The sequence below is a fragment of the Rhodococcus sp. MEB064 genome, from assembly GCF_000834565.1.
Lineage (GTDB): Bacteria > Actinomycetota > Actinomycetes > Mycobacteriales > Mycobacteriaceae > Rhodococcoides.
The window spans coordinates 1-47,961 of record NZ_JXQS01000063.1 but is presented as its reverse complement, the minus strand read 5'-3'; the positions used below and the strand labels follow the sequence as shown (position 1 = coordinate 47,961).

The 47,961-nt window shown below is 68.2% G+C and carries 48 protein-coding genes; 31 read left to right on the top strand and 17 right to left on the bottom strand.

Going from position 1 to position 47,961, the window contains the following annotated elements; genetic code table 11:
* The coding region (locus tag RU01_RS20410) for a DUF222 domain-containing protein (RefSeq protein WP_042576423.1) at positions 1-866 on the bottom strand (866 nt) is incomplete at its 3' end.
* 69 nt (positions 867-935) lie between these two features.
* On the opposite strand from RU01_RS20410, the gene RU01_RS20405 reads away from it, so the two are divergent.
* Positions 936-1,289: a VOC family protein gene (locus RU01_RS20405; RefSeq protein WP_042576436.1), complete on the top strand. Its 354-nt coding sequence runs from the start codon at positions 936-938 to the stop codon at positions 1,287-1,289.
* Between the two features lie 168 nt (positions 1,290-1,457).
* On the opposite strand, the gene RU01_RS20400 is transcribed toward RU01_RS20405, so the two are convergent.
* Both RU01_RS20400 and RU01_RS20395 read right to left on the bottom strand, forming a co-directional pair.
* The gene (locus tag RU01_RS20400; RefSeq protein ID WP_231568789.1) at positions 1,458-2,417 is read right to left on the bottom strand and encodes an SDR family NAD(P)-dependent oxidoreductase; all 960 of its coding nucleotides are present in this window, start codon (positions 2,415-2,417) and stop codon (positions 1,458-1,460) included.
* 8 nt (positions 2,418-2,425) lie between these two features.
* Positions 2,426-2,620 (bottom strand): antitoxin, encoded by a 195-nt coding sequence (locus tag RU01_RS20395; protein ID WP_042576422.1) that lies wholly within the window; start codon positions 2,618-2,620, stop codon positions 2,426-2,428.
* Positions 2,621-2,697: 77 nt separating this feature from the next.
* Between RU01_RS20395 and RU01_RS20390 the strand changes: the two genes are divergently transcribed.
* Entirely contained in the window at positions 2,698-4,608 is a 1,911-nt protein-coding gene (locus RU01_RS20390) for an alpha-amylase family protein (protein ID WP_042576421.1), read from the top strand.
* A 12-nt stretch (positions 4,609-4,620) separates the two neighbouring features.
* Here the strand turns inward: RU01_RS20390 and RU01_RS20385 are convergent, their stop codons facing one another.
* Complete coding sequence (locus RU01_RS20385) at positions 4,621-5,784, bottom strand: lipase family protein (RefSeq protein ID WP_052493386.1); 1,164 nt, start codon at positions 5,782-5,784, stop codon at positions 4,621-4,623.
* A 115-nt stretch (positions 5,785-5,899) separates the two neighbouring features.
* Between RU01_RS20385 and RU01_RS20380 the strand changes: the two genes are divergently transcribed.
* Genes RU01_RS20380 through RU01_RS20360 form a run of 5 tightly spaced genes read left to right on the top strand, consistent with a single transcriptional unit; the run spans position 5,900 to position 9,748 of the window.
* Complete coding sequence (locus RU01_RS20380; RefSeq protein ID WP_042576420.1) at positions 5,900-7,096, top strand: acyl-CoA dehydrogenase family protein; 1,197 nt, start codon at positions 5,900-5,902, stop codon at positions 7,094-7,096.
* Entirely contained in the window at positions 7,093-8,475 is a 1,383-nt protein-coding gene (locus tag RU01_RS20375; RefSeq protein WP_042576419.1) for an LLM class flavin-dependent oxidoreductase, read from the top strand. Before RU01_RS20380 ends, RU01_RS20375 begins: the two co-directional genes overlap by 4 nt.
* Entirely contained in the window at positions 8,472-8,762 is a 291-nt protein-coding gene (locus RU01_RS20370; RefSeq protein ID WP_042576418.1) for a hypothetical protein, read from the top strand. Before RU01_RS20375 ends, RU01_RS20370 begins: the two co-directional genes overlap by 4 nt.
* Complete coding sequence (locus RU01_RS20365; RefSeq protein WP_042576417.1) at positions 8,759-9,373, top strand: class I SAM-dependent methyltransferase; 615 nt, start codon at positions 8,759-8,761, stop codon at positions 9,371-9,373. The genes RU01_RS20370 and RU01_RS20365 overlap by 4 nt, the downstream gene beginning before the upstream one ends.
* Before the next feature lie 9 nt (positions 9,374-9,382).
* Positions 9,383-9,748, top strand: a complete 366-nt coding sequence (locus RU01_RS20360) for a VOC family protein (protein WP_042576416.1) — start codon at positions 9,383-9,385, stop codon at positions 9,746-9,748.
* 6 nt (positions 9,749-9,754) lie between these two features.
* On the opposite strand, the gene RU01_RS20355 is transcribed toward RU01_RS20360, so the two are convergent.
* On the bottom strand, positions 9,755-11,956 hold the full coding sequence (locus tag RU01_RS20355) for a molybdopterin-dependent oxidoreductase (protein WP_231568788.1): 2,202 nt from the start codon (positions 11,954-11,956) through the stop codon (positions 9,755-9,757).
* A gap of 22 nt (positions 11,957-11,978) precedes the next feature.
* On the opposite strand from RU01_RS20355, the gene RU01_RS20350 reads away from it, so the two are divergent.
* From RU01_RS20350 to RU01_RS20335, 4 genes are all read left to right on the top strand, one after another.
* Entirely contained in the window at positions 11,979-12,458 is a 480-nt protein-coding gene (locus tag RU01_RS20350) for an SRPBCC family protein (protein WP_042576415.1), read from the top strand.
* Between the two features lies 1 nt (position 12,459).
* Entirely contained in the window at positions 12,460-13,794 is a 1,335-nt protein-coding gene (locus RU01_RS20345; RefSeq protein WP_052493385.1) for a wax ester/triacylglycerol synthase domain-containing protein, read from the top strand.
* 18 nt (positions 13,795-13,812) lie between these two features.
* A complete protein-coding gene (locus RU01_RS20340) occupies positions 13,813-14,586 on the top strand; it encodes a site-2 protease family protein (RefSeq protein ID WP_042576414.1) in 774 nt (257 codons plus the stop codon).
* Positions 14,587-14,722: 136 nt separating this feature from the next.
* Entirely contained in the window at positions 14,723-15,451 is a 729-nt protein-coding gene (locus tag RU01_RS20335) for a DUF1906 domain-containing protein (RefSeq protein ID WP_042576413.1), read from the top strand.
* A 149-nt stretch (positions 15,452-15,600) separates the two neighbouring features.
* Here RU01_RS20335 and RU01_RS20330 read toward each other — a convergent pair whose 3' ends face one another.
* Entirely contained in the window at positions 15,601-16,359 is a 759-nt protein-coding gene (locus tag RU01_RS20330; protein WP_442970576.1) for an Rv1157c family protein, read from the bottom strand.
* A gap of 318 nt (positions 16,360-16,677) precedes the next feature.
* On the opposite strand from RU01_RS20330, the gene RU01_RS20325 reads away from it, so the two are divergent.
* A complete protein-coding gene (locus RU01_RS20325; RefSeq protein WP_052493387.1) occupies positions 16,678-17,916 on the top strand; it encodes a mannosyltransferase in 1,239 nt (412 codons plus the stop codon).
* Here the strand turns inward: RU01_RS20325 and RU01_RS23425 are convergent.
* A complete protein-coding gene (locus RU01_RS23425; protein WP_042576412.1) occupies positions 17,864-18,148 on the bottom strand; it encodes a 4a-hydroxytetrahydrobiopterin dehydratase in 285 nt (94 codons plus the stop codon). The genes RU01_RS20325 and RU01_RS23425 overlap by 53 nt on opposite strands.
* Before the next feature lie 33 nt (positions 18,149-18,181).
* On the opposite strand from RU01_RS23425, the gene RU01_RS20315 reads away from it, so the two are divergent.
* The 6 genes from RU01_RS20315 (at position 18,182) to RU01_RS20295 (ending at position 24,185) form a co-directional block, all read left to right on the top strand.
* Positions 18,182-18,550, top strand: coding sequence for a (deoxy)nucleoside triphosphate pyrophosphohydrolase (locus RU01_RS20315; protein WP_042576429.1), 369 nt, complete (start codon positions 18,182-18,184; stop codon positions 18,548-18,550).
* Positions 18,551-18,888: 338 nt separating this feature from the next.
* The gene (gene typA / locus RU01_RS20310; protein ID WP_042576411.1) at positions 18,889-20,820 is read left to right on the top strand and encodes a translational GTPase TypA; all 1,932 of its coding nucleotides are present in this window, start codon (positions 18,889-18,891) and stop codon (positions 20,818-20,820) included.
* 2 nt (positions 20,821-20,822) lie between these two features.
* Positions 20,823-22,571, top strand: coding sequence for an ABC transporter family substrate-binding protein (locus RU01_RS20305; protein WP_042576410.1), 1,749 nt, complete (start codon positions 20,823-20,825; stop codon positions 22,569-22,571).
* 17 nt (positions 22,572-22,588) lie between these two features.
* A complete protein-coding gene (gene mshB / locus RU01_RS20300) occupies positions 22,589-23,467 on the top strand; it encodes an N-acetyl-1-D-myo-inositol-2-amino-2-deoxy-alpha-D-glucopyranoside deacetylase (protein WP_156149025.1) in 879 nt (292 codons plus the stop codon).
* 114 nt (positions 23,468-23,581) lie between these two features.
* Positions 23,582-23,734 (top strand): hypothetical protein, encoded by a 153-nt coding sequence (locus RU01_RS23250; protein WP_197074840.1) that lies wholly within the window; start codon positions 23,582-23,584, stop codon positions 23,732-23,734.
* Positions 23,735-23,771: 37 nt separating this feature from the next.
* Positions 23,772-24,185, top strand: coding sequence for a hypothetical protein (locus RU01_RS20295; protein ID WP_042576408.1), 414 nt, complete (start codon positions 23,772-23,774; stop codon positions 24,183-24,185).
* Here the strand turns inward: RU01_RS20295 and RU01_RS20290 are convergent.
* Genes RU01_RS20290 through RU01_RS20280 form a run of 3 tightly spaced genes read right to left on the bottom strand, consistent with a single transcriptional unit; the run spans position 24,136 to position 26,911 of the window.
* On the bottom strand, positions 24,136-24,894 hold the full coding sequence (locus tag RU01_RS20290; RefSeq protein WP_042576407.1) for a uracil-DNA glycosylase: 759 nt from the start codon (positions 24,892-24,894) through the stop codon (positions 24,136-24,138). The two genes, RU01_RS20295 and RU01_RS20290, sit on opposite strands and share 50 nt — an antisense overlap.
* Complete coding sequence (locus RU01_RS20285) at positions 24,894-26,399, bottom strand: PH domain-containing protein (protein WP_042576406.1); 1,506 nt, start codon at positions 26,397-26,399, stop codon at positions 24,894-24,896. Before RU01_RS20285 ends, RU01_RS20290 begins: the two co-directional genes overlap by 1 nt.
* Positions 26,396-26,911, bottom strand: coding sequence for a PH domain-containing protein (locus RU01_RS20280; protein WP_042576405.1), 516 nt, complete (start codon positions 26,909-26,911; stop codon positions 26,396-26,398). The genes RU01_RS20285 and RU01_RS20280 overlap by 4 nt, the downstream gene beginning before the upstream one ends.
* A gap of 60 nt (positions 26,912-26,971) precedes the next feature.
* Between RU01_RS20280 and RU01_RS20275 the strand changes: the two genes are divergently transcribed.
* Genes RU01_RS20275 through RU01_RS20235 form a run of 9 tightly spaced genes read left to right on the top strand, consistent with a single transcriptional unit; the run spans position 26,972 to position 36,330 of the window.
* Entirely contained in the window at positions 26,972-29,539 is a 2,568-nt protein-coding gene (locus tag RU01_RS20275; RefSeq protein WP_042576428.1) for a bifunctional FO biosynthesis protein CofGH, read from the top strand.
* The gene (locus RU01_RS20270) at positions 29,536-30,351 is read left to right on the top strand and encodes a hypothetical protein (RefSeq protein WP_197074839.1); all 816 of its coding nucleotides are present in this window, start codon (positions 29,536-29,538) and stop codon (positions 30,349-30,351) included. Before RU01_RS20275 ends, RU01_RS20270 begins: the two co-directional genes overlap by 4 nt.
* A 12-nt stretch (positions 30,352-30,363) precedes the next feature.
* Complete coding sequence (gene fdxA, locus RU01_RS20265) at positions 30,364-30,687, top strand: ferredoxin (protein ID WP_042576404.1); 324 nt, start codon at positions 30,364-30,366, stop codon at positions 30,685-30,687.
* A gap of 3 nt (positions 30,688-30,690) precedes the next feature.
* Positions 30,691-31,821 carry a succinyldiaminopimelate transaminase gene (gene dapC, locus RU01_RS20260; RefSeq protein WP_269430164.1) on the top strand — a complete coding sequence of 377 codons (1,131 nt, stop codon included), beginning with the start codon at positions 30,691-30,693 and terminating at the stop codon, positions 31,819-31,821.
* A gap of 10 nt (positions 31,822-31,831) precedes the next feature.
* Positions 31,832-32,371 carry a DUF6584 family protein gene (locus RU01_RS20255; protein WP_042576403.1) on the top strand — a complete coding sequence of 180 codons (540 nt, stop codon included), beginning with the start codon at positions 31,832-31,834 and terminating at the stop codon, positions 32,369-32,371.
* 54 nt (positions 32,372-32,425) lie between these two features.
* Positions 32,426-32,659 carry a hypothetical protein gene (locus tag RU01_RS20250; RefSeq protein WP_042576402.1) on the top strand — a complete coding sequence of 78 codons (234 nt, stop codon included), beginning with the start codon at positions 32,426-32,428 and terminating at the stop codon, positions 32,657-32,659.
* Between the two features lie 30 nt (positions 32,660-32,689).
* A complete protein-coding gene (locus tag RU01_RS20245; RefSeq protein ID WP_042576401.1) occupies positions 32,690-34,087 on the top strand; it encodes an acyl-CoA synthetase in 1,398 nt (465 codons plus the stop codon).
* A gap of 9 nt (positions 34,088-34,096) precedes the next feature.
* Entirely contained in the window at positions 34,097-35,113 is a 1,017-nt protein-coding gene (locus RU01_RS20240) for an NADP-dependent oxidoreductase (protein ID WP_042576400.1), read from the top strand.
* 32 nt (positions 35,114-35,145) lie between these two features.
* A complete protein-coding gene (locus RU01_RS20235) occupies positions 35,146-36,330 on the top strand; it encodes a lipase family alpha/beta hydrolase (RefSeq protein WP_156149020.1) in 1,185 nt (394 codons plus the stop codon).
* A gap of 5 nt (positions 36,331-36,335) precedes the next feature.
* Here the strand turns inward: RU01_RS20235 and RU01_RS20230 are convergent, their stop codons facing one another.
* The 7 genes from RU01_RS20230 to dapD form a co-directional block, all read right to left on the bottom strand.
* Positions 36,336-38,147 carry an ABC transporter ATP-binding protein gene (locus RU01_RS20230; protein ID WP_042576399.1) on the bottom strand — a complete coding sequence of 604 codons (1,812 nt, stop codon included), beginning with the start codon at positions 38,145-38,147 and terminating at the stop codon, positions 36,336-36,338.
* Positions 38,140-39,939, bottom strand: a complete 1,800-nt coding sequence (locus RU01_RS20225; RefSeq protein WP_042576398.1) for an ABC transporter ATP-binding protein — start codon at positions 39,937-39,939, stop codon at positions 38,140-38,142. Before RU01_RS20225 ends, RU01_RS20230 begins: the two co-directional genes overlap by 8 nt.
* Before the next feature lie 72 nt (positions 39,940-40,011).
* Positions 40,012-41,004: a crotonase/enoyl-CoA hydratase family protein gene (locus tag RU01_RS20220; protein WP_042576397.1), complete on the bottom strand. Its 993-nt coding sequence runs from the start codon at positions 41,002-41,004 to the stop codon at positions 40,012-40,014.
* On the bottom strand, positions 41,001-42,638 hold the full coding sequence (locus RU01_RS20215; protein ID WP_042576396.1) for an acyl-CoA dehydrogenase family protein: 1,638 nt from the start codon (positions 42,636-42,638) through the stop codon (positions 41,001-41,003). The genes RU01_RS20220 and RU01_RS20215 overlap by 4 nt, the downstream gene beginning before the upstream one ends.
* The gene (locus RU01_RS20210; protein ID WP_042576395.1) at positions 42,635-43,273 is read right to left on the bottom strand and encodes a TetR/AcrR family transcriptional regulator; all 639 of its coding nucleotides are present in this window, start codon (positions 43,271-43,273) and stop codon (positions 42,635-42,637) included. The genes RU01_RS20215 and RU01_RS20210 overlap by 4 nt, the downstream gene beginning before the upstream one ends.
* A gap of 50 nt (positions 43,274-43,323) precedes the next feature.
* Entirely contained in the window at positions 43,324-43,866 is a 543-nt protein-coding gene (locus tag RU01_RS20205; protein WP_197074838.1) for a GNAT family N-acetyltransferase, read from the bottom strand.
* A gap of 41 nt (positions 43,867-43,907) precedes the next feature.
* A complete protein-coding gene (gene dapD, locus RU01_RS20200) occupies positions 43,908-44,858 on the bottom strand; it encodes a 2,3,4,5-tetrahydropyridine-2,6-dicarboxylate N-succinyltransferase (RefSeq protein ID WP_082043275.1) in 951 nt (316 codons plus the stop codon).
* 33 nt (positions 44,859-44,891) lie between these two features.
* Here dapD and dapE point away from each other — a divergent pair, with 33 nt between their 5' ends.
* The 4 genes from dapE to RU01_RS20180 form a co-directional block, all read left to right on the top strand.
* On the top strand, positions 44,892-45,983 hold the full coding sequence (gene dapE, locus RU01_RS20195; RefSeq protein ID WP_042576393.1) for a succinyl-diaminopimelate desuccinylase: 1,092 nt from the start codon (positions 44,892-44,894) through the stop codon (positions 45,981-45,983).
* Between the two features lie 10 nt (positions 45,984-45,993).
* A complete protein-coding gene (locus RU01_RS20190) occupies positions 45,994-46,779 on the top strand; it encodes a TIGR00730 family Rossman fold protein (protein WP_042576392.1) in 786 nt (261 codons plus the stop codon).
* Entirely contained in the window at positions 46,776-47,336 is a 561-nt protein-coding gene (locus RU01_RS20185; protein ID WP_042576391.1) for a TIGR00730 family Rossman fold protein, read from the top strand. Before RU01_RS20190 ends, RU01_RS20185 begins: the two co-directional genes overlap by 4 nt.
* 56 nt (positions 47,337-47,392) lie before the next feature.
* Positions 47,393-47,961: AMP-binding protein (locus RU01_RS20180; protein WP_042576390.1), on the top strand; the 569-nt coding region annotated here is incomplete at its 3' end.

Sequence of the window (47,961 nt, the reverse complement as noted above, 5' to 3'; positions counted from 1 at the left end):
ATGGTGGTGGAGTCGGCGATGGTGGTGGTGTCGGTGACGACGTGCACGATGACGGAGGTGAGCAGGCCGTTCTCACCGGTCCATCCGGGCGCGGAGCAGTCCGGGTCGTCGCACTGGCATTCGTACGAGGTGCGGGTGGCGAGGGCGAAGAGGGCGTCGCTGGAACGGGCGCCTGTGCTGCGAGGGTCCTTGCGGCAGACGCGTCCGGCCAACTCCTGCACCGCGGCGGCGAAGACGACGGCGTTCTCGGCTGTCATGGTTGCGCCCAGGTAGGCCATGCCGTCGGGTCCTGCGTCGATCCAGAAGCTGCGGTTCTTCTCGGCGAGGACACGTCGTTCCCTGACGGCGTCGGGGTCGTGGCGGTAGACGATGCGGTCGATCATGTCGCGCATGCGTGTGTCCGACCAGGAGCCGCGGCGTTGGAGGGCCGCGGCGATCTCGGTGTCGACGTCCTGCGCGTACGTGGTGCCGTCGACGAGGTCGGTTCGGCTGATGATGGTGTGGATGTGTTTGGGGGCGATGAGGCCGTCGCGGAGGCATTCGGCTACGCGGGGGAGCCGGTCGCGGAGTGCGACGGCGCGGGTCAGGATGCCTTCTCCGGCGCCCTGGCTGACGGACAGGACGGCCGAGATGCGGGCGGCGCAGTGTGTCGTCGCGTCCATCCGGCGGTGATCGGACATCTCGTGAGGGAGGACGAGTCGAGTGTGCAGTTCCGCTGCGGCCCGGTACCGGGTCCATTCGAGGTAGGACAGTCCGGCCGCGGCGTAGGACATCGTGGACAGGAGGGTGTTCACGGGTGCGTCGAGGAGCGTTCCGGGTAGGCCCATGGCCTCCGGATCTCGCGTCGCCCACCCCTGTTCGAACATGTGTGCGAAAGTAACAGGGCCCTCCGACATTCCGCCGTCGCCTATGAAGCGGTGGCGCAGAATGTCTGCATGCGCGTGGAGAAGATCACCACCAACCTGCCGGTCGCGGATATCACCGAGGCGAAGGCCTTCTATACGGACTACCTCGAGCTGCGCACCGAGGAGTTCGACCTTGGCTGGGTCGCGCGCTTCACCTCACCGGAGACCGGCGCTCATGTGCAGTTGGTGACGGGGGATGCGACCAGCCCGGTGGACTCGGCGGTGTCCGTGCATGTCGACGACGTCGATGCCGCGTACGAGGACGCCGTTCGGCGGGGTTACGAGATCGTGCACCCGCTGACGACGGAGGAATGGGGTGTCCGACGATTCCTGGTGCGTGCTCCCGATGGAAACGTCGTCAACGTCGTCATGCACCGGGTGTGACAGTGACTCGTCACGGACATCCGCCGTCCGCGATGCGACTGTGCAACCAATGGTCTTGACTGGCAGGGACATATGTTCCCTGCAGTGAGGACGACAACGCCATGCTTCTCTTGTGGATCTGGAATCAATCGTGGATCTGGTCCACGATCACGACGACGGTGACCGACCTCATCTGAACCCGGTAGCGCGGACGACCGCGTCCCACAGCGCTTCTCGTGCCTGCGGAGAATCCTTTCGCCAGGACGGATAGTGGGTGGGGCGCGGTTTTCTGTCGTGCCAGAACAGCCCCGACGACGCCAGGGCGTCATCGGACGCCGCGAGCCACACAATGGTGTCGGCGCCGTCGTCGGCGGTACGCAGGATGGGCTTCATGACGGAGCCGAACAGCGGGATGGAATCCGTTACGCCGGGGGTGTCGGCCCACCCGGGATGCATGCTGTGTACGACGGGATCGTCCGGCTCGGTGAATCTTTCGGCCAGCTGCTCGGTGACCACCACCTGCATCCGCTTGGTGCGGGCGTAGGCGGTCAGTCCCGAGTAGTCGCCGCGGGTGAACTCGATATCGGTCGTCTGCAGCGGCACGGGATACATACCGCCGCTCGAGACGAAGACGACGCGTGACCCGGCGTCGAACAGCTCGCGCAGACCCATCGTGAGCGCGACAGGACCGAGCACGTGCGTGGCGAAGGCCAACTCGTGCTTCTGCGGTGTCTCGGTCCGCTGCGGCGGCATGACACCCGCGCAGTGCACCAACGCGTGGATCGAGGTGACCTGCTCGGTCAGCGTGGTCACCAGCGCGGCGACGGCGTCGAGGTCGCTGATGTCGCACTCGTGGATCACCAGGTCGGCGCCGGGCGCGGTGTGCCGGATCTCGGTTGCCGACGCGTCCAGGCGGTGCGCGGATCGGCCGACCAGGTGGACCCTGGCGCCCATCTCGGCGAGTCGACGGGCTGCTGCGGCGCCCAGCCCGGAGCTGCCCCCGGTGACGACGATGTCGATCGGAGCCGGGAACGGCGGGGGGTCGGCCGCCCAGAATCGGCGCCGAACCGACGATCCGATCCGCGAGTAACCAGGGACGACGGCGCGATCCATGGCCGCGTCGACGACTCCGGCGACGAACGCCCCCACCGCGGCCACTAGGCGGGAGGCCCGTCGGTGCGGTCGGAGTTCTTCTCTCCGATGGCGTCCTTGGCCTTGTTCAACGCGCCGTCGATCTGGGAGTCGTGGCCGGCGAACTTCTTCTTGGCGGCATCGCCCGCCTTGTCCAGGGCCTGCTCCACCTTCTCTTCGTTCTGGTCGAGCTTCCGCTTGATCTCACCGAAATTCACCATCGGGTGGTCCTCTCGTAGGTCGTCCAGGGCGCTGCTCTTCGAGGCTACCCATCGCGTCGACGTGACAGAATCCGCACATGCCGCGCTCCGCTGTTCCCGACGCGATCCACGACATCCTCCGGGCCGCCCTGTCCGACGTCCCGCAGCACCGGCAGGAGGCGTTCGCGCTCCGCGTGGAGCGGTGGTGGCCGGACCTTCACGACGCGGTGACCGCCCTGTACCCGGATCCCGACGACGTGTCGCGCCGCCTTGTCGAGGGCGCTGCGCGGGCATTCGCGGAGAGGCCGGACGATCTGCATCGCCTGGACGAGCGACGGCTGCTCGAGCCCGATTGGTTCCAGCAGCCCGACATGTTCGGGTACGCCTGTTACGTCGACCGCTTCGGCGGCACGCTGACGGGGCTGATTGAGCGGCTCGATCACCTGACCGACCTGGGTGTGACGTACCTGCACCTGATGCCGCTCCTGACGCCGAGGCCCGGCGACAATGACGGCGGCTACGCGGTCATGGATTACCGCTCGGTGCGCGAGGACCTGGGTACGACCGACGATCTCCGGGACCTGGCGACGACGTTACGGAACCGAGGCATCAGCCCGGTCATCGATCTGGTTCTCAATCATGTTGCCCGTGAACACGACTGGGCCGTGAAAGCTCGGAGTGGTGACCCGGCGTTCGCGGACTGGTTCCTGATCTACCCGGACAGGGCGACACCCGACGCATACGAGCGCACCCTGCCCGAGGTCTTTCCCGACTTCGCGCCCGGCAGCTTCACTCACGAGGCGGATCTGGACGGTTGGGTGTGGACGACGTTCAACGAGTGGCAGTGGGACCTGAACTGGGCGAACCCGGCCGTGCTGATCGAATTCGCGGACATCGTGGCCTATCTCGCCAACCTCGGGATCGAGGTGGTGCGTCTCGACGCGATCGCGTTCCTGTGGAAGAGGCTGGGCACGAATTGCCAGAATCAACCGGAGGTGCACGCCATCACCCAGGCGTTGCGTGCGACGGCGCGGATGGCGGCTCCGGCATTGTTGTTCAAGGCCGAGGCCATCGTCGGTCCGCGAGATCTGTTGCCCTACCTCGGAACCGGGCAGCACACCGGACGCGTGTCCGACATCGCCTACCACAACAGCCTGATGGTGCAGGTGTGGTCGATGCTGGCCACGGGACGGACGGACCTGGCGCGGCACGCACTGTCGACGCTTCCGCCGACGCCGCCGGGCGGCACCTGGGTGACCTACATCCGCTGCCACGACGACATCGGGTGGGCGATCGACGACGGTGACGCCGCGGCCGTGGGCCTCTCGGGTGCCGGGCACCGACACTTCCTGGCCGACTGGTACTCCGGCGAGTTCCCGGGCTCGCCCGCGGAAGGTACCGTCTTCCAATACAATCCGGAAACCGGGGACCGGCGCATCAGTGGTACTGCCGCTGCTCTCGCGGGACTGGGTCCGTCGCGCCGCGACCCCGAGAACGCCTTCGCGCGACTGTTCCTGGCGCACGCCGTCATCGGCGCCTGGGGCGGGATCCCGGTCATCTGGAGCGGCGACGAACTCGGGTCTCCGGGCGACCCACACTGGGCCGAGGAAGCAGGCCACGAGGACGACAACAGGTGGATTCACCGTCCCCGCGTGACCGACGCGGACCGAGCCCGCAGGCACGTGCAGGGAAGCGATGCGCAGCGTGTCTTCGACGGGATCGCGCACATCGCGCGCACGCGCGCCGGTCTGCCGATGATGCATGCGGAGGCTCCCGTCGACGTCCTCGACGGCCTCGACGACGGCGTCCTGGGAATCACCCGTCGCCATCCCAGCGGAACGCTGATCGGGCTCTTCAACGTCACCGGCGAGTACCGGCAGGTGCCGTCAGATCTCGGCCCACGCCACGGTGTCGATACGCCACGAGAAGTGTTGTCCGGCACCGCCGATCTGGGCGGCGACGCGTGGTGGTTGCCGCCCTACGCGGCGTGGTGGGTGGTCGGCGCCTGATCTGAAGGAAAGTCAGTCCCGGAACCGGTCCGCCACCCAGCGCATCGCGTACGGGAGCCCGGACAGCGCGCCGACGAAATGGTCCCCGAAGACGGGGTGGTACTCCACGCTCGCTCCGAGTCCCCGCCACGACTCGACGAGATCGAGGACGCCCTGTTCGGGAATCCAGCGATCGGCGAAACGCGGTGTCGAGGCACCGTGGTAGAACGCCACCGGAATGGTCGGGGCGTTCCTGCCGGCGGTGTTCGCGTCGATGACCGCCCGCGCGGTATCGGAGTCGAAGACGCCGGGGTCGACGGAGAAACGTTCGAGCCGTAGACGAGCGAGACCGCCGAGGGCGAGCGGTACGACCGACAGGTCCTTGATCATCGATGCGAGGGCCAGTCCGGTGGGGCTGAACTGTTCCACCAGCGCCGGATGCTCCCGGGCCATTCCGATGATGGCCGCTCCGAAGAGGCCGGATCCGAGGGTGCCGTTCATCGTCTCGCGCAGCAGTCCGACGTCGACGGGCGATCCTCCGGCGACTGCTCCGCGCAGGTCGAGTTCCGGCGCGTAGGTGGGGTGAAGTTGCGCCGCCCACGCCGTCGCGATCGCTCCACCGCTGTATCCGTACAGAACGATCGGACTCGCCGCGTAGGTCGCATCGAACGCGAGGAGACCTCGAATGCTGTCCAGCACCGCATGGCCGGCCATCGTGCCCTCGGCGTAGGCCATCCGTGGCCCCTGGTGGTCGGGGATCAGCACCGCATAGCCGCGTTGCAGCCACAACGGAACGACGGTGGGGAAGTCCTGCCCTATCCCGTGGACGATGCGGTACGACGGCGTCGCCCGGGTTCCCAGCGAGTCGATCGCGACGTTGTGGACGACGACGGGCCGCGATCCTCGTCCACGCCAGGGCCGCCGGGGTTCCATCAGGGTCGCCGTGACGGCCACGGATCGCCCGAGCGCGTCCGTCGACCCGACCATGAACTGCCGCACGGTGGTACGTGGGCGAGGGAGTATTCCTCCCGCCGTGCGGTCGCGGACCGGGACACCGGGCACGAGGTCGCCGGACGGGGCGGCGAAGAAGCGATCGCCGGTGATCGGAGTCGGTTGGATGGCGCCGTACGGATCGGCCAGCATCTCCGGTGTGATCCGACCGGCGGCGAACCGGTCCACGCGCTGCGACAGCCCCATCAGATCCCCCCGGTGTCCGAACCCCCACCGTAGTTTCCCGGCGCGGATCCAGGGCCAGAATCTCCTCGAGTACAACGCTGTCGGGACGCCGTCCCGGCGAGCACCCTTCTCTCCCGTGACCACGACACACAGCGCACCCGTGACCGACGACGCCTTGAGCGCTCGCTTCCAGCCTGTCTTCGACCGTATCGCCGCGGGCGCGGTCGAGCGGGAGAAGGACCGCCGCCTGGCCCACGACGAGATCGCGCTGCTGCGGGATGCGGGTTTCGGCGCGCTGCGCGTGCCGGTCGAGTTCGGCGGATCGGGTGCCACCGTCATCCAGCTGTTCTCCCTGCTCGTCGATCTCGCGGCGGCCGAATCCAATCTGCCGCAGGCGCTTCGGGTGCACTGGAGCTTCGTCGAGGATCAGGTCGCGGCCGAGGCCGGCCCCGAGCGCGACGCCTGGCTGCGGGCGGTCGTCGACGGCACCCTCGTCGGCAACGCCATCACCGAGCCCGGTGTCGGAGCTGTCGATCGCTACCGAACGACGGTCACCCGCGGGCCGGACGGTCTGCGCCTGAACGGCGAGAAGTTCTACAGCACCGGCAGTCTGTACTCGAACCACATCCTGGTCGCCGCCGACCTGGACGGTGAGCGGGTATCGGTACTGGTCGACTCGGATGCTCCCGGCGTCGCGCAGCGTGACGACTGGGACGGGTTCGGGCAGCGCCTCACCGTCAGTGGCACCACCACCTTCATCGACGTGGCCGTCGACGAGTCCCGGCTCCTGGGTCCGGGATACGGCGCACCCGGACGTACCTACGCGACGTCCTATCTCCAGCTCGTACAGCTCGCTGTCTTGGCGGGGATCGCGCGTCGAGCGACGGACGACGTGACCGCGTGGGTCCGTGCCCGCACGCGCAGTTACACCCACGCCGCCGCGGATCTGCCGCGCCACGACCCGGTGGTCCAGCAGCTTATCGGCCGCCTCGAGGCCGCTGCCTGGTCCTCCCGGGCGCTGGTGCTCGCTGCCGCCGCGGACGTCGAACGTGCCGTCGAGGTGGGTGACGACGCATCCCTCGACGCCGCCGAACTCAGTACCTCCCACGCGCAGGCCGTGGTCGTGGATCTGGTGCTGGACGCGACGACACAGCTGTTCGAGGTCGGGGGAGCGTCGATCGTGTCGGACACCCTCGCGCTGGATCGGCACTGGCGCAACGCCCGCACGATCTCCGTGCACAACCCGGTTCTGTACAAGCTTCGGTCCGTCGGCGCCCACATCCTGAACGGCGAGGATCTTCCCTACGCATGGTCGGCAGGCGCGAAGAAATGACGCGACACATCAGGTTCAACGCGTTCGACATGAACTGTGTCGCTCACCAGTCACCGGGACTGTGGCGGCATCCGAAGGACCAGTCGCATCGCTACACCGACATCTCGTACTGGACCGAGCTGGCGAGGCTTCTCGAGCGCGGCCGGTTCGACGGACTGTTCATCGCGGACGTGCTGGGCACCTACGACGTGTACGGCGGGTCCGACGAGGCCGCGATCCGTCAGGGTGCGCAGATTCCCGTCGCCGATCCGCTGCTCCTGGTGTCCGCCATGGCGGCGGTGACCGAGCAACTCGGCTTCGGAATCACCACCGGAACGGGATTCGAGCACCCGTATCCGTTCGCACGCAGGATGTCGACGCTCGATCACCTCACGCGGGGACGCATCGGCTGGAACGTCGTCACCGGCTACCTCCCGTCCGCGGCGAGGAACATGGGCGACGCCGGACTCCTCGATCACGACGCGAGATACGACCACGCCGACGAGTACCTCGAGGTGCTCTACAAGCTGTGGGAAGGATCGTGGGAGGACGACGCCGTGGTCCGAGACCGGGAGCGCGGGGTCTACGTCGACCCGTCGAAGGTGCACCACATCGGACACGAGGGGCAGCACTTCACCGTCCCCGGAATCCACCTCTCCGAACCGTCCCCGCAGCGGACGCCAGTGATCTTCCAGGCCGGCGCCTCACCTCGCGGGGTGGCGTTCGCCGCGGAGAACGCCGAGGCGGTCTTCGTCGGAGCTCCGTCGAAACGTGTTCTGGCGCAGACCGTCCGCAACATCCGAGCCGCCCTCGTCGACGCCGGCCGGGATCCTTACTCGGCTCGGATCTACGCGCTCGCCACGATCATCACCGACGCCACGGACGAGGCGGCCGATGCGAAGCACTCGGAGTACCGCACCTACACCACCGCGGAGGGCGCGCTGGTGTTCATGTCGGGCTGGATGGGGATCGACCTGTCCACGTACGACCTGGACGACCCGATCGGCGTCGTCGAGAGCAACGCGATCCGCTCCGCGGTGGCCGCATTCCAGGAGACGAACGACGAGGGCCGGGAATGGACTATCCGCGACATCGCCGACTGGGCGGGCATCGGCGGGATGGGCCCGCTGTTCGTCGGATCCGGTGAGACCGTCGCCGACACGCTGCAGGACTGGGTCGCCGAGACGGACGTCGACGGATTCAACCTGGCGTACGCCGTGACTCCGGGATCCTTCGAGGACGTCGTCGAGCACGTGATCCCGGTGCTCGTCGCACGCGGTGCGTACCCGGCGGAGAAGGAGACCGCGACGTTGCGACACACGCTGTTCGGGCGGGGAGACAAGCTGCCCGACGAGCACCGCGGCGCCCGGTACCGGCAGGGGCTACCGTCACTGGCATGACTGATGCCGGCGCGACGGAACCGAAGCCCTACTCGACGGGCGAACGGGTCTTCGGACCGCCGAACGGCACGTTCGATCCGGACTGGGCGGCCACCGCACTGCGATCCAACCGTCCCGAACTCGACCATTCCACGTCGGTGCGACTGGTGGAGCGAGCCTGGGAGCTGCTCCGGGCGAACGGTCTCCGCGGACAGGAACTCGCCGACGCGCTGGATCTCGAACCGGTGCTGGCGTCCGCGGTGTCCGACGTCGCGACCGAGACCGCACGCTTCTACCTCGACCGGTGACCGCCACCCGGTGGTCCGCCGAGCGCAGCGCCGCGGACTCGCACGCCTATGTCGCACGGTTCCGTGAGTTGGAGGAGTCCGGCGCGGACATGCACGGGGAGGCGCGGTTCGTCGACGCCGTGCTGCCGCGGTCCGCGCGAGTTCTCGACGCCGGGTGCGGCACCGGTCGGCTCGGCGCGGAACTCGCGCGGCGCGGACACACGGTGACCGCCGTGGATCTCGACCCGGTCCTGGTCGAGGAGGCGCGTCGGCAGCACGGCATCACGGTGGTGCTCGACGACCTGGCGACAATGGCGCTGGACCCACAGTCGTTCGACGCCGTCGTCGCGGCGGGCAACGTCGTGGTGTTCCTCGCCCCGGGTACCGAGTCGACGGTGCTTCGGCACTGGCACGACGCGGTGGTGCCGGGCGGGGTAGTGATCCTCGGGTTCGCGACGGATCGCGAGTACAGCGTCGACCGTGCGGAACGCGATCTCGTCGCCGCGGGTTTCACTGCGATACAACGGTTCTCCTCGTGGTCGGTCGGGCCCTGGCGGCCGGACTCCGAGTGGGTTGTTCTGACCGGGTACCGACACGCGGGAACCGACTCGGGCGCCGCGAAGGCTGGATAGAATCCGGACATGACACGACCCACGATCGACATGGACTACACGGTGCTCGACTGTCCCGATCCGGTGGCACTGGCGCGGTTCTACACCGAGCTGCTGGGGTGGTCGGTGGTGCGGGACGATCCCGACTGGACGGTGATCGAAGGGTCTGCCGGGCTCCGGTTGGCGTTCCAGAAGTCACCGGAATTCGTTCCGCTGTACTGGCCGCGCGAAGGCATTCGCATCCACTTCGACTTCGTGGTCGACGACATGGATGCAGCCGAGGCGTTCGCCGTGGATCTGGGAGCGCGCGTGCTGGACGACGATGCCGAACATCCCGGTTTCCGTGTCCTGCAGGACCCGGTCGGTCATCTCTTCTGCTTGTGCAGGCGGGACTGACAGCGCTCAGGTCGTCGCTCGGGACACGCGCACCGGCACACCGGTGAAGACTGCGGTCGCGGTGACCGACTCGGTGACGGTGGGATCCGTGAGGTCGTTGGCGCTCTCGCCCTGCACCGCGGCGGCGACCGAGAGCAGTACCCCCGGGCGGCGGTGGCCGTAGCCGTGCGGGATGCTCACGACGCCGCGCATGACGGTGTCGGTGGCGCGCACCTCGATCATGACGCGCCCCGAGCGAGACTCCACCGCCACCGTCTCGCCCGACTCGAGCCCGCGTGCCGCGAGATCGGCGGGATGCGCCAGCAGATGGTGCCGCTCCGCACCCTTGACCAGCCGTGCCGAGTTGTGCAGCCACGAGTTGTTGCTGCGCAGGTGTCGTCGCCCGATGAGCAACAGCTCGTCGGGGTCGAGGGTGGGCGGGGACACCAGCTCGGCGCGAAGTGTGGCCACTGCCGTCGTGATCACGTCGTGCATCAGCGGGATCCGTTTGTCCGGCGTCTGCAGTCGGCGGGGGAACGAGGGTGCGAGCGGGCCGAGGTCGATGCCGTGCGGTTGCCGACGCAGTGCCCGTAGCGACACGCCGCGGCGACTCGCCCGCAACAGCAGGTCGAGACTGCGGAGCGGGGAGATGCGCAGCCGCAGTGCCGTGTTCCACTCCCGGGGATCCAGGAGGCGGCGGACGCGGGCGCGTCCGCGCGCGGCGACTCGCCGCCGATAGAGCAGCCCGAGATCCCGGAAGATTTCCCAGTCCTGTTTCTCACCCGGCCCCTGCGGGAGTACCGGCGGCGTCAGGCGACTGGTGTTCCGCACCGCGAAGTGATGGTGGAACAGGTCGTAGTGGTCACGCGTGAGCGCCGACGACGGCGGGAGGATGACGTCGGCGTGCCGGGTGGTCTCGTTGACATAGAGATCGATCGCCACCATGAAGTCGAGGGTCGGCAGCAGATCGTCCAGCCGGGATCCGCCGGGCGAGGACAGGACCGGGTTGCCGGCCGACACCACGAGGCTCCGGATCCGCCCGTCCCCGGGTTCCGCGATCTCGTCCGCGAGGGTGGCGGACGGGAGCTCACCGTCGAAGTCGGGGAGGCCGCGCACGCGGGAGGGGTGATGCCCGAGGTCGCCGCGACTCATGACACCGGTACGGACGAGATCTGCGGCGGGGGAGGCGAAGAGCGCGCCGCCGGGTCGGTCGAGGTTGCCCGTCACGATGGTCAGGACCTGAAGAGCCCACTGGCACACCACGCCGTGTCGCTGCGTGGAGACACCCATACGACCGTGTGCGACCGCCGAGTCGGCTGCAGCGAAAGCGCGTGCCAGCGAGCGGATCTCGTCGGCCTCGATGCCGACGATGGGTGCCACCGCCTCCGGGGTGAAGGCGGTCACCATGGCGGCGACCTCGGACACGAAGTCGACGTACGACGCTATACGGACCGGCCCGTCGCCCAGGATCGTGTGCAGCAGCGCGAGGAGCAGGAAGGCGTCGGTGCCCGGTCGGACGAAGTGGTGGGCGTCGGCGACGGCCGCGGTCTCGGTGCGTCGAGGGTCGATCACGACGAGGCGACCGCCGCGCGCCCGCAGTGCCGCGAGGCGGTTCCGGACATCCGGCACCGACATCATGCTGCCCTGGGAGACCACCGGATTGGCTCCGACGACGAGAAGGAAGTCGGTGCGATCGATGTCGGGAATCGGTGCCAGCAGCTGATGGCCGTACAGGAGTCGATGCGTCAGGAAGTGCGGCAGGCTGTCGAGGGACGTGGCGGAGAAACTGTTACGGGTGCGCAGTAGGGGGAAGAATCCGCCGACACCGTGGGTGAGGGCACCGAGGCTGTGCGCCGTCGGATTACCCCAGTAGAGACCCACTGCATCGGCACCGTGTCGGGTGCGCGTGTCGACCAACGCGGTCACGACGAGGTCGTAGGCCTCGTCCCACTCGATCTCCACCCATCGGTCGCCGGCGCGGCGCACAGGACGCCGTAGTCGGTCCGGGTCGGTGTGAAGATCCTGCAGCGCGAGCGCTTTGGGGCACAGGTGACCACGTGCGAGTGGATCTGCGGTGTCCCCGCGCGTCGAGGTGACCGCGGCCCCGCGCACCGTGAACGTCAGCCCGCACATGGCCTCACACAGTGAGCACGTGCCGAGCTTGCGCTGCTCGTCGTCCATCACCACCCCCGTGAGGGAACCTACCGGTCGGGCTTCGGCGACGGGCACGATCGCGCTCTACCATCACCCCATGGCCACCGACAGATCCCAAGGGTTCGTGATCGAACGTTCGATCCTCGTCGACGCTCCGGCGTCGACCGTGCACGGTTTCCTCGACGATCTGCACCGGTGGACGTCCTGGTCGCCGTGGGAGGGCAGCGACCCCGATCTGTCCCGCACCTACAGCGGGTCGGAGTCGGGGGTGGGGGCGTCCTACGCGTGGTCCGGTAATCGCAAGGCCGGCGCCGGGTCGATGACCATCGTGGAATCGACGGACGACCGTGTCGTGCTCGATCTGCTGTTCACGAAGCCGTTCAAGGCCACCAACGTGACCACGTTCCTGCTGTCACCGGCAGGAAGCGGCACCGAGGTGACGTGGCGGATGACGGGACAGCAGAACGTCGTCGCGCGGCTCATCGGGAAGATCGTGCCGATGGACAAGTTCATCGGCAGGGATTTCGACAAGGGACTCGCCGCGCTGAAGCTGCAGGCGGAGCAGCAGGGCCGTTGATGTGACCGGTCGGCTCACGGCCACCGACGCCCGCATGTACTGGTTGTCGCGGCGCCTGCCGAGCGACCAGTTCCTGCTCTACGCGTTCGACGGTGCGCTCGACGACCCGGAGGCCGCCGCCGCGGACCTTGTACGTAGGGCGGGCCTGGTAGACGGGCTGGCAGTCCGTCTGCGCGAAACGCGGTGGACCGCGGACTACCCCTACTGGGTGCCCACGGACGTGACCCGTCATCGGGTGCGCGTCCACGCCGGCGGGACGTGGCAGGAGTGCCTCGACCGGGTGGCGGAGACCGTCGAGGATCAGGTCGACCCGCGCCGCGAGCCGTGGCGCGTGCATCTGTACCCGTGTGTCGACGGGGTGCCCGGCACGACGGGGCCGGCAACGGTGCTCGTCGTGCAGATGGCGCACGTCCTGGGAGACGGCGCGCGGGTGTCTGCGCTGGCTCGCGCGCTGCTGTCCGAGGAGCGGTCACCGGCGGTGCGCACGGTGGTGCTGCCGGCGCCCCTCGCGGTCGCGCGTGGTGCCGTCGAGCTTCCCGCGCGGGTGATCGGCATGGTGGGTCGCGCACGTGAGGCGGTGGTGGCCGATCGTCGGCGCACGGCCGACACGGCGGCCGGCGTCATCCCCGGCCCGCCGCTTCCCCGTGCGCCGACGGTGCTGTCCCGTCCGGCAGGCGGAACCACCCGCATCCGGTGCGTGGTGTGCCCGGCGTCGGACTTCCGCACCGACACCGTCAGTGTCACCGTGGCCGCGCTCGTCGTGGTGTCGGATGCGATGAGTCGGCATCTGGCGTCCCTGGGCGAGCCGGTTCCCGACGACCTCGGGGCCGAGGTCATGATCGCCATACCGGGCGAGAGTCGAACCACCACTGCTGCCAACGCCTTTCACAACGCGGGGGTGGACCTGCACCCGTCCGTGCAGGATCTCCGCGCTCGGGCACGGGCGATCGACGACTCCCTGCGAGATCGGCGCCTACGGCTGGAGCACCCCGCCTTCGGGGTGGGCGATCGTGCGACCGAGACCGTTCCCGCGGTGATCCTCCGGCGCGACGTCGACAGAGCGGACCTGTCGGTGACCCCGACGACAGTGGCGGGTCACACGGTGGTGTCGAGCGTGAACAGAGGCCCTGCCGATCTCGCGCTGGACGGTCGGCCCGTGGTTCTCACAGCCGGATTCCCGGCGCTGTCACCTGCCGTCGGAATCACGCACGGAGTGCACGGGATCGGCGAGGTCGTGACGCTGTCGATCGTGACGAGCGACGACGTCATGGACGCCGACGCGTACACCGACTGCCTGCGCGGGGCCGTCCATCGAGTGCGGGAAGCGCTCAGGTGACCCGCATACGCTGCTGACATGGCACTGTCCACATCGGTACGACCCAGCCCCGTCTTCCTCGCTGTCGTGGCTGTTGCGGTGATCGGTGGCGCGGTGGCATGGCAGTCCTCGACGCCCGGTGACGCACTGTCCTACGCGGGTGTCTTCGTCCTCGTCATCGGTGGTTGGGTGGTGTCCCTGTGCCTCCACGAGTTCGCCCACGCGGTGACCGCGTGGCGGTTCGGCGACCACGACACGGCCGCGCGCGGCTACCTGACCCTGAATCCGCTGAAGTACACCGTGCCGGGTCTGTCGATCGTGCTGCCGTTGATCTTTGTCGCGCTCGGCGGAATCGGTCTGCCGGGCGGCGCCGTGTGGCTGAACACCAGCGGCATGACCAGGCGGCAGCGCACGACGGTGTCCCTGGCCGGCCCGTTCGCCAATCTCGTTCTCGCGGTCGTCCTTCTGGCGATCATCGCGGTGTGGGCGCCGGGCAGCGAGCACCCGTCCTTCTGGTTCGGCATGAGTTTCCTCGCGTTCCTCCAGGTGGTCGCCGTGGTGCTGAACCTGATCCCGATGCCCGGCCTGGACGGTTTCGGGGCGATCGAGCCCTACCTGTCCCCGTCGACGCGTCGATCGTTCACGCGCATCGGTCCGTACGGCGTGCTGATCGTCATCGGGTTGTTGTTCGTCCCGCAGATCAACCAGGCGTTCTTCGGCGCGGTCTACACGCTGTACGAGGTGTCCGGTGTTCCGGCCGGGTGGGCGCAGAGCGGTGGCATCCTGACTCGTTTCTGGACGCAGTGGTTCTGAGAGAGTCTTCTGATGCCTCTGATGACTAGCGAGGTCGATGGTGTCTGTGATGCAATGGCGCCGGAAAACGTCGGAAGTTATCAGTCCGAGCCGCCATGTCGAGGGAGGCGCGCCGGACGAATCGAGAGGTAGACCCGTGCACGTATCGCGCCGTCAATTGTTCCGCTATGCCGCTGCAGGGTCGGTGGCCGTCGGTCTCGCCGGTGTCGCCTCGCGCGCGGTCGCCTCCGCCGACCCGGCCGTCCTCGGCACGATCGTCGACTACGCGGGCGGTGTCCCGTCGGCACAGGGGATCGCCGACGCCGGGCACATCGGCGCCATCCGCTACGTCTCCGATCGTCGGCCCGGCGCCGAGTGGATGACGGGCAAGCCGATGACAGCCGATGAGGCGCAGGAGCTCACCGCGGCCGGTCTCGAGGTCGTCTCGTGCTACCAGTTCGGTAAAGGCGCGACGGCGGACTGGCGTGGCGGCTTCGCGGCCGGCGTGAAGCACGCGACTCGCGGACTCGAATTGCACACTGCCGCAGGCGGACCCGCCGACCGACCGATCTACGCGTCGATCGACGACAATCCGACGCCTGTCGAGTTCGCGACGATGATCGCCCCGTATCTGCTGGGGTGGCAGTCGATCGTGGGCGCGGAGAACACCGGCGTGTACGCCAACTCACCCACCATCGATCTCGCGCGAGCAGCGGGACTCGGCGCCTGGTACTGGCAGCACAACTGGGGCACGCCGAAGGGGTACGTCAACCCTGCGGCCCACCTGCATCAGGTGCAGATCGACAAGGGCGCGATCGACGGCGTCGGCGTGGACATCAACAACGTTCTGCGTGAGGACTACGGACAGTGGAGCCTGTCGGCGTAACGCCACAGCCGTAACTCACGACACAACTGTCACACCCACAGTGTTGTACCGGAAACCACCACGGAGGAATCATGGAACTCATCGACTACCTGTACGCGATTGCCGGAGCCATCTACACGCAGATTTCGGCCGCGTTCGGTTCCTGACCGTCAGGCGACGAACGCGCCGATGGTCGGCAAGAAGCTGCAGGTGATGCCGGCCTCGGTCGAGATCGACCCGGACACGGCTGCGAGCACGCGACCCTTGCCGGTATCGGCGATGGCCGACAATGTCGCGGGACCGTCCGGGTTGATCCCGGCCGCGCCCGTCAACACGGTGGCACCCGTGCGGCCGGTGTCGACGTTGACCCAGTTGGCGGTCAGCGGCGCCGCCTGGGTGTCGGCGAGCGGCGCGGTACCCAGCGCGGTGAAGACGAAGCCGGTCTGACCGGTGCCGGGTCCGGGAGGCGGCAACTGGGCCGGTCCGGGAACGGCGAGCGCGCTGGCGACCGAGTCGGCCGTCGCCGAGATGCAGCCCTTGCCCACGGTGGGGTAGAAGAACTGGGCGATGACCGGCCCGTCCGTGGGGATGTCCGGGCCACCGCCGGCGCTGCCGTCGAGGAACGTGATGATGCTGGTCAGAATCCGCTTCGCCTGATCCGACAGGGGAGCGGTGGCGAGAAGGACCTTCGCTCGCATCAACAGATCGCTCTGCGGTGACGCGGCGTCCTGCTCGGCGGCGTCCAGAAGTGCGGGGGCGAGGGCAGCGAGAGCCTCGTATCCGGGAACGACCGGAACGTCGGCCGGGAGCGGCATGACGGGGGCCGGAGCGGCTCCCGCGACAGCGGGTGCGACGAACGCGCACGACGCCGCGAGCGCGATACCGCCCAGAACTCGACGCGTCCCGAACCTGATGTGCTGCATTCCCATCCCCGTTTCTCTCACTGCGTACCCGGTCCGACGAATCGGGCATCCGGGCGCGGGGTCACTCTATGTACACGGGACGACGGTTGTACAGCAGGTCCTCGGTCGATCGACCCGTGTCGTTCCCACTGAACAAGACGTTAGTCTGTTAATGGAGTGACAGGTGTTGTGTAAGTGAACAGTGATGCGATTGTTACGGCTGTGAGTCGTGTCGCGTGACAACGTCCGACACCTCGGGTGCGGGACGTGTCACGTCGCGGTGGTGACGACGCGTCGACGGAGGCAGATACGCTGCGCAGGTCCGACGATCGAAAGAGCATCCGAGTGAGTGAAGTACGGCGTTCCGCTACGCGCGCCCTGCTGGCGGCGGCACCCGCACTACTGGTGGTGTCCCTGATCCTGCGCGTGGTGTGGACTCTCTTCACCCCCAACGGCAGCAACTGGGTGGATCTCCACGTCTACGTCGACGGTTCGGCGGGCCTGTTCGGCGGCTCGCTCTACGACTTCACCTACTCCGACGAGACGCCGGACTTCCCGCTTCCGTTCACGTACCCGCCGTTCGCCGCCGTCGTGTTCTACCCGCTGCACTTCCTGCCGTTCGCTCTCGTCGGAGCCCTGTGGATGATCGCGACCATCGCCGCGCTGTACGCAGTGGTGCGTCTCGCCCTGCGCATGGTCGGCGGGGATCTGGCCGACTCGCCCTCGTGGCGCCGCGCGGCCCTGCTCTGGACGACCGTCGGACTGTGGACCGAATCGATGCGCACGACCTTGGACTACGGCCAGGTCAACGTTTTCCTCGTCCTCCTCGCGATGCTGGCGGTACGCAGCGCGAGATGGTGGCTGTCGGGTGCGCTGGTCGGTATCGCCGCCGGCGTCAAACTCACCCCCGCGATCACCGGCCTCTACTTCCTCGCGCAGAGACGGTGGCGGGCGGCGGCGTTCTCCGCCGTGGCATTCGCCGCGACCGTGGCGGTGAGCTTCCTGCTCGCGGGATCGGCCGCCACGACCTACTTCACGACCTTGCTGGGCGACGCCGACCGCATCGGTCCCGTCGGCTCGGTCTGGAACCAGTCCCTGCGCGGGGCGCTGTCGCGAGTGGCGGGCCACGACGTCGGTCAGGGCCCGGTATGGATCGTCGCGGCCGTGATCGTCCTCACCGCCGCGTTCCTGGCCTGGCGCGCCCTCGGACGGAACGATCGCCTCGGGACATTGGTCATCGTCTCGTTCGTCGGCCTCATGATCTCGCCGATCTCCTGGTCACACCACTGGGTGTGGGTGGTGCCGATGCTCATCTGGCTCCTGCACGGCCCGTTGTCCCACGCCCCGGGTGCCCGGGTGCTGGCCGGGTACTGGCTGGTGGTCACGGTCGTCGGAGTCCCGTGGATCCTGAGCTTCGCCCAGCCCTCGATCTGGGATATCTCCCGACCGCTGCCCCTCGCACTCGCGGGAGCGGTCTACGCCGTCGGAACGCTCGCATTATTCGTCTGGATCGCCGTGATGGGGCGCCGAGTCAGCGCGCGAGCCGATCGATCGCACCTGCCAGCAGGACGTCCTTCCCGGTGATCCCCCCGCTCGAATGCGTCGACAAGCGGTACGTGACCTTCTTCCACCGGATGTCGATGTCCGGGTGATGATCTGCGCTCTCGGCTTCCCGAGCGACGGAGCGCACCAACTCGATCGCGTCGAGGAACGTCGTGGACTCGACGGTGCGGACCAGGGAGTCGCCGTCGCGCGTCCAGTCGGTCAGGCGGGTCAGGGCGTCGTCGATCTCGGTGTCGTTCAGCAAGTCGGCCATACTGCGATCGTGCCAGCATTCGAACCCACCGTGGTGGTAGCCGGAGTTCTCGTCGAGAACGGTCGGCTCCTCCTCGCGCAACGCGCGTCGCCTCCCGAGCTCGCGGGCCTGTGGGAACTGCCCGGCGGCAAGGTAGAGCCGGGCGAGGCTCCCGAGGACGCACTCGTTCGGGAACTGCGCGAGGAACTGGGTATCGACGTCACGGTCGGCGAGGTGATCGGGTCGGATGTGCCGTTGCACGGCGGTCTCGTCCTCCGTGCCTACGCGGTGACCCGGTTCTCGGGCACGGCGACGGCACTCGAACACGACGCCTTGCGCTGGGTCGACGGGGCGGATCTGCACACGGTCGATCTGGTGCCGGCGGACACGGCGTGGCTGCCGGATCTCGCGGCCCTGCTGTAGTCAGGCCGCGCGGGCCTTCTTCAGGCCCTTCTTCAGGTCCTTGCCGGTCACTCCGGCCTGCTCGAGTTTCTTCATCTTCATGATCACGACCGGGCAGGTCATACACCGGACCTTGCTCCGGCAGCACTTCTTCTTGGGCTTGCTGCGAGCAACCTTCGAGGCCGAGGACACCTGGTGAGGGTAGCCTGTGTGAGAAGCCCGCAGGCCTGCGTGACCGCCGTCACCCGGCCCGACCGAGTAAACTGATCCGGTCGCACTTCTCGTCAGCGACGCAGCGCGCTCTCTGGGAGAGGAAGCCGCTCGCTCTTCACCCCGCATTCGACCCAGGAGATTTCCGCGTGACCAGCCCCACCGAACTTCAGACCGTCCCCACCACCTTCCGCAACGTTGCCATTGTCGCGCACGTCGACCACGGCAAGACGACGCTCGTCGACGCGATGCTCCGCCAGTCCGGCGCCTTCGAGGAGCGCGCCGAGGCCATCGACCGCGTGATGGACTCGGGTGACCTGGAGAAGGAGAAGGGCATCACGATCCTGGCCAAGAACACGGCCGTGCACAAGCGCAACGCCGACGGCAGTATCACCGTCATCAACGTGATCGACACCCCCGGCCACGCCGACTTCGGTGGCGAGGTCGAGCGCGGCCTGTCCATGGTCGACGGTGTCGTGCTGCTCGTCGACGCTTCCGAGGGACCGCTGCCGCAGACGCGCTTCGTGCTGCGCAAGGCGCTCGCCGCGTCGCTCCCCGTCATCCTCGTGGTCAACAAGACCGACCGTCCCGACGCGCGCATCGAGGAGGTCGTCTCCGAGAGCCACGACCTGCTCCTCGACCTCGCGTCGGACCTCGACGACGAAGCATCCGAAGCTGCCGAGCTCGCACTCGACCTGCCGGTCCTGTACGCCTCGGGCCGCGAGGGCAAGGCGTCGACCAAGCAGCCGGAGAACGGCCACGCACCGGATGCCGAGAACCTCGACGAGCTCTTCGAGATCCTGCTCAGCTACATCCCGGCGCCCAAGGGCAACGTCGACGCGCCGCTGCAGGCACACGTCACCAACCTCGACGCGTCGGCCTTCCTGGGCCGTCTCGCCCTGGTCCGTATCCACAACGGTGAGCTGAACAAGGGCCAGACCGTGAGCTGGATGCGCGAGGTCGACGGAGAACCCGTCGTGCAGAAGACCAAGATCACGGAGCTGCTGAACACCATCGGTGTCGAGCGCGTCCCCGGCCAGAAGGGTGTCGCGGGCGACATCGTCGCCGTCGCGGGCTTCCCGGACATCATGATCGGCGACACCCTCGCCGACCTGGAGAACCCGGTCGCCCTGCCGCGCATCACCGTCGACCAGCCGGCCATCTCGGTCACCATCGGCACCAACACCAGCCCGCTCGTCGGACGCGTCAGCGGCCACAAGCTGACCTCCCGCATGGTCAAGGCGCGTCTGGATCAGGAGCTCATCGGCAACGTCTCGCTCAAGGTCCTCGACATCGGTCGCCCCGATGCGTGGGAGGTCCAGGGTCGTGGAGAGCTCGCGCTCGCCATCCTGGTCGAGCAGATGCGCCGCGAAGGCTTCGAGCTCACCGTCGGCAAGCCCCAGGTGGTCACCCGCCAGGTCGACGGCAAGCTGCACGAGCCCTTCGAAGAGCTGACCATCGACACTCCCGAGGAGTACCTCGGTGGCGTGACGCAGCTGCTCGCAGCGCGTAAGGGAAAGATGGTCCAGATGACGAACCACGGCGCAGGCTGGGTTCGCATGGAGTTCATCGTCCCCTCGCGCGGCCTCATCGGCTTCCGCACCGACTTCCTCACCGACACCCGCGGCACCGGCATCGCCAACGCCGTTTTCCACGGTTACGCACCGTGGGCCGGCGAGATCCGTGCGCGCCACACCGGCTCGCTCGTGTCCGACCGCCAGGGAAGCGTCACCCCGTTCGCCATGATCCAGCTGGCCGATCGCGGAACGTTCTTCGTCGAGCCCGGCGCCGACACCTACGAGGGCATGGTCGTGGGCATCAACCCGCGCCAGGAGGACCTCGACATCAACGTCACCCGCGAGAAGAAGCTGACCAACATGCGTCAGTCGTCCGCCGACGTGATGGAGACCCTGGCCAAGCCGAAGAAGCTCGACCTCGAGATGGCCATGGAGTTCTGTGCCGGCGACGAGTGCGTCGAGGTTACACCCGAGGTCGTCCGCGTGCGCAAGGTCCACCTCGACTCGAACGAGCGTGCGCGTGAGCGTTCGCGCAGCAAGTCGCGTGACAAGGCTGCTCTGTAATCATGTCGGTTGCGCGGGTAGGTGCGGCGCTCGCCGCTGCCCTGCTCGCGTTGTCGGCGTGCACGGCTGATCCGCCGCCGCCGATCCAGAGCACCGAGACGGCGACGACGACCCCTCCGGCCGCGCCCGCAGCGACCGGAAATCCGGTCGTCGTCGCCATCGACGACGTCGGTACGGGATTCAACCCGCACCTGCTCGCCGACCAGTCGCCCGCCAACACGGCGGTGTCGACGCTGGTGTTGCCCAGCCCGTTCCGTCCCGCGGCGGTCGGCACCGGCATCGAGTGGCTTCCCGACGCGTCGCTGCTCGTCTCCGCCGAGGTCACCTCGCAGGCGCCGTTCACGATCACCTACCGACTCCGCAACGAGTCGCAGTGGTCGGACGGTGCGCCCATCGCGGCCGAGGACTTCCGCTACCTGTGGCAGCAGATGATCGATCAACCCGGCGTGGTGGATCCCGCGGGATACGACGCCATCACCGACGTGCAGTCCGCGGACGGCGGCAAGACGGTGAACGTCGTGATGGCCTCGCCGTACCCCGCCTGGCGGGAACTGTTCGAGAACCTGCTCCCGTCGCACCTGCTGAAGGACTCGCTCGGAGGCTTCGAGCGTGGACTGCGTGACAACGTGTCGGTCTCCGGAGGTCACTTCCGCATCGAGTCGATCGACCGGGGCCGCGACGAGATCCTACTCGAGCGCAACGACCGCTTCTGGGGCTCTCCCGCCACCCCCGACCAGATACTTCTCCGCCGCGGCGGAAGCGACGCCCAACTCGCCGACTCGATGCGATCCGGCGACGCCCAGATCGCGGAGGTCCGGGGCGGGACCGCGACCCTGGCCCAATTGGGAGCTATCCCGAACGTCCGGACCGACACCAAGTTCCGTTCGCGCGCACTGGAACTGACGCTCAACGGCCGAGTCCCGGCGCTGGCGGACGTGAACGTCCGACGCGGCATCATGGGCCTTCTCGACGTCGATCTGCTGTCCACGGTGGCGTCGGGAACCAGTACCCCCGCCGACACCGTCCGTGCACAGATTCTGTCTCCGTCCCAGCCTGGTTACGTACCCACCGCACCGTCCGCGGTGCCTCGCGACGAATCGCTGCGCCTGCTCGCCGACGCCGGCTACACCCCGGTTCCGCTCCCGCCGGCACTTGCGCCGACGAGCGCGGAGACGACGACTCCCACGACGACTCCGGTGCCCGGCGCGTCCCGCACGATGACCATGGTCATCGGTGCACCGGAGAACGACGCCATCGCGGTGGCGGTGGCGAACACGGCCGCCGATCAGCTCCGGGATGCGGGCATCGACGCGACCGTCGCGCCGACGGACCCCGAGGAGTTGTACGGCACCGCGATGGTGAGCGGCGCCGTGGACGCGATAGTCGGATGGAGTCGAGTCGGCGTGGATCCGGGCACCGCCCTGGCCTCCCGGTTCGGCTGCGCGGCAGCTCAACTCGAAGGAACGGCGACGTCGGACGACGCCGACCCGGTGTCGACTGGCACGCTGTCCGGTCTGTGCGATCCGACTCTGGACCCGATCATCGAACAGAGCACGAGAGGTGAGATGAACCCGACCGACGCCGTCCTCGCGGTCCAAGGGCAACTGTGGGCTCTGAACGCCGTGCTGCCCATCGCGCAGGACAGGTCCGTCGTCGCCGTGGGACCCGGTGTCTCCGGCGCGTCCCTGGCGGGACCGATCGATCTCGGTGTCTTCGGTGACGCCGACGCCTGGATGCGAGTGTCACCGTGACCGAGGGTTCTCTCGATCTGCGAGGTCGTCGACTGCTGGTCGTCCACGCTCACCCCGACGACGAGTCGATCACGACGGGGGGCACCATCGCCCGCGCGGTGGCGGCCGGCGCGGATGTCACCGTCCTGACCTGCTCCCTGGGTGAGGAAGGCGAAGTGATCGGCGACACCTGGGCCGGCCTGGTCGCCGACAGGTCCGATCAACTGGGCGGCTACCGCATCCACGAGCTGACCGTCGCTCTGCAGGCCCTCGGATGTCGGCCCCCGCGGTTTCTCGGCGGGGCGGGACGGTGGCGTGACTCCGGCATGGCAGGCACGCCTGCGGCAGGGCACCCACGTGCGTTCGTCAACGCCGACGACGACGAGGCGGTCGGAGCCATGGTCGAGGTGATCCGCGACGTCCGTCCGCACGTCGTCGTCGCGTACGACCCCGAAGGGGGGTACGGGCACCCCGACCACATGCAGGTCCATCGCCTCGCCGGACTCGCCGTCGAGGCGAGCGAGGATTCCGGGCAGTTCTCGACATCCGGTCCGGCGTGGACGGTGCAGAAGATGTACTGGACCGTGACGGGCCACGCGCAGCTCATCGCGGGACTGAGCGATCTGGGGGATGTCCCGTCGGAGTGGCGTATGCCGACGCACGGCGAACTTCCCAGCGTGCCCGACGACACGGTCACCGCGTCCGTCGATGTGCGGCCCGTGCTCGAGCAGAAGCGGGAAGCGTTGCGGGCACACGCAACTCAGGTGACGGTGTCCGCATCGGGGGCCGCCTACGCGCTGTCGAACGACATCGCGCAGCCCGTCCTGGAGGACGAGCAGTACATCCTGGTGCGTGGTCGGTCGGGGCCGACGGACGCGTCGGGGCGCGAGAACGACCTGTTCGCGGGAATCGTGTGACGGTTCATCCACCGTGCCGGTCCGAAGCGGGCTCTGCGCCGGGTTATGCTGTGATGCGCGCCACCGGACGGGGTCGGACGTACCCGGTGGGACCGATTCGAAGGAGCTTCACCCATGAATTACGACCTGCAGAACGCCGTCGTGGCGTTCGTGGATTCCCTGCGGGGCACCGCCGACATCCAGCGTCAGATCTATCTCGACGTGGTCGGCGGCTTCGCGTCGACCGTCAGCAACTTCCTCACCTCCATCGGCTACCCGCCTCGCTGACATCGGTTCGGCCGGCGTCGTCACTGCCGGTGATCGCATGACGGGCCACGCCGGGGAGGGCGTGGTGTCCGGGATCAAGGCGTCCATCGTGGGCGCCTTGGTTCTGGACGGATTTCTCTGCGCGGTGACGGCTGTGCTGTTCCTCCCTCTCTATCTCGGACAGACGCCGTTCCCGGTGAGCGGCATCCTCGCCGGTGTGATCAACGTCGTTCTCGTCCGCGTGGCATTCTCCGTCTCTCGCAACGTCTCTCGGGCCGCGCTCCCGATCGCCGGCTTTTTCGCCGGCCTTCTTCTCGCGATGTTCGGCGGTCCGGGGGGAGACGTGTTGTTGCTGTCCGACTGGCGCACGTTGGTGTTGATAGCGGGCGGCGTCTTCCCGCCCGTCGTCCAGCTCTTTTCCCTCAGGTTCGCGCAGTTCGACCAGCTGGGTGCCGCGGCGCGTCAGCCCTGACGACGCCGGCTGCAGCCGCGGCCTCGGCCAGCACCTGCTCGACCATCGCGGGCGTCAGTCGACCGGTGAACGTGTTCTGTTGGCTGACGTGGAAGCACCCGAACAGGTGCAGATCGGGAAGGTCCGCGGCCGGCGAGGTGAGCAGGACGTGTGCCCCGTGACCGAACTTCGGGCGAGGTCTCGGCAGCGCCCATCCCGCGCCCTCGAGCACGGGAAGCAGTGCCTGCCACCCGAAACCGCCGAGCACCATGATCGCTCGAACGGTCGGTGCGAGAATGTGCAACTCGGTCTCGAGCCACGGTCGGCACCGGTCCCGCTCTTCGGTGGTGGGCTTGTTGGCCGGGGGAGCGCAATGCACCGGCGACGTGATGCGCGTTCCGATCAGTTCGAGGCCGTCCCCGATGTGCGACGCGGTGGGCTGCGTGGCCAGCCCGACGGCGTGCATCGCCGCGTACAGCACGTCTCCGCTGCGGTCGCCGGTGAACATGCGCCCGGTCCTGTTGGCGCCGTGGGCCGCCGGTGCGAGGCCGACGACGAGCAGTCGGGCATCGGCGGGGCCGAAGCCGGGGACGGGTCGTCCCCAATAGGTCTCGTCGCGGAAGGCGGCACGCTTCTCGGTCGCGACCAGCTCGCGCCACGCGACCAACCGGGGACAGGCGCGGCACTCGGACACCTCCGCATCGAGCTCCGCGATGGTTCTCGGGGTCATCACCGCGTGATCCAGATATCGCCGGAGCCGGGTTTCGCGGTCTCGATCACGGACGCACTCCAGTCGACGGGAACGTCGATCACGCGGTAACTGCCCGTGCCGGCCGCCGTCGCTGCGATCACCGTCGCGACACCGGCGCGGCGTTGGAAGAAGGTCTCACGCACACCCCATGCCACCACACCGTCGGTGTCCAGGACGACGCGGCGTCGGTCCAGACTTCCGTGCTCGGTGATCAGTACACCGGGGGTGGCGTGATGCCCGAGCGCGCGATATCTGTCGACGGCCAGCGCGCACGCTGCGACGACGAGCAGGCCGACGACGACCCAGGCTGCGAACGGAACTTCTCTGCCGGTCGCCCTGTACACGGCGAGAGCGAGCGCACCGAGCGTCACCGGGCCGAGTGCGCGCGTGAGCCGGCGTCGCAACGCGGCCGGTCCGTGGCCCTGCAGCGGTGCTCCGGCGACGGCCTGAGCGGGCAGACCGGACAGCACGTCGTTCATCGTCCCGAGTGCGTCCTTCAGCGGGGCGGGAGGGAGGAGAAGCGACGATTCCTTCTCCGACGCCGACACACCCGTCATGACCGCATCGAGCCGTGCGCCGCGTGCCCACCGCAGAACCAGTGGCCGACGCAGAGACGCACCACGGAGCCGATCCCGGTCGAGGGTGGTGTGCCGTGTCGACACCAGCCCGTGCCCGATGCGCAGGTGCTCGCCGTCGTCGGTGACGGTGAGGTTGCCGTAGACGATCAGGTAGCGCAGAACGGACACGACGCTCGACACCACCAGCAGTGCCAGCGCGGTCAGCACGAGTGCGACCACGACACCGAGTCGGAGGATCGCCTGATAGCTCTCGTTCACCGCGGACGACGAGGCGACGTCGCCCGCGAACCCGGACTGGAAGACGAGTCCGAATCCGGCGCCCACGACGACGATTCCGGTCGCCGTGAAGGGCGCGAAGCGGACCCAACCGGTGCGGAAGTGGGCAATTTCACGTTCGTGGGAATGCGCCGTCAGCGCCACGTCGGGAGGCGCCGAATCGCCGCTCAGGAGTTCGGTGCGCATGGCAGGCACCAGGTCGGACGCCAGTGCGTTCAACTCGAACGTGTCGGAGCGGTCGGACTTCTGCAGCCCGGTCCCCACCGTGAGGATGGAGAGGCCGAGAAGACGGTGCAGCGGTCCTGCCCGGACGTCCACGCTGCGTATCCGGCCGCGCGGGATGGACAGAACCGTCCTACGCAAGAGGCCCCGCCGCAGCTGGACATCGTCCGCTCCGACGCGGTAGCCCGTGGTGAACCACCGGAGCATCGCCGCCCCGACCGCCAGGGCGACCACGACCAGACCCCACACGTGGTTTACGCTCTGCGAGCCGAGCACGAGGGAGATCGCCAGCACCGGAAGCAGACGCACGAGTTCGGTGATCGGGTGGATCAGGAGCATGCGCGAGTCGAGTCTGAGCCAGGGAAGCTCGTCGACCGGTACCTGTCGGTTCGGCCAGGGCGTCGTCACGTGGCGTCCCCGCGGGACCGTGCCGCGGCGCCGGTGATCGCAGCCACCGTCCGTTCTGCCGTCGCGAGGTCCAATCCGACGATCTCCAAAGCCCCGGCCGACGACGCCGTCGTCACCGTCGCGGTGGCGAGGCCGAGTGCGCGATCGAAGGGTCCCCGTTCGGTGTCCACCGTCTGGACGCGCGAGAGGGGCGCGATGCGGCGTTCCTGGGTGAACCACCCCGTGCGGGTATGGACCGCTGTCTCGCTGAGCTCCCAGCGGTGCACGCGGTAACGCCATCGCGGCGCGACGACGACGTGCACGCTGGCGAGGACGGCCACCGCGATTCCCACCAGGACGACGGGCGTCCAGGCGGGCCGGTCGACGGCCACGGCGAGGACGACGGCCCACACGATCACGGCGATCACGGCCGGCACCCACATCGCCGCCGCCGTGACGGTCCAGAGCACCTTCGCCCGCGGATCGACGCTGTTCGCCGGATCGACGATGACGTAGTCGTTCGGTTCGGACACGTCGCATCACCCCTGCTGTGGCACACCTCCGGCCGGAGGGCGCATGATCGAGCGGTGACGATGTTGCCCGATCCGAGTCCGTCCGTGCGCGCCGACACCCCGGCGCCGAACCCCGACAGCCCCGCCCCGTCCGCGTCGGCGATGCGCCGCGCCCTGCGTCGCGCACGCGACGGCGTGGTGATCAGCGTCGACGAGGCCACCACGTTGCTGCACGCGCGGGGCGCCGACCTCGAGGATCTGTGCGCCTCCGCGGCGCGTGTCCGTGATGCAGGGCTTCTGGCCGAGAACCGGCCCGGGACCGTCACCTACTCGCGCAAGGTGTTCATTCCTCTGACCCGGCTGTGCCGGGACACGTGCCACTACTGCACGTTCGTCACGGTGCCCGGGAAGCTCCGCGCGGAGGGCCACGGGATGTTCCTCGAGGCGGACGAAGTGCTCGACATCGCTCGACGCGGTGCCGAACTGGGCTGCAAGGAAGCGTTGTTCACGCTCGGTGACCGCCCCGAGGCGCGGTGGCCGGAAGCCAAGGAGTGGCTCGACGCTCGCGGCTACGACTCGACGCTCGACTACCTGCGCGCGATGTCGATCCGCGTCCTCGAGGAAACAGGCCTGCTCCCGCACCTCAATCCCGGAGTCATGAACTGGGAGGAGATGTCTCGCCTCAAGCCGGTCGCGCCGTCGATGGGCATGATGCTCGAGACCACCTCTCGCCGACTGTTCGAGGAGAAGGGCCAGGCGCACTACGGCAGCCCCGACAAGGACCCCGAGGTGAGGCTGCGCGTGCTCACCGACGCCGGCCGATTGACCGTTCCGTTCACCACCGGAATCCTCGTCGGTATCGGCGAGACCCTGCGGGACCGAGCCGAGTCGATCATGGCTATCCGTAAGTTGCACAAGGCGTTCGGGCACGTCCAGGAAGTCATCGTGCAGAACTTCCTGGCCAAGGACGACACCGCGATGCGCAGTGCCCCGGACGCCGGTCTCGAGGAGTTCCGCGCGACCATCGCCGTCTCCCGGATCCTGCTGGGACCCGCCATGCGGATCCAGGCGCCGCCGAATCTGGTGTCCGCGCAGGAGTGCGCATCGCTTCTCGCCGCGGGCGTGGACGACTGGGGCGGGGTCTCACCGCTGACTCCCGACCACGTCAACCCCGAGCGTCCGTGGCCGAACCTGGACACGCTCGCGCAGATCAGTGCGGACGCCGGCTTCGTTCTCACCGAGCGCACCGCGGCGCAGCCCAAGTACGTACTCGCGGGTTCGCCGTGGATCGACCCTCGGATCTCCGCGCACGTGCGTGCTCTCGCCGACCCCGTCACCGGTCTCGCGGCCGCTGACACACTCCCGGTGGGACTGCCCTGGCAGGAACCCGACGAGGTGTGGGAGTCGACGGGACGCGTCGACCTGCACACCGGCATCGACACCGAGGGTCGCAACACCGAGACCCGCAGCGACATGGGCAGTGCGTTCGGCGACTGGGAATCCATCCGCGAGCAGGTGGCGCACCTGGCGACGCTCGACAGCGTCGACCGTGACGTCGTCGCCGCGCTGCGCTCGGCGGAGAAGGATCCCGGCAACTGCACCGACGAGGAGTACCTGGCGCTGGCGACGGCCGAGGGAGCGGCACTCGATGCCGTGACCGCCTTCGCCGACCAGTTGCGCAAGGACGTCAACGGCGACGACGTGACCTACGTCGTCAACCGGAACATCAACTTCACCAACATCTGCTACACCGGCTGTCGGTTCTGCGCCTTCGCGCAGCGCAAGGGAGATGCCGACGCATTCTCGCTGTCGACCAGCGAGGTCGCCGACCGGGCGTGGGAAGCGCACGTCCTCGGCGCGACCGAGGTGTGCATGCAGGGCGGCATCGATCCCGAGCTGCCCGTCACCGGGTACGCCGACCTGGTGCGTGCGGTGAAGGCCCGCGTTCCGTCGATGCACGTCCACGCGTTCTCACCGATGGAGATCGTCAACGGGGCATCCCGCGGCGGTCAGTCGGTCCGGGACTGGCTCATCGAGCTGCGCGAGGCGGGCCTGGACACCATTCCCGGCACCGCGGCGGAGATCCTCGACGACGAGGTGCGCTGGGTGCTGACGAAGGGCAAGCTGCCGGCGCAGACCTGGATCGACGTCGTCACCACCGCCCACGAGGTGGGCCTGCGGTCGAGCTCGACGATGATGTACGGCCACGTCGACAACCCGTCGCACTGGGTCGGTCACCTCAACGTGCTCAAGCGCATCCAGGACCGCACGGGCGGCTTCACCGAGTTCGTCCCGCTCCCGTTCGTGCACCAGAGCTCGCCGCTGTACCTGGCAGGCGCGTCGCGGCCCGGCCCGACGCAGCGCGACAACCGCGCCGTGCACGCGCTGGGGCGGATCATGCTCCACGGACGTATCGACAACATCCAGACCAGCTGGGTCAAGCTGGGCATCACGGGAACACAGGTCATGCTGAACGGCGGCGCCAACGACCTGGGTGGCACGCTGATGGAGGAGACGATCTCGCGGATGGCGGGCTCGCAGCACGGATCGGAGAAGACCGTTCAAGAACTACACGCGATCGCCGAGGGCATCGGCCGACGCGCAGTCCAACGGACCACCGCATACACGGGCGACGAGGAGGCCGCATGAGCGCCGACCGGTTGGGTGACGACCGCGTCGCCGGAGCGCTGAAGGCTGCGGTCAGGGTCATCGTTCCCGTACTCGAACTGCTGGCCGACCGGGATCCGTTGGGCCTGAAGAAGCGCACCTTCCGCGACGGTTCCACCTCCACCGACTCCAAGGTCGACACTGCCCTGAACGCCGTGGCGTCGGTCTTCGACGCGGCGGACACACCCGGTACGAAGGCCTGGGAGTCGATGACCGTCGACCAGCGCGTCTCGTGGTGGGTCGGACGTGTCGGCGGCATCGGCACGGTGGCCGTCGCGTTCCCCGGCATCTTCGGAGTTCTCGCGCGGCGGTTGCCGCTGGGCGACGTTCTCGGCTTCGCCAACCAGGCGATCGTGCTTGTCGCCGTCGCCCGCGAGTACGGCGTCACCGACCGGGACGAGCAGGTCCGCCTGCTCGCCTCCGTGTTGTGCAACCGCGAACTCGCGAAGGGTGCCACCCACGGCGCTCCGGAACCCGACGTCGACGACGACGCGGTCACCGAGCCGTCGGGCCGGTTGACGCGGTCCCCGTTCGCTCTGCTGTCGACGTTGTGGTCGGTCACCAAGATCCTCAAGTCCGTCACAGACGAATTGGACAAGCGGCCCCACAGCCGTACCGTTTACCGGTGGCTCGGTAATCTGCCGGTGGTCGGAGCGGTCGCCGGCTACTTCGGTGAACGCGGTGCGCTGACCCGGGCTGCGAAGCTGGGGCGTCGGTGGATCGAGTCGAACAGCACGTCCGCGTCGAACGCGCCCTCCGGGCGTCGTGAAGCGCTCAGAGCTCGGAAAGGCTAAGGAGACAAGTCAGTGCCGTACACGATTGCTGAACCGTGCGTCGATGTCCTCGACAAGGCATGCATCGAAGAATGCCCCGTCGACTGCATCTACGAGGGTGGACGCATGCTCTACATCCAGCCCGACGAGTGCGTGGACTGCGGAGCCTGCGAACCGGTGTGCCCCGTCGAGGCGATCTTCTACGAGGACGACGTCCCCGAGCAGTGGGCCGGATACGTCAGCGCCAACGTCGACTTCTTCGACGAGCTGGGTTCGCCCGGCGGTGCCGCCAAGGTGGGCAAGACCGACTACGACCCGCCCTTCATCAAGGCGCTTCCGCCGATGGGCGAGAACTGAGCCGTGACCGACGCATCCGTCGTCGCCGTGCGTGAGCGGCGGTCGCGGGCGAGTCTGCTGCCGGAGTTCCCCTGGGACACTCTCGCGGATGTCACGGCGCTCGCTCGATCGCATCCCCATGGCCTGGTGAATCTGTCGGTGGGAACGCCGGTGGACCCGGTGGCCGACATCATCCGTGATGCTCTGGCGGCAGCGTCCGCCGAGCCCGGTTATCCGACGACGGTGGGCACGTCCGCCCTGCGGACTGCCGCCGTCACGGCTCTGGCGCGCCGATACGGCATCGGTGGCCTGGACGAGAGTTCGGTGCTGCCCGTCATCGGTACCAAGGAGGTCATCGCCTGGCTTCCGACGCTGCTCAACCTGGGCGCGGACGACCTGGTCGTCATTCCGGAACTGGCGTACCCGACCTACGAGGTGGGAGCGCTGCTCGCGGGGTGCCGGATCCTGCGCGCCGACGGAGTCAACCGCCTCGGACCCGAGCGCGCGTCGATGATCTTCGTCAACTCGCCGTCCAATCCCAGCGGTCGAGTCCTCGGCGCCGCGCATCTGCGCAAGGTCGTCGAGTGGGCACGCGAGCGCGACACCATCGTCGTGTCCGACGAGTGCTACCTCGGACTCACGTGGGAAGGCGCGGCCGTCTCGATCCTCGACGACGAGGTCTGCGGGGGAGACACGACGAATCTCCTCGCCGTGCATTCACTGTCGAAGACGTCGAACCTCGCCAGCTACCGGGCGGGGTTCGTGGCAGGTGATCCCGACCTGGTGGCCGAGCTTCTCGCGGTGCGCAAGCACGCGGGCATGATGGTTCCATTGCCCGTCCAGGCGGCGATGACTGCTGCTCTGACCGACGACGAGCACGAGCGGGTTCAGCGGGATCGGTACCGCGACCGCCGTACGGCTCTGGCGGCTGCCGTCACTGCTGCGGGTATGACCATCGACCACTCCGAAGCCGGTCTCTACCTGTGGGCAACCCGCGGCGAACCGTGCCGCGACACCGTGCGCTGGTTCGCCGAGCGCGGCATCCTCGTCGCCCCCGGCGAGTTCTACGGACCCGGCGGCGGTCGGCACGTACGGATCGCCCTGACCGCGACGGACGAGCGCATCGCTGCCGCCGTCGCGCGCCTCACGGTCTGACGTCGCGCCGGTGGGAGCACTCGACCGCGCACAGGAAGATCTGGCTCGTGGCGAGCCGTGGAATGCGCGCAAGCGACTGACCGCACTGCTCGACCAGGACCCGGCCTCGCAGCCTGCACTGGATCTACTCGGGTACGCCTGCCTCGCGATGGACGACCCGGTGGGCGCCGGCGCAGCGTGGTTCCTGACCGATCGGGACGACCAGGACCCGCTGGTGAGACACGCTCTCGATTCCTTCGTGGCTGCCTCCCCGGAGCCTGTCGTGCTCGCTCGTCGCCTTCCCATCAACGCCCCGACCCGCGCCTACCCGCCGCGCGTGCGGGAGAGACTGGCAGTGCTGGGCTCGCGGGTCCGTGCGAGCGGCCAGGAGTGGGAACCGCCCGGCGAGGTGCACTTCTTCGAACAGGACGGCGTCGATGTCGAGGCCTTCGAGGAATGGACCGACGACGTCCCGCCGTCTCGGTCGGGCGTGAAGATGGTCGCCGCGGTGTTGGTCGTCGCGATGATCGGCACGGCCACGATCGCCACCGTCCTCACCGTCTTCTTCTGACACACGCGCACGGAGGTCCGTGACCGTGTCGGACGTCGGTGGTATTCCTGAAGCATGAAGGTTGGAACTACGTACGTCGGAACCACCGAGGTCGGATGCATCGAGTGCGTCGGCGCCCTCGACCACTGCCACGGCACACTGATCGTGCATTCGAGCAACGTCGTCGAGTGCACGGAGGACGGATGCGTTCAGCTGCATGCGGTGCGCCACGGGTTGGTGGTCGATTGCTCGGCGCTGGCCGGCGGATGCTCGTGTGACGACGTGATGGAGCATCTCCGGGCTTCGTGACGCGGACGGTAGTCGTGAGAGACTGGCGGTGTGCTGCTCCGGTCCCTGAACTCGTACGCCATCACGCACGGCGGTGACCTCGACGACGCGGTCACCGTCGGCGACACCGTCCTGAGCCGGAGCGATCTGCTCGGCGCTGCGACGTCCGTCGCGGAGCGCATCATGGGCGTCGATCGGGTGGCGGTCCTCGCCGAGCCGACTGCCCGGACCGTCGTCGCCGTCGTCGGCGCGCTGATCGCGGGTGTCGCGGTAGTCCCCGTGCCGCCGGATTCGGGGCCGACCGAGATCGACCACATCCTGTCCGACTCCGGCGCCAGGGGATGGTTGGGAGTCGCGCCCGACCACGACGGCGGACTCCCCGTCGTCCCGGTCCGCATGCATGCGAGGTCCTGGCACAGCTATGCGGAACCGTCGGACGACACGACAGGCCTGGTGCTCTACACCTCGGGAACCACCGGCCCACCCAAAGGCGTGCTCCTGAGCCGCGGCGCTCTCGCCGCCGGCATCGACGCTCTCGCCGAAGCCTGGGCGTGGACGGCGAACGACACTCTGGTGCATGGACTTCCGCTGTATCACGTCCATGGGCTCGTCCTGGGTGTCCTCGGTCCGCTCCGTATCGGCAGTCCCGTCGTGCACACGGTGAAGCCGACTCCGGAACGCTATGCCGCAGTGAGGGGAAGCATCTACTTCGGTGTTCCCACGGTGTGGTCGCGTATCGCCGCCGACGAGGCCTCCGCGTCGGCGTTGTCCGGTGCGCGCCTGCTGATCTCGGGCAGTGCTCCGCTGCCGGTACCGGTGTTCGAGAAGATCGCCGCTCTCACCGGACTCGAGCCGATCGAGCGGTACGGCATGAGCGAAACTTTGATCACGCTGAGTACGCGCGCCGACGGTGAGCGGCGTCCCGGCTGGGTCGGAGTTCCGGTGCGCGGCATCGAGACTCGGCTGCGCGGCGAGGACGGGTCGGAGGTGCCACGCGACGGCGAGTCGATCGGTTCGTTGGAGGTACGCGGCCGTTTCTTCGACGGATACCTGAACAAGCCGGACGCGACGGCTGCGTGCTGGACCGAGGACGGGTGGTTCCGCACCGGAGATGTCGCTGCCATCGGTGCCGACGGGTTCCATCGCATCGTGGGCAGGGAGTCGACGGACCTGATCAAGACGGGCGGCTACCGCGTCGGCGCGGGCGAGGTCGAGACGGCGATTCTCGGTGTGGACGGCGTGCGTGAGGTGGCCGTGGTCGGTCTCCCGGATGACGACCTCGGCCAGCGCATCGTGGCCTTCGTGGTCGGTGACGGGATATCGGAGTCGGCAGTGATCGATGCGGTGGTGCAACAACTTTCGGTACACAAGCGCCCGCGCGAGGTGCGCGTCGTCGAGTCGTTGCCGCGGAACGGTATGGGGAAGGTTCGCAAGAATCTCCTGGAGTAGCGTCGAGTCATGACCACCTCCACACGCATCGTCCTGGCCTCACGTCCCACCGGCGCTCCCACCGCGGCGAACTTCCGGACCGAGACCGTGGATCTTCCCGACGTCGGCGACGGTCAGGTGTCGCTGAAGACGTTGTACCTGTCCCTCGACCCGTATATGCGTGGCCGCATGAGCGACGCGGAATCGTACGCGGAGCCCGTCGCGGTCGGTGACACCATGGTCGGCGCCACCGTGTCCGAGGTGACCGAATCACGCAGCGACGCAGTGTCGGTCGGCGATGTCGTACTCGGATACACCGGTTGGCAGTCGCACGCCGTCATCGACGCGTCGTCCGTGCGAGTGCTGGATCCCGAGAAGGCGCCCGTGTCCACCGCGTTGGGCGTGCTGGGGATGCCGGGCTTCACCGCGTACTCCGGCATGACGAAGATCGGTCAGCCGAAGGCGGGGGAGACCGTGGTGGTCGCCGCGGCCAGTGGACCCGTCGGGTCGGCCGTGGGCCAGTTCGCCAAGATCAAGGGTGCGCGCGCCGTCGGTATCGCCGGTGGCCCGGAGAAGTGTGCCTACCTGATCGACGAGCTCGGATTCGACGCAGCCGTCGATCACCGGGCGGCGGACTTCAAGGATCAGCTGAAGGCAGCGACGCCGGACGGTATCGACGTCTACTTCGAGAACGTGGGCGGTGCCGTCGCCAAGGCCGTGCTGCCGCGCCTCAACCTCTACGCCCGCATCCCGGTGTGCGGACTCATCGCGCAATACAACGACACCCAGGCACCCGAGGGCCCGGACCGTCTGCCCGGGTTCTTAACCCGCGTGCTGACCAAGAGCCTCACCATCCGCGGATTCATCCAGAGCGAGTACGTGGGCGAGCTGTACAAGGACTTCCTGCGCGAGGTCGGCGGATGGGTCGAGGACGGCTCGTTCCGCTACCGCGAAGATGTCGTCGAGGGCTTGGAGAACGCGCCGGAGGCCTTCTTCGGCCTGCTCCAGGGTAAGAACTTCGGCAAGCTCGTCGTCAAGGTCGCCTGAGACCGAGCCCGCAGTGCGGTTAGAGTACAAGTGTGCACTCAACTGACGGTCGAAACGAAGTAGCCGGCGCCGCCGATGTCGTGGCCACGGCCATCGACATCCTGAGCGGTCCCGTCCAGGGCACGCATCGGGCCGTCAACAGTGTGGTGTTCGGCATCCTCGGTCCGCCGGCGGCTCCGGTGCGCGTGCTCAACGAGGGCATCTCCGACCTCGTCTACTCGATGGTTCGAGGTGGGGGAGCTGCGGCCGCCATGGCGGTCTCCGCCGGTTCGCGGCTTCTTCCTCCCGAGACGGTCTCGCATGCGGTCACATCCAGCGCGGCCGGGTCGGTCATCGTCGGGGCGGTCAACGGGCTGCTCGGCGACCGTCTCGTCGCCGAGGGGAACGACCTCGCCGTCGAGCTCGGGCCGCACCACCAGCGCCGGGTGGTGGGGAACGACACCGCGATGCTGACGACCGCGTTCCCCCAGGCCACCGGGCACATCGCCGTACTGGTCCACGGTCTCGGTGAGACCGAGCAGGCGTGGTACTACCGCCTCGACGGGCGCGGGAGCTACGGCGAGGAACTGGCCGCGCAGGGGATCAGCGCAGTCTGCCTGCGGTACAACACCGGTACGGGAATCGTCGACAACGGTGCGGCACTCGCCGCACTGTTGGATCAGTTGATCGCCGTCTGGCCCGTGCCGGTGGAACGCATCGACCTGGTGGGCCACTCGATGGGCGGTCTGGTCGTGCGGCGCGCGTGCGCGGTCGAGGCGAGCAAGGCCACGTGGCTACCTCTGGTGCGCACCGCGTGCTACCTGGGCACGCCCCACGAGGGCGCACCGCTGGCGGAAGGCGCCTACCGCCTGTCCCGACTCCTGCGGAAGGCGAAGCACACCGCGGCGTGGGCCGATCTGCTCGATGTCCGCAGCAAGGGTGTCGACGACCTACGGCTGGCCACCGACGTCGATCTCGCTCCGGGCATCCGCCATGTCGCCGTGGCGGCGACGCTCGCGGCCGACGACACCGCCTGGTGGGCGGACGCCGTCGGCGACGGACTCGTGACCCTGCGCAGCGCGCGGGGTCCGATGAGCGAGCTGCACACGCTTCCCGGAACCGGCCACCTCGCGTTGCTGTCCGACCCCCGCGTGCTCGACGTCCTGTCGGAGCTGATGTCCGACGCCACACCCGACGAGATCGACGAGGTGACCGAGCCGGATGTGTCGGTGAGCTGAATCCGCTAGACCAAGCTCTCCTGCCACGCCGCATCGAGGTGGGCGAAGCGACCGTCGGCGGCGATGAGATCGTCCGGGGTGCCGTCTTCGACGACGCGGCCGTCGGCCATGACGAGGACGCGGTCGGCAATCGCCACCGTGGAGAGTCGGTGCGCGATGATCAGCGCCGTCCGACCCTCGAGTACGGTCTCGAGCGCCTGCTGGACCAGCCGCTCACCGGGGATGTCGAGACTGGAGGTGGCCTCGTCGAGCACGATCACCGACGGTGCGGCGAGGAATACGCGGGCGAAGGCCACCAGTTGCCGTTGACCCGAGGACAGTCGGCCGCCCCGCTTGCGCACGTCGGTGTCGATGCCGCGCGGTAAGGCCTGCAGGAACGGCGTCAGGCCGACGGCGTCCGCCGCTGCCCGGACCTCGTCGTCCGTGGCCGACGGTCGCCCGAGTCGGATGTTGTCGGCGATCGATCCGGAGAACAGGAACGACTCCTGGGTCACCATCACGACGGCGCGACGCAGATCGTCGTCGGCGAGGTCGCGCAGGTCGATGCCGTCGAGCCGGACGTGCCCCGACGTGGGGTCGTAGAACCGCGCCACCAACTTCGCGAGCGTGGACTTTCCGGCACCGGTGGCGCCGACCATGGCGACCACCTGACCGGCAGGCACGTGCAGGGAGAATGTCGGCAGAACGACGGATCCGGCTCCGTAGGCGAACGTGACGCCGTCGAAGTCGAGGTCGCCACGGGCCGAGTCGAGGGCGACCGGACGCAGAGGTGCGGGGACTGCTGGCTCTTCCTCCAGCACTCCCGAGATCTTCTCCAGCGCTGCGGCCGCGGACTGGTAGGCGTTGAACACCTGGGCCAGCTCGTCGAGCGGACCGTAGAACCGTCGGAGATACAGCACGTATGCCGCGAGCACACCGATGTCGAGGTCGCCGCCGATGACCCGCCGGCTGCCCACGACGACGATGACGGCAAGGGTCGCGTTTCCGATCCATCGCACGATGCCGGTGTAGCTCGCCATGCCGCGCAGCGCACTGGTGGTCGAATCGCGATACTCGGTGTCCTCGGCGCGCAGGATGTCCGCGTTGCGACGCTCCCGGCGGAAAACCTGTACCGCGCGGATGCCCACCATGGACTCGACGAAATGGACCACGACGCGGGCGATGGACACCCTGGTGCGGCGATACGCCTGGCGTTGACGTCGCTGGGACCACCGAGTGACGAGTACCAGGGGAACGAACCCGGCCAGCACGACGAGAGCGAGCGGTACATCGAGGTAGATCAGGATGATCGCGATGGACACCATCGACAGGATCGCGGTCAGGGCGTCGTTCAGCGCACTCTCGAGCAAGGTCTGCAGCGACTCGACGTCACTGGTCAGCCGGGAGATCACCTTGCCGGAGGTGTACTTCTCGTGGAACGAGAGCGACAGGGATTGGGTGTGACGGAACACCCGCTCGCGCAGATCGAACAGGATGTCCTGGCTCAGCCGGCCGGACACCATCAGGAACGCGTATGTCGTTGCTGCGCCCAGACATCCGACCGCAACGTATCCGATGATCGTCCAGACCAACGGCGCCCACCGACCGTCGATCGCGGCGTCCACGCCCGTGTCGAGCGCATGCGCGATGAAGAGCGGACCCGCGACGAAAGCGAGGTTGTCCAGGAAGATGATCGCCAGCGTGAGGGCGGTACGTCGCCGATGCGGGCGAAGGAGCGAGAACAGCAGTCGCCGTGAACGATCGGCCAACACGAGGTTGCCGGCTCTGTCGACGTCGGAGTCCTCTCCGCCGACGCCCCTCCAGTCGGTGTCAGCCATGGCGGCTTCCTATCGCAGCGTCGGACCCCATGACCTCGCGGTAGGCGGCGGAGGTGGCCAGCAGGTGTTCGTGCGTTCCGGACTCGAGGACGGTGCCGTGGCCGATGTGCACCACGCGATCGGCCAACGCCGCCGTCGACGGTCGGTGCGCCACCAGCACGGTGGTGGAGTGCTGCAGCACCGACCGCAGGCGCCGTTGCACTGTCGACTCGGTGTCCACGTCGAGGGCCGAGAGGGGATCGTCGAGCACCAATACGCGAGGTCGACACATCACGGCTCGGGCGAGAGCCAGGCGTTGGCGCTGACCACCGGACAGGCTCAACCCCTGCTCACCGATGCGAGTGTCCAGCCCCCACGGCAAGGCGTCGACGAACTCCGACGCGTTCGCGATGTCGAGAGCTTCCGCGACGTCGGCATCGGTCGCGTCGGGACGACCGAGTGCCACGTTCTCGCGGACGCTCGCCGAGAACAGGATCGGCTCCTCGAAGGCGACGGACACGATGGAACGGAGGTCCGCCAGGCGCATCGACCGGATGTCGACGCCGTCGATCGTCACGGCACCGCCGTCGACGTCGAACAGTCGGGGAATCAACGTCGTGACGACGGATTTGCCCGTCCCGGTGTTGCCGACCACCGCAACGGTCTCACCGGGATGGACGTCGAAGCTGACGTCGTCGAGGAGTCGGTCCGGGGCGTCGGGAAAGCGGAACGCGACGTGATCGAACCGGACGTGGCCGCGTACGCGACTCGGGAGGATCGCGGGCACAGCGGGATCGACGATCGACTCGGGAGTGTCCATGATCTCCCAGTACCGGTCGGCGGCGGTCCGGGAATTGTTCAGCTCTGCGAGGAGGAAGCCGAGGGACTCCACCGGCCACGACAGGAAAGCCACGACCGCCATGGTCGCCACCAGGGTTCCGGCGGTCATGGTGCCGTTCACGATGGAGTAGGTGCCGTAGGCAAGCATGCCGCCGATGGCCAGCGGCGGAAGACCCACGATGACCGACCACAGCAGTGCGAGATAGCGCACCTTGGTCAGCTCGGTGGTGCGCAGCGTCGCAGCCTGTGTGAGGAAGCGGCGGCCCAGGTGGGCGCTGCGACCGAAGGCCTTGAGCACACGGATGCCGTGGATGGATTCCTCGACGGTGGTGGTGACGTCGCCCGCCTGATCCTGGGCGTCGCGGGCGACGATGCGATACATCTCCTCGAAGCGGACGCACGCCAGCACGAGGGGGACGGCTACCACCAGCATGATGACGCCGAACTGCCACGCCTGCACCAGGAGAATGCCCAGCCCGGCGACGAGTGTGACGGCGTTGATGATGATGAAGGGGCCGACGAAGGCGACGAACCGGCGCAACGCCGACAGATCCGAGATGGCGCGGGACAGCAGTTGGCCCGACTCCCAACTGTCGTGGGCGGTGACGGACACCCGCTGGAGCTTGTCGAAGACCCGGGCGCGCGCCGTGATCTCGAATTGGCTCGACGGTCCCGACACCAGGTAGCGGCGAATCCAGATCCCCACCGCGTCGACCGTGCCGAGCAGCAGCACCAGAGCGGCCGGCCACCAGATGCCCGACAGATCACCGCGCGTGATCGGACCGTCGATGATGCGCTGGATCACGAGGGGAATGACCAGAGCCGCGAGCGTCGCGACGAGCGAGACCACGACCGATCCGGCGAAATACCACCGGTACGGGTACAGAAATGGGGCGAAGCGGCGCAGTGACGAGGTGGTTCTCTCGTCGGTCACGTCCTTCGTCGTCGTCCGTTCCACCAGTCCGGTAGACACATCATCTCCTTCACCTACCCGACAACGGTCTCATCGAGGAGGTGAAGGATCCAACCGATTTACCGCGACCCTCTATTCCGCGCGCCGCTTGGCATCGCCGAACGGCTCGTCCCGTTCCTGCACCGCTTGCCGGAATCCGACTGTGGCAGCGCGGGTCTGGAAGGCGTAGCCCTCACGGGTGTGTCGGGAGATGCCGTCGAACACGGTGCTGACCATCGTCGACGTGGCGACGCCCGACGCCAGGAGCGAGCTGTTGAGAGCGAGCTTCACCATGATCAGCTGGTTGATCGGCATCCGTGCGATCCGCGCCACCAGGTCCTCGGTCCGCGCGTCCAATCGGTCGGCGGGCGCGGACTCGACGGCGAGGCCCCATTCCGCGGCCTGCTTGCCGGTGAGGCAGTCGCCGGTCAGCAACAGTCGTTTGGCGCGCTGGTCGCCGAGGCGGTGCGCCCACATGCCTGCCGCGGGTACTCCCCAGACCCGCGTCGGGGGATAGCCGATCTTGGTGTCGTCGGCGCAGATGATCTGGTCGGCGTAGAGCGCGATATCGGTGCCGCCGGCGACGGCGAAGCCGTGAAGCTTGGCGACGACGGGCTTGTTCGCGTGCAACAGGCTCGCGAAGCCGCGATTGAAGCGGCTCATCATCGCGTAGTCGAGCATCGGATCCCACGTCCCGGACGGGTCGTGGTTGCGGGCTTGGACGACGGGGTCGAGAACCGTGCCGGTGGTGTCTGCGGCGTCGTCGTCGCCCCGGTCCAGGTTCTCGGCGTAGATCGACAGGTCGTAGCCGCCGCAGAAGCCCTTGCCGCGGCCGGACAGCAGCATCACGTGGACACGCGGGTCCAGATCGGCGCGCTCCACGGCGGCAGCCAGCTCGACCGGAGTGTCCGCGGTGATGGCGTTGCCGTGCTCCGGTCGATCGAAGGTGATACGCGCGATGCGCCCGGTGACCTCGTAGGTGAGCGTGCGGTACCGCGGCGACTCGTCGCGAGACGGTCGACCCTCGAACGGCGAGTCGGCGCCCTCGTCCCAGCCGTCACGCCACGCGGCCGGCCCGTCGCTCATGCGGGCACCTTCGGTGTCGATCGCTCGATGATCGTCGCCGCGTCGATACCGGTGGGGAGAGTTCCGTAGACGCTGCCCCAGTCCCCGCCCAGACGGCTGGAGGTGAAGGCGTCCGCCACGGCGGGGTGTCCGTACCGCACCAGCAGCGATCCCTGCAGTGCCAGGGCCATGTCGCCGACGATCCGGCGCGCGCGGTGCTCCACCGTCCCGAGGTCGCCGAAGGAGTTCTTCAGCGAGCGCACCGAGGCGTCGAGCGCCGCGTCGGACCCGGCGCAGCTGTCGAGCTCGTCGAAGAAGACGGCGAGAGTCTCCGGCTGCTTCGCCACCGCCCGCAGGGTGTCGAGCGCCGCGACGTTGCCCGAGCCCTCCCACACCGACAGCAGGGGAGCCTCGCGGTAGAGCCGCGGCATCCGCGACTCCTCCGCATACCCGTTGCCGCCCAGGCATTCCAGAGCTTCTGCGGCATGTGCGGGTCCGCGCTTGCAGACAAGATACTTGCTCACGGACAGGCTGATGCGGCGCAGCGCCGCAGCGTGCCGGTCGCCGGCCGTGGCCCGGTCGGTCAGCGCGGCCAACCACAGAGCCACCGTGGTCGAGGCCTCGGACTCGACGGCGAGATCGGCGAGGACGTTGCGCATCAGTGGCTGGTCGACGAGATTCTTGCCGAAGGCCTGGCGGTGCACCGCATGGTGGATGGCCTGCGCAGTACCGGCGCGCATGCCGGTGGCAGATCCCAGCGTGCAGTCCAACCGGGTCATGTTCACCATCTCGATGATGGTGGGCACGCCGCGGCCCTCGTCGCCCACGAGCCATGCCGTGGCATCGTCGTATTCGACTTCGCTGGAGGCGTTGGAGTGGTTTCCGAGCTTGTCCTTCAGGCGCTGGATCGCCATGGCGTTGCGGGTGCCGTCGGGCAGGATTCGAGGCAGGAAGAAACAGGACAGGCCACCCGGTGCCTGCGCGAGGACCAGCAGGATGTCGGACATCGGTGCGGACGTGAACCATTTGTGGCCGGTGATGCGGTACGACCCGTCGGGCTGCGGCACCGCCGTCGTCCGGTTGGCACGCACGTCCGAGCCGCCCTGCTTCTCGGTCATCGACATACCGGCGACGAGCCCGGACTTCTCGAGTGGAGCCCGCAGCGACGGATCGTAGGTGCGCGTGGTCAGCAGCGGCTCGTACTGCGCTGCCAGCTCGGAGTTCGCGCGCAGGGCCGGGACCACGGCGTAGGTCATGGAGATCGGGCATCCGTGGCCTGCATCGACCGCGCCCCAGACGCTGAATTTCGCGGCACGCTCGAGATGCGCGTGCGGTGACGGATCGTTCCACGGAGCCCCGTGCATCCCGAATTCGACTGCCGTGCGCATCAACTCGTGATACGCGGGGTCGTAGACCACCTCGTCGATGCGATTGCCGTACCGGTCGTGCGTGTGCAGGACGGGCGGATGCTCCTCCGCCAGGTCGCCCCACCGCTGCGCCTGCTCGCTGCCCGCGAGGCGGCCGAGGCGATGCAACTCGTCGAGGGAGTCCGCGGCGCCTTCCCGGTGCAGCGCCTCGAGGATCACCGGGTGCTCCGCGACGTCGTGGCCGATCAGCGGCGGGACCTGGTTGGTGACGGTATGGGTCGTGGTCATGACGACTTCCTGACGGGGGAGAGGGAGGCGGGGGATGCGCCGAGTGCGCGCAGGGTGAAGGTGTCGAGCGCGTCGAGGGTGGACGCGTCGGCGTGCCCGCGGGCCAGGGGCAGCACCAGTGCTTCGCCGATGGCGCCGACCAGGCACGAGGCGGTGATGGACGCGTCCTGATCGGGTAGTTCCCCGGCCTGTACGCCTGCCCGGATGGAGGAGGCGAACGCCTCGGCGAACGCCACCCGGAACGCGAGGCGTTCGGTGTCGACGAGGGCATCGCTGGGTTCGGCGAGGAGGGCGTAGGCCAGTGTCGGATTCCGTAGTGCGCGTTCGGCGAACGTGCGTACCGAGGCGAGGATGGAGTCGATCGTCGAGCCGGTCCGCGCCGCGTGCGTTCCCGCAGCGGTAGCGGCCGCCACCTCGCGTCCGCACGCGTCCCGGAAGACCTCGGCGAACAGCTCGCCCTTGCTGGGGAAGTAGCGGTAGACGGTGCCCACGCCGATGCCGGCGCGTGCCGCCACGTCCGCCATCGCGCAGCCGGCGTAACCCTGCTCGGCCACCAATGTCAGTGCGGCAGCGACGATTCCGGACCGCGCAGCGTCGAGTCGCTCTTGAACGGCGGCAGTCCGTCGGTAGGCCATGCCAAGGAGTGAACGCGGATTCCGTTCATGTGTCAAGAGCGGGCAGGCAGCTACCAGCGGGATCCGACGCGGTTGTTGACCAGCAGCACGCCGTCGACGTCGATGTGCGCGGGTGGATGGAACACCATGACGGTGTCCTGGTCGTCCGGAGGTGTCGGGTCGTCGAAGTTGCCGATGCCGCCGAGCAGTCCACGCCAGCGGACCCACCCGCGCGCCTCGTAGAACCCGACGGCCTCGGGAAGTGAATTGAGCACGCCCAGAACATCACTCGACTCGATCTCGGCTTCGATCGCCTCCATGACCGCGGCGCCCTGGCCGGTTCCGCGGAACTCGGGGTCCAACGCGACGGCCTCGACGAAGCCGCCGTCGAACTCCTTCCCGTCGTGGGCGAGGAGCCGCGGGACCACCGCTGCATGGCCGATCACGCGATCGCCCACCGTGAGGACGGCATGGACGCCGCCGAGGGCATGGATCCAGTCGTGAGGTGTGAAGTGCTCACCGAACGCGCCGCGCACCAATCCCTCGCAGGCATGGGTGTCGGCGTCGGACAACTCGTCCGTCGACACGGTTCGAAGTGCTGGTGCGTCGTCCACGGTGTCCCCCCGGGGCAGCAATGGCCGGGCAGGACTCCCGGTCAGTCGTTCGCGTGCAGGATCGAGTTGAGCTCGACTCCCGTACCCTTCCACGGCACGACCTCGACCGCACCGGAGACGGAATTACGGCGGAAGAGAAGATTCGACTTGCCGCTCAACTCGGACGCCTTGATGACGGTGCCGTCCGGTCCGGTGACCTTGGTACCCGCAGTGATGTAGAGGCCCGCCTCGACGACGCAGTCGTCTCCGAGCGAGATGCCCAGTCCCGCGTTCGCGCCCAGCAGGCAGCGCTGACCGACCGAGATGACAGCCTTGCCGCCACCGGACAGGGTGCCCATGATCGAGGCGCCACCGCCCACGTCCGACCCGTCGTCGACGACGACGCCGGCCGAGATGCGACCTTCCACCATCGACGAGCCGAGGGTGCCGGCGTTGAAGTTGACGAATCCCTCGTGCATGACCGTGGTGCCGGACGCGAGGTGCGCGCCGAGGCGGACCCGGTCGGCGTCGCCGATACGCACTCCGGTGGGGAGAACGTAGTCGACCAGGCGGGGAAACTTGTCGATGCTGTAGACGGTGACGTGTCCGCGGGCGCGCAGCTTGGCGCGGGTCGCTTCGAAGCCCTCGACGGCGGCGGGGCCGAAGTTCGTCCACACGACGTTCGACAGCAGTCCGAACTGTCCGTCGAGGTTGACCCCGTGCGGCTGCACCAACCGGTGCGAGAGCAGGTGCAGGCGAAGGTACACGTCGTGAGCATCGGTGGGCGCGTCGTCGAGGGAGCTGATGGTGGTGCGCACCGCGACGATCTCGAGGCCGCGTGCGTCATCCGTGCCGACGAGGGGTGCCAGCTCCGCGGGGATGTCCGACTCGGCGAGACGGGTGGTACCCGTCTCGGCGACCTCACCCAACTCGGGTGCGGGAAACCAGGTGTCCAGCACCGTTCCCGAGGTCGTGATGTGTGCAATGCCGACTGCCGATGCGCCTGTGGTCACGGGTGGAGAGCCTAGAGGAATAGGGTCGGGCAGGTGAGCGCACCCATCACCCTGGACCTGCACGCCGATCCTGTCGATCTCACCGCGGCGCTGGTGGACGTCCCCAGCGTCTCCCGCGACGAGGCCGTTCTGGCCGATGCGGTCGAGGGTGCGCTGCGCGAGCAGACATCCGGCTTCGAGATCGTCAGATTCGGCGACGCCGTGCTCGCCAGGACGAGTCGCGGATTGCCGACGAGGGTGATCCTCGCGGGGCATCTCGACACCGTCCCCATCGCCGACAACGTGCCCAGCAGACGTGAGGGCGACGTTCTGTACGGATGCGGAACCGTCGACATGAAGTCGGGCGACGCCGTGTTCCTGCACCTGGCGGCGACCATCGCGGAACCGAACGCCGATCTGACGTTGATCTTCTACGACTGCGAGGAGATCGAGGCCTCCGCGAACGGCCTGGGCCGCATCGAACGCGAGATGCCCGAGTGGCTGCGCGGCGATGTCGCGATCCTCGGCGAACCGTCGGGCGGCTTCATCGAGGCGGGCTGCCAGGGGACGCTCCGGGTCCGGTTCACCGCGTCGGGGACGCGGGCGCATTCTGCGCGGTCGTGGCTGGGCGACAACGCCGTCCACAAGTTGGGTCCGCTGTTCGAACGGTTGGCCGCGTACGAGCCGCGCAGCGTCGACATCGACGGATGCGTGTACCGCGAAGGTCTGCAGGCCGTGCGAGTGAGCGGCGGAGTCGCCGGGAACGTCGTTCCGGACGAGGCGTTCGTGGACGTGAATTTCCGGTTCGCGCCGGACCGCAGTGTCGAGCAGGCGATCGAGCACGTACGCGAGGTGACGGCCGGCGTCGACCTCGCGGTCGAGGTGACCGACCGCTCACCCGGCGCGTTGCCGGGTCTCGCGGCGCCCGCGGCGGCGGCTCTGGTCACCGCGGCCGGCGGAGAATTCCGTGCGAAGTACGGCTGGACAGACGTGTCCCGGTTCTCCGCGCTCGGCATTCCGGCGGTCAATTACGGGCCCGGCGATCCGAACCTTGCGCACAAACGCGACGAGCACGTTCCCGTCGGACAGATCACCGATGTCGCCGACGTCCTGCGTCGGTATCTGACTGTCACCGGCGGGCACTAACCTCGGCACCATGAACGCGCCTTCACGACCGGGAGACCGCTCGACGAACTATCGCGGGCCGGTCATGGACCGACGCGAGTACGCCGGAACGACCACCGACCAACGCCTTCTCGATTCGCGCGGCCCGTCGGACTGGCTGCACACCGATCCGTGGCGCGTGCTGCGTATCCAGAGCGAGTTCGTCGAGGGATTCGGCGCACTGGCCGAGCTGCCCCGCGCTGTCACGGTGTTCGGGTCGGCGCGAACGAAGCCGGACTCGGCCGAGTACGCCGTCGGGGTCCAGCTGGGCACTGCACTGTCGGCAGCCGGATACGCCGTCGTCACCGGGGGCGGCCCGGGTGCGATGGAAGCCGCCAACAAGGGAGCGTGCGATTCGGGCGGCTTCTCCGTCGGCCTGGGCATCGAGCTGCCCTTCGAGCAGTCGTTGAACCAGTGGGTCGACCTCGGGGTCAACTTCCGCTACTTCTTCGTCCGTAAGACGATGTTCGTGAAGTACTCGCAGGCCTTCGTCTGTCTGCCGGGCGGATTCGGCACCCTCGACGAGCTGTTCGAAGCGTTGACACTGGTCCAGACCCGCAAGGTGACGCAGTTCCCGATCATCCTGTTCGGCACCGCGTTCTGGGGAGGTTTGCTCGAGTGGATCCGGACGACGCTGGTGGGCGCCGGAACGGTGTCCGAGAGCGACCTCGAGCTGATCCGCTGCACCGATAGCGTCGAGGAGGCAGTCCGGTGGATCGACGAGAGTCGACAGAGCCTGGCCGAGACCGAGAGCCGATCGAGCGTGACCGAGCAATGACGGCAGTGTGCGTGTATTGCGCGTCCGGTCCGGTGGAGCAGCAGTACATCGATCTGGCGGCGGAGGTCGGGACCGAGATCGCTCGACGCGGGGGCACTCTGGTGTCCGGGGGCGGCAACGTCTCGATGATGGGCGCTGTCGCCGCGGCGACCCGCGCCGCCGGAGCGACGACGCTGGGTGTGATCCCGAAGGCACTCGTGCACCGCGAGGTGGCCGACGTGGACTCCGACGAGCTAGTGGTCACCGACACGATGCGCCAGCGCAAGCAGGTGATGGACGAGCGTGCCGACGCGTTCGTCACACTGCCCGGCGGCATCGGCACGCTCGAGGAATTGTTCGAGACGTGGACGTCCGGCTATCTGGGCATGCACGACAAACCGGTCGTGATCCTGGACCCGCAGGGCCACTACACCCCGTTGCTCGAGTGGCTCCGATCGCTGGCCGGGACGGGTTTCGTCTCCGCGAGATCGCTGGACCGGCTCATTCTCACCACGGACGTGGACGCGGCGCTGACGGCCTGTGGGCTACCTCGCACCGTGAACATTACCAACCAGTAAGGTAAGCGTCGTCACAGCCGGATTCGTTGCCGGCTCGCTTGGGAGGGGATCACCACATGGGTGCCGAGGCTCGTCACAAGGTCGGATTGCTCGACATCGCCGCCACACTGCCGAGGATGACCACGGCCCTGCCGAGCGTCCTGCGTGGGCTGCCGGGCTTCCTGCGCAAGCCGGACGACAAGGAGTCCATCGGCCACATCTTCCAGCGTGTCGCCACCAAGACTCCCGACCACCCCTTCGTGAGGTTCGAGGGCGACACCCTGACGTACGGACAGGCGAACGATCTGGTGAATCGCTACGCCTCCGTGCTCACCGATCGCGGTGTGCAGCGCGGCGACGTGGTCGGCGTCCTGGCGAAGAACTCGATGCGCACCCTGCTGGTCGCTCTCGCGACCGTGAAGCTCGGCGCTACCGCCGGCATGTTGAACTTCAACCAGCGCGGGGAGGTGCTCGAGCACAGCCTGGGCATCCTCGACGCGCGCGTGCTCGTCGTCGACGAGGACTGCATCGAAGCGCTCGAGTCGCTCGACGAGGCGCTGCCGGAGAAGGTCGTCCTGCACGCCGACGAACTCGACCGCCTCGCGGAGTCGGCGAGCGCCGAGAACCCCGTCGCCACCACCGAGAT

Excerpts from the sequence above, each read along its gene's own strand:
- RU01_RS20405 (WP_042576436.1), top strand. The coding sequence starts at position 936 with ATGCGCGTGGAGAAGATCACCACCAACCTGCCGGTCGCGGATATCACC.
- RU01_RS20395 (WP_042576422.1), bottom strand. The coding sequence starts at position 2,620 with ATGGTGAATTTCGGTGAGATCAAGCGGAAGCTCGACCAGAACGAAGAG.
- RU01_RS20390 (WP_042576421.1), top strand. The coding sequence starts at position 2,698 with ATGCCGCGCTCCGCTGTTCCCGACGCGATCCACGACATCCTCCGGGCC.
- RU01_RS20385 (WP_052493386.1), bottom strand. The coding sequence starts at position 5,784 with ATGGGGCTGTCGCAGCGCGTGGACCGGTTCGCCGCCGGTCGGATCACA.
- RU01_RS20375 (WP_042576419.1), top strand. The coding sequence starts at position 7,093 with ATGACGCGACACATCAGGTTCAACGCGTTCGACATGAACTGTGTCGCT.
- RU01_RS20370 (WP_042576418.1), top strand. The coding sequence starts at position 8,472 with ATGACTGATGCCGGCGCGACGGAACCGAAGCCCTACTCGACGGGCGAA.
- RU01_RS20360 (WP_042576416.1), top strand. The coding sequence starts at position 9,383 with ATGACACGACCCACGATCGACATGGACTACACGGTGCTCGACTGTCCC.
- RU01_RS20350 (WP_042576415.1), top strand. The coding sequence starts at position 11,979 with ATGGCCACCGACAGATCCCAAGGGTTCGTGATCGAACGTTCGATCCTC.
- RU01_RS20340 (WP_042576414.1), top strand. The coding sequence starts at position 13,813 with ATGGCACTGTCCACATCGGTACGACCCAGCCCCGTCTTCCTCGCTGTC.
- RU01_RS20330 (WP_442970576.1), bottom strand. The coding sequence starts at position 16,359 with ATGGGAATGCAGCACATCAGGTTCGGGACGCGTCGAGTTCTGGGCGGT.
- RU01_RS23425 (WP_042576412.1), bottom strand. The coding sequence starts at position 18,148 with ATGGCCGACTTGCTGAACGACACCGAGATCGACGACGCCCTGACCCGC.
- RU01_RS20305 (WP_042576410.1), top strand. The coding sequence starts at position 20,823 with ATGTCGGTTGCGCGGGTAGGTGCGGCGCTCGCCGCTGCCCTGCTCGCG.
- RU01_RS23250 (WP_197074840.1), top strand. The coding sequence starts at position 23,582 with ATGAATTACGACCTGCAGAACGCCGTCGTGGCGTTCGTGGATTCCCTG.
- RU01_RS20295 (WP_042576408.1), top strand. The coding sequence starts at position 23,772 with ATGACGGGCCACGCCGGGGAGGGCGTGGTGTCCGGGATCAAGGCGTCC.
- RU01_RS20290 (WP_042576407.1), bottom strand. The coding sequence starts at position 24,894 with ATGACCCCGAGAACCATCGCGGAGCTCGATGCGGAGGTGTCCGAGTGC.
- RU01_RS20275 (WP_042576428.1), top strand. The coding sequence starts at position 26,972 with ATGTTGCCCGATCCGAGTCCGTCCGTGCGCGCCGACACCCCGGCGCCG.
- RU01_RS20270 (WP_197074839.1), top strand. The coding sequence starts at position 29,536 with ATGAGCGCCGACCGGTTGGGTGACGACCGCGTCGCCGGAGCGCTGAAG.
- RU01_RS20250 (WP_042576402.1), top strand. The coding sequence starts at position 32,426 with ATGAAGGTTGGAACTACGTACGTCGGAACCACCGAGGTCGGATGCATC.
- RU01_RS20240 (WP_042576400.1), top strand. The coding sequence starts at position 34,097 with ATGACCACCTCCACACGCATCGTCCTGGCCTCACGTCCCACCGGCGCT.
- RU01_RS20230 (WP_042576399.1), bottom strand. The coding sequence starts at position 38,147 with ATGGCTGACACCGACTGGAGGGGCGTCGGCGGAGAGGACTCCGACGTC.
- RU01_RS20220 (WP_042576397.1), bottom strand. The coding sequence starts at position 41,004 with ATGAGCGACGGGCCGGCCGCGTGGCGTGACGGCTGGGACGAGGGCGCC.
- RU01_RS20215 (WP_042576396.1), bottom strand. The coding sequence starts at position 42,638 with ATGACCACGACCCATACCGTCACCAACCAGGTCCCGCCGCTGATCGGC.
- RU01_RS20210 (WP_042576395.1), bottom strand. The coding sequence starts at position 43,273 with ATGGCCTACCGACGGACTGCCGCCGTTCAAGAGCGACTCGACGCTGCG.
- RU01_RS20190 (WP_042576392.1), top strand. The coding sequence starts at position 45,994 with ATGAACGCGCCTTCACGACCGGGAGACCGCTCGACGAACTATCGCGGG.
- RU01_RS20185 (WP_042576391.1), top strand. The coding sequence starts at position 46,776 with ATGACGGCAGTGTGCGTGTATTGCGCGTCCGGTCCGGTGGAGCAGCAG.